Annotated in this window: 51 protein-coding genes, 1 tRNA gene and 1 pseudogene (1 of these 53 only partly in view); 25 read left to right on the forward strand and 28 right to left on the reverse strand. The window is 34.9% G+C overall.

Translation table 11 applies throughout. From position 1 onward, the window contains the following. Together E0Y80_RS08440 and E0Y80_RS08445 are read left to right on the forward strand one after the other, a co-directional pair. Positions 1-855 carry the 3' portion of an efflux RND transporter periplasmic adaptor subunit gene (locus E0Y80_RS08440; protein WP_156307226.1) on the forward strand. 471 nt of this gene lie to the left of the window's left edge, so only the last 855 of its 1,326 coding nucleotides appear in the window; the start codon falls outside the window, past its left edge; the stop codon is at positions 853-855. 81 nt (positions 856-936) lie between these two features. Further along, the gene (locus E0Y80_RS08445) at positions 937-1,536 is read left to right on the forward strand and encodes a hypothetical protein (RefSeq protein ID WP_156307227.1); all 600 of its coding nucleotides are present in this window, start codon (positions 937-939) and stop codon (positions 1,534-1,536) included. Between the two features lies 1 nt (position 1,537). Here E0Y80_RS08445 and E0Y80_RS08450 read toward each other — a convergent pair whose 3' ends face one another. Further along, the gene (locus tag E0Y80_RS08450; protein WP_156307228.1) at positions 1,538-3,013 is read right to left on the reverse strand and encodes a glycoside hydrolase family 130 protein; all 1,476 of its coding nucleotides are present in this window, start codon (positions 3,011-3,013) and stop codon (positions 1,538-1,540) included. Between the two features lie 172 nt (positions 3,014-3,185). On the opposite strand from E0Y80_RS08450, the gene E0Y80_RS08455 reads away from it, so the two are divergent. The 6 genes from E0Y80_RS08455 to E0Y80_RS08480 all read left to right on the forward strand — a co-directional run bounded on the left by E0Y80_RS08455 (position 3,186) and on the right by E0Y80_RS08480 (position 8,947). Continuing rightward, complete coding sequence (locus E0Y80_RS08455; RefSeq protein ID WP_156307229.1) at positions 3,186-4,388, forward strand: glycosyltransferase family 4 protein; 1,203 nt, start codon at positions 3,186-3,188, stop codon at positions 4,386-4,388. Between the two features lie 9 nt (positions 4,389-4,397). Continuing rightward, a complete protein-coding gene (locus E0Y80_RS08460; protein WP_156307230.1) occupies positions 4,398-5,468 on the forward strand; it encodes a hypothetical protein in 1,071 nt (356 codons plus the stop codon). A gap of 65 nt (positions 5,469-5,533) precedes the next feature. Beyond that, entirely contained in the window at positions 5,534-5,743 is a 210-nt protein-coding gene (locus tag E0Y80_RS08465) for a hypothetical protein (protein WP_156307231.1), read from the forward strand. Then, complete coding sequence (locus E0Y80_RS08470) at positions 5,743-6,759, forward strand: DNA topoisomerase IB (RefSeq protein WP_156307232.1); 1,017 nt, start codon at positions 5,743-5,745, stop codon at positions 6,757-6,759. Before E0Y80_RS08465 ends, E0Y80_RS08470 begins: the two co-directional genes overlap by 1 nt. Positions 6,760-6,865: 106 nt before the next feature. Then, complete coding sequence (locus E0Y80_RS08475; protein ID WP_156307233.1) at positions 6,866-7,321, forward strand: ferritin-like domain-containing protein; 456 nt, start codon at positions 6,866-6,868, stop codon at positions 7,319-7,321. A 534-nt stretch (positions 7,322-7,855) separates the two neighbouring features. Next, entirely contained in the window at positions 7,856-8,947 is a 1,092-nt protein-coding gene (locus E0Y80_RS08480; protein ID WP_156307234.1) for a sensor histidine kinase, read from the forward strand. Position 8,948: 1 nt separating this feature from the next. Here E0Y80_RS08480 and E0Y80_RS08485 read toward each other — a convergent pair whose 3' ends face one another. After that, a complete protein-coding gene (locus E0Y80_RS08485) occupies positions 8,949-9,635 on the reverse strand; it encodes a DUF421 domain-containing protein (protein ID WP_156307235.1) in 687 nt (228 codons plus the stop codon). A 78-nt stretch (positions 9,636-9,713) separates the two neighbouring features. On the opposite strand from E0Y80_RS08485, the gene E0Y80_RS08490 reads away from it, so the two are divergent. After that, a complete protein-coding gene (locus E0Y80_RS08490; RefSeq protein ID WP_156307236.1) occupies positions 9,714-10,595 on the forward strand; it encodes an SDR family oxidoreductase in 882 nt (293 codons plus the stop codon). On the opposite strand, the gene E0Y80_RS08495 is transcribed toward E0Y80_RS08490, so the two are convergent. Further along, entirely contained in the window at positions 10,592-11,086 is a 495-nt protein-coding gene (locus tag E0Y80_RS08495) for a CinA family protein (RefSeq protein ID WP_156307237.1), read from the reverse strand. The genes E0Y80_RS08490 and E0Y80_RS08495 overlap by 4 nt on opposite strands. A gap of 108 nt (positions 11,087-11,194) precedes the next feature. Between E0Y80_RS08495 and ku the strand changes: the two genes are divergently transcribed. Further along, the gene (gene ku / locus E0Y80_RS08500; RefSeq protein WP_156307238.1) at positions 11,195-11,950 is read left to right on the forward strand and encodes a non-homologous end joining protein Ku; all 756 of its coding nucleotides are present in this window, start codon (positions 11,195-11,197) and stop codon (positions 11,948-11,950) included. Here the strand turns inward: ku and ligD are convergent. From ligD to E0Y80_RS08515, 3 genes are read right to left on the reverse strand one after another with little or no spacing between them, the layout of a single operon-like run. Then, positions 11,947-14,415 carry a DNA ligase D gene (ligD, locus tag E0Y80_RS08505; RefSeq protein WP_156307239.1) on the reverse strand — a complete coding sequence of 823 codons (2,469 nt, stop codon included), beginning with the start codon at positions 14,413-14,415 and terminating at the stop codon, positions 11,947-11,949. The two genes, ku and ligD, sit on opposite strands and share 4 nt — an antisense overlap. 44 nt (positions 14,416-14,459) lie before the next feature. Continuing rightward, on the reverse strand, positions 14,460-15,119 hold the full coding sequence (locus tag E0Y80_RS08510) for a response regulator transcription factor (RefSeq protein ID WP_156307240.1): 660 nt from the start codon (positions 15,117-15,119) through the stop codon (positions 14,460-14,462). Then, entirely contained in the window at positions 15,119-16,198 is a 1,080-nt protein-coding gene (locus E0Y80_RS08515; RefSeq protein WP_156307241.1) for a histidine kinase, read from the reverse strand. Before E0Y80_RS08515 ends, E0Y80_RS08510 begins: the two co-directional genes overlap by 1 nt. A 457-nt stretch (positions 16,199-16,655) precedes the next feature. On the opposite strand from E0Y80_RS08515, the gene E0Y80_RS08520 reads away from it, so the two are divergent. Then, positions 16,656-17,150: an RNA polymerase sigma factor gene (locus tag E0Y80_RS08520; RefSeq protein WP_156307242.1), complete on the forward strand. Its 495-nt coding sequence runs from the start codon at positions 16,656-16,658 to the stop codon at positions 17,148-17,150. A gap of 105 nt (positions 17,151-17,255) precedes the next feature. Here E0Y80_RS08520 and E0Y80_RS08525 read toward each other — a convergent pair whose 3' ends face one another. From E0Y80_RS08525 to E0Y80_RS08540, 4 genes are all read right to left on the reverse strand, one after another. Beyond that, complete coding sequence (locus E0Y80_RS08525) at positions 17,256-17,474, reverse strand: hypothetical protein (protein WP_156307243.1); 219 nt, start codon at positions 17,472-17,474, stop codon at positions 17,256-17,258. A gap of 385 nt (positions 17,475-17,859) precedes the next feature. Further along, positions 17,860-18,285 (reverse strand): hypothetical protein, encoded by a 426-nt coding sequence (locus tag E0Y80_RS08530; protein WP_156307244.1) that lies wholly within the window; start codon positions 18,283-18,285, stop codon positions 17,860-17,862. A gap of 183 nt (positions 18,286-18,468) precedes the next feature. Continuing rightward, the gene (locus E0Y80_RS08535) at positions 18,469-18,987 is read right to left on the reverse strand and encodes a hypothetical protein (RefSeq protein ID WP_156307245.1); all 519 of its coding nucleotides are present in this window, start codon (positions 18,985-18,987) and stop codon (positions 18,469-18,471) included. A gap of 95 nt (positions 18,988-19,082) precedes the next feature. Next, positions 19,083-19,955 (reverse strand): DUF808 domain-containing protein, encoded by an 873-nt coding sequence (locus tag E0Y80_RS08540; protein ID WP_156307246.1) that lies wholly within the window; start codon positions 19,953-19,955, stop codon positions 19,083-19,085. A gap of 488 nt (positions 19,956-20,443) precedes the next feature. Between E0Y80_RS08540 and E0Y80_RS08545 the strand changes: the two genes are divergently transcribed. From E0Y80_RS08545 to E0Y80_RS08555, 3 genes are all read left to right on the forward strand, one after another. Beyond that, positions 20,444-21,829 carry an NAD(P)-binding domain-containing protein gene (locus E0Y80_RS08545; protein ID WP_156307247.1) on the forward strand — a complete coding sequence of 462 codons (1,386 nt, stop codon included), beginning with the start codon at positions 20,444-20,446 and terminating at the stop codon, positions 21,827-21,829. Between the two features lie 124 nt (positions 21,830-21,953). After that, positions 21,954-22,895, forward strand: coding sequence for a Dyp-type peroxidase (locus E0Y80_RS08550; protein ID WP_156307248.1), 942 nt, complete (start codon positions 21,954-21,956; stop codon positions 22,893-22,895). Between the two features lie 115 nt (positions 22,896-23,010). Continuing rightward, entirely contained in the window at positions 23,011-24,708 is a 1,698-nt protein-coding gene (locus tag E0Y80_RS08555; RefSeq protein ID WP_156307249.1) for an APC family permease, read from the forward strand. A gap of 79 nt (positions 24,709-24,787) precedes the next feature. Here E0Y80_RS08555 and E0Y80_RS08560 read toward each other — a convergent pair whose 3' ends face one another. Together E0Y80_RS08560 and E0Y80_RS08565 are read right to left on the reverse strand one after the other, a co-directional pair. Beyond that, the gene (locus E0Y80_RS08560; RefSeq protein WP_156307250.1) at positions 24,788-26,527 is read right to left on the reverse strand and encodes a RagB/SusD family nutrient uptake outer membrane protein; all 1,740 of its coding nucleotides are present in this window, start codon (positions 26,525-26,527) and stop codon (positions 24,788-24,790) included. A gap of 3 nt (positions 26,528-26,530) precedes the next feature. Beyond that, positions 26,531-29,779, reverse strand: coding sequence for a SusC/RagA family TonB-linked outer membrane protein (locus E0Y80_RS08565; protein ID WP_156307251.1), 3,249 nt, complete (start codon positions 29,777-29,779; stop codon positions 26,531-26,533). Positions 29,780-30,291: 512 nt separating this feature from the next. Here E0Y80_RS08565 and E0Y80_RS08570 point away from each other — a divergent pair. The 4 genes from E0Y80_RS08570 (at position 30,292) to E0Y80_RS08585 (ending at position 34,939) form a co-directional block, all read left to right on the forward strand. Beyond that, the gene (locus E0Y80_RS08570; protein WP_156307252.1) at positions 30,292-31,689 is read left to right on the forward strand and encodes a WG repeat-containing protein; all 1,398 of its coding nucleotides are present in this window, start codon (positions 30,292-30,294) and stop codon (positions 31,687-31,689) included. Positions 31,690-31,783: 94 nt separating this feature from the next. Further along, a complete protein-coding gene (locus tag E0Y80_RS08575; RefSeq protein WP_156307253.1) occupies positions 31,784-34,039 on the forward strand; it encodes an ATP-binding protein in 2,256 nt (751 codons plus the stop codon). 1 nt (position 34,040) lies between these two features. Further along, on the forward strand, positions 34,041-34,679 hold the full coding sequence (locus E0Y80_RS08580; protein WP_156307254.1) for a response regulator transcription factor: 639 nt from the start codon (positions 34,041-34,043) through the stop codon (positions 34,677-34,679). 62 nt (positions 34,680-34,741) lie between these two features. Further along, entirely contained in the window at positions 34,742-34,939 is a 198-nt protein-coding gene (locus tag E0Y80_RS08585) for a hypothetical protein (protein WP_156307255.1), read from the forward strand. 57 nt (positions 34,940-34,996) lie between these two features. On the opposite strand, the gene E0Y80_RS08590 is transcribed toward E0Y80_RS08585, so the two are convergent. The 4 genes from E0Y80_RS08590 to E0Y80_RS08605 are packed head-to-tail and all read right to left on the reverse strand — an operon-like array spanning position 34,997 to position 42,084. Next, a complete protein-coding gene (locus E0Y80_RS08590) occupies positions 34,997-36,268 on the reverse strand; it encodes a glucose-1-phosphate adenylyltransferase (RefSeq protein WP_156307256.1) in 1,272 nt (423 codons plus the stop codon). Between the two features lies 1 nt (position 36,269). Then, the gene (locus E0Y80_RS08595; protein WP_156307257.1) at positions 36,270-37,685 is read right to left on the reverse strand and encodes a glycogen synthase; all 1,416 of its coding nucleotides are present in this window, start codon (positions 37,683-37,685) and stop codon (positions 36,270-36,272) included. Continuing rightward, entirely contained in the window at positions 37,685-39,601 is a 1,917-nt protein-coding gene (gene glgB / locus E0Y80_RS08600) for a 1,4-alpha-glucan branching protein GlgB (RefSeq protein ID WP_156307258.1), read from the reverse strand. The genes E0Y80_RS08595 and glgB overlap by 1 nt, the downstream gene beginning before the upstream one ends. 23 nt (positions 39,602-39,624) lie before the next feature. Then, the gene (locus E0Y80_RS08605) at positions 39,625-42,084 is read right to left on the reverse strand and encodes a glycoside hydrolase family 31 protein (protein ID WP_156307259.1); all 2,460 of its coding nucleotides are present in this window, start codon (positions 42,082-42,084) and stop codon (positions 39,625-39,627) included. A 271-nt stretch (positions 42,085-42,355) separates the two neighbouring features. On the opposite strand from E0Y80_RS08605, the gene queA reads away from it, so the two are divergent. Then, positions 42,356-43,405, forward strand: coding sequence for a tRNA preQ1(34) S-adenosylmethionine ribosyltransferase-isomerase QueA (queA, locus tag E0Y80_RS08610; protein ID WP_156307260.1), 1,050 nt, complete (start codon positions 42,356-42,358; stop codon positions 43,403-43,405). Positions 43,406-43,542: 137 nt separating this feature from the next. Continuing rightward, on the forward strand, positions 43,543-44,247 hold the full coding sequence (gene ispD / locus E0Y80_RS08615; RefSeq protein ID WP_156307261.1) for a 2-C-methyl-D-erythritol 4-phosphate cytidylyltransferase: 705 nt from the start codon (positions 43,543-43,545) through the stop codon (positions 44,245-44,247). Here the strand turns inward: ispD and E0Y80_RS08620 are convergent. The 9 genes from E0Y80_RS08620 to E0Y80_RS08660 all read right to left on the reverse strand — a co-directional run bounded on the left by E0Y80_RS08620 (position 44,231) and on the right by E0Y80_RS08660 (position 50,953). Next, positions 44,231-44,383 carry a lmo0937 family membrane protein gene (locus tag E0Y80_RS08620; RefSeq protein WP_156307262.1) on the reverse strand — a complete coding sequence of 51 codons (153 nt, stop codon included), beginning with the start codon at positions 44,381-44,383 and terminating at the stop codon, positions 44,231-44,233. The genes ispD and E0Y80_RS08620 overlap by 17 nt on opposite strands. A gap of 107 nt (positions 44,384-44,490) precedes the next feature. Further along, positions 44,491-45,255, reverse strand: coding sequence for an MBL fold metallo-hydrolase (locus tag E0Y80_RS08625; RefSeq protein WP_156307263.1), 765 nt, complete (start codon positions 45,253-45,255; stop codon positions 44,491-44,493). Beyond that, positions 45,252-45,524, reverse strand: coding sequence for a hypothetical protein (locus E0Y80_RS08630; protein WP_156307264.1), 273 nt, complete (start codon positions 45,522-45,524; stop codon positions 45,252-45,254). The genes E0Y80_RS08625 and E0Y80_RS08630 overlap by 4 nt, the downstream gene beginning before the upstream one ends. 46 nt (positions 45,525-45,570) lie before the next feature. Beyond that, positions 45,571-46,575, reverse strand: a complete 1,005-nt coding sequence (locus E0Y80_RS08635) for a glycosyltransferase (RefSeq protein WP_156307265.1) — start codon at positions 46,573-46,575, stop codon at positions 45,571-45,573. Between the two features lies 1 nt (position 46,576). Then, positions 46,577-47,527, reverse strand: a complete 951-nt coding sequence (locus tag E0Y80_RS08640) for a glycosyltransferase family 2 protein (protein WP_156307266.1) — start codon at positions 47,525-47,527, stop codon at positions 46,577-46,579. Between the two features lie 66 nt (positions 47,528-47,593). Then, positions 47,594-48,238: a DUF4199 domain-containing protein gene (locus tag E0Y80_RS08645; protein WP_156307267.1), complete on the reverse strand. Its 645-nt coding sequence runs from the start codon at positions 48,236-48,238 to the stop codon at positions 47,594-47,596. 3 nt (positions 48,239-48,241) lie between these two features. Beyond that, positions 48,242-48,910: a hypothetical protein gene (locus tag E0Y80_RS08650; RefSeq protein WP_156307268.1), complete on the reverse strand. Its 669-nt coding sequence runs from the start codon at positions 48,908-48,910 to the stop codon at positions 48,242-48,244. A gap of 5 nt (positions 48,911-48,915) precedes the next feature. Next, positions 48,916-50,181: a dihydroorotase gene (locus tag E0Y80_RS08655; protein ID WP_156307269.1), complete on the reverse strand. Its 1,266-nt coding sequence runs from the start codon at positions 50,179-50,181 to the stop codon at positions 48,916-48,918. Between the two features lie 208 nt (positions 50,182-50,389). Continuing rightward, complete coding sequence (locus E0Y80_RS08660; protein WP_156307270.1) at positions 50,390-50,953, reverse strand: UbiX family flavin prenyltransferase; 564 nt, start codon at positions 50,951-50,953, stop codon at positions 50,390-50,392. 431 nt (positions 50,954-51,384) lie between these two features. On the opposite strand from E0Y80_RS08660, the gene E0Y80_RS08665 reads away from it, so the two are divergent. Further along, a complete protein-coding gene (locus E0Y80_RS08665) occupies positions 51,385-52,035 on the forward strand; it encodes an ankyrin repeat domain-containing protein (RefSeq protein ID WP_156307271.1) in 651 nt (216 codons plus the stop codon). On the opposite strand, the pseudogene E0Y80_RS20755 reads toward E0Y80_RS08665, so the two are convergent. Continuing rightward, positions 52,032-53,317: pseudogene (locus E0Y80_RS20755) on the reverse strand (DUF2851 family protein). The gene E0Y80_RS08665 and the pseudogene E0Y80_RS20755 overlap by 4 nt on opposite strands. A 208-nt stretch (positions 53,318-53,525) precedes the next feature. Then, a complete protein-coding gene (gene ribD, locus E0Y80_RS08680; RefSeq protein ID WP_231596000.1) occupies positions 53,526-54,569 on the reverse strand; it encodes a bifunctional diaminohydroxyphosphoribosylaminopyrimidine deaminase/5-amino-6-(5-phosphoribosylamino)uracil reductase RibD in 1,044 nt (347 codons plus the stop codon). Positions 54,570-54,629: 60 nt separating this feature from the next. On the opposite strand from ribD, the gene prmC reads away from it, so the two are divergent. The 4 genes from prmC to E0Y80_RS08700 all read left to right on the forward strand — a co-directional run bounded on the left by prmC (position 54,630) and on the right by E0Y80_RS08700 (position 56,681). Next, positions 54,630-55,487 (forward strand): peptide chain release factor N(5)-glutamine methyltransferase, encoded by an 858-nt coding sequence (prmC, locus tag E0Y80_RS08685; protein ID WP_156307274.1) that lies wholly within the window; start codon positions 54,630-54,632, stop codon positions 55,485-55,487. 562 nt (positions 55,488-56,049) lie between these two features. Continuing rightward, positions 56,050-56,122: transfer RNA gene (locus tag E0Y80_RS08690), tRNA-Lys, on the forward strand. Between the two features lie 98 nt (positions 56,123-56,220). After that, entirely contained in the window at positions 56,221-56,415 is a 195-nt protein-coding gene (locus tag E0Y80_RS08695) for a transcriptional regulator (protein WP_156307275.1), read from the forward strand. Then, a complete protein-coding gene (locus E0Y80_RS08700; protein WP_156307276.1) occupies positions 56,403-56,681 on the forward strand; it encodes a virulence protein in 279 nt (92 codons plus the stop codon). The genes E0Y80_RS08695 and E0Y80_RS08700 overlap by 13 nt, the downstream gene beginning before the upstream one ends. A 296-nt stretch (positions 56,682-56,977) precedes the next feature. Here the strand turns inward: E0Y80_RS08700 and E0Y80_RS08705 are convergent, their stop codons facing one another. After that, a complete protein-coding gene (locus tag E0Y80_RS08705) occupies positions 56,978-57,409 on the reverse strand; it encodes a DUF1801 domain-containing protein (RefSeq protein WP_156307277.1) in 432 nt (143 codons plus the stop codon). Positions 57,410-57,671: the final 262 nt, after the last annotated feature.

Here is a 57,671-nt window from a genome sequence, read left to right on the forward strand (position 1 = left end):
AATGCCGGAAATGCCGGTGTAAAAAGAAATCTTCAAAATGCTAGCAGTAATTTAAATATACTCAGAACAAAAAAAGCTGCTACAGCAAAACAACTTCAACTATTGGGAATTAACCCCAACTCCATTTCAACATCCTCTATAAAGTCTGCTTTATCCATTTCAAGTCCAATTAATGGAGTTGTCTCCAACGTCTACGCAAAATTAGGGAGCTATGTCGATGTCGCATCTCCTATTGTGGAAGTCGTAGACAATAGCATGATACATTTGGACTTACAGGTATTTGAAAGAGATTTACCTAAACTAAAATTAGGTCAGGAAATTAATTTTACTACCACAAATAATCCCGCTAAAACTTTTTCCGCAAAGATTTCTAGAATTGGCGCATCCTTTGAAAATAAAAGTAAGACTATTGCAATACATTGTTTAGTTATCGGCGATAAAACAGGTTTAATCGATGGAATGAATACATCTGGATCCATTAGTGTAGATAATATAACAAGTGAAGCCGTTCCAAATGAGGCAATTGTAGAATCTGAAGGAAAAACTTATATTTTCATTGAAACGAAAAAGGTAGCTGAAGAACACGAGGACCATGAACATGACCATGCAGCTGAAAATGAATCTAAAGAATTACCTGTTCATAATGAAGACGAAGTTCATGACCATAGTCAAATTGAAAAATCTTCTTCAAATAAGGTGAATTTTGAAAAAATTGAAGTCATAAGAGGAGTTTCAAATATGGGATTCACAGGCATCACTCCGATTAATGAAATTCCCTCTGACAGCAAAGTAGTTATTAAAAATGCTTTTTTTATAAACGCTAAAATGAGCGGAACTGTTGGACATAGCCACTAAAATCCAATTCCCTAATTGAAAAAGAATAATGAACAACTGAACCATACTATGTTTCAGTTGTTCATTAACAAAAAAATGAATATGAAACATAATATTCCTCCCCAATACGAAGGGAAAGATTTGAATATTTCTGATTCTGTTGAATTTGAAAATGAAATTGCTGCTAAGAACTTTTATTTAGATGCTAAAAATAGATTATTACAAATCAATAATTGGGATGATATTGCAAAAGTATCCGCCTCTACTTTCCAACATTTAGATTCATTCGGAAATTATTCTAATGAAAAGCCAGAAGAAGGTGACTATATAAAAATTGATATTCCTGGTCCTGGATTATACAGTACAGGTGGATACGACTTTGTGAAAATTGAACAAATATCGGAAACGAATGAGCCTAATAATGACTTAATAACTATGACCCTCAGACCATCTAGCAAACCTGATGACGAAGATGATCATGAAACAAAACATTTCTTTAAGAATTTAGCAAGTTCAACATTTCAAGTTAAAAGAAATGGGAGAATTGTTGAAGCCAATTATTTTGGAAGAAATGAACTAATAAACACAGAGTTAGATTCTTTAATTGATAGGATAAGAAACCTTTTTGTCGCATTTGGAGCCAAGTTAGGAGCATCTTATCCTCAATGGAAGTCCTTAATATCTGGGATTTTGAATAAGTAACCTATTGTTCACTTTCTCCCATTAATGTGGAAAGTAATTCTTCAACACAAATTGTAGCATATGTGGATTCATGATCAGAATAAGCATATGGTAAAATCAATTGGTTATTATGAATAATCTGACCACAGGAATATAAAACATTCGGAACATATCCGTTCCTTTCTTCTTCATTGGCAAACAACAAAGGTTCCTTCAGCTTTCCTATTACTTTGGTAGGGTCTTTAAGATCCAGTAACATCGCCCCAATTACATATTCACGCATAGGACCAACCGAATGGGTAATAACCAACCATCCCTTTTCAGTTTCTAATGGCGATCCACAATTGCCAACCTGAATAAATTCCCATGGAAACTCTGGCTCAGATACAACATGGATTTCTCCATGCCAATTTGTTAAAGAATCAGAAAATGAAACATAACTATTTTCTCCATCTACCCTACATAACATCGCATATTTTCCATTAACCTTACGAGGAAATAATGCAGCCCCTTTATTCGCTATTTTCCCATTAATAGGTTGAATTTTAAAATTTATAAAATCCTTGGTTGACAATAGTTTAGGGAGAATAGAATGGCCATCATAGGCGGTATATGTAGCGTAATATGTGATTTTCCCCTTTTCATTCTTAAATCCTACAAATCTTGCATCTTCAATACCGTTTTTTTCAGTATCACTAATTGGAAAAATAACACGTTCTGAAATGGATGTATCCAAGGAGTAAGCTATTTCATAATGTGAAGAAGCAAGCCATAATATCTGCTGCATCAATATCTGGCTATCATGACTTAACTCATTTTCTTCCTCTATTTCATTAACAAACCTGACTAACTCATCATAAATAAAGGTATCAGCAAATTTCTCATCAATGATCTTTATAATATCCTTTTCAGGATTATGCATTTGCAATAACTTTTCTAAAAACTCCTCCTTCTTATATCTATAGTTTTTGACATGTTTTGGTTTGTCTAATAAGATTCCGACTTCATCTAATGTAATATTTAAGTTTTTATCAATTATGCCCGACCTAAATACAATTGATGATAGATGACCCTCGCCCACTGCTCTAAAACTGAGTACAACCCTCTTTTCTCCTTCATGGGTTTGAGATTGATCTGGAGAGATAACAATAGAGGGATTAAAATATGCAGCTGCCTCAATAGAATATTCCATAGTGAAATATGAACCTATTAATAGTTTCTCTACATCAGAAAGCTTCTGCTTGTCAATTTTAAGCTCTTTCAGTTCTTGCTCCTTAAATTTAAAGTTTCGTTCTAATACATTCAGAACACTACGATGCCTACGAGCGTAATTCCTTAAAATTTGTGTAATCAAACTATATTTTTGCTCTTCACTCAGACCTAAAACCCTTTGAATTATTCTCTTTGAACGATCTGAAGATAAATTGAATCTTCGTGCTAATACGCGATCCAATTTTGGTTTGAAATATATATTCTTTCTATTTACTGTTATTCCCATTGCATCTATTATCTTTTTAAAACATTCTATCATTAAACGTATTAAATAAAGAGTTGTTTATTATTTGTCATTTTATTAAGATTTCATCGTCGTTCAGAACAATTTATATCTCTAAAATGTTCAGGATATACCAAATGAATAATTTGGAAATCAAATTTGCAAAAGGACATCTATGAAAATATTAATTATTGGTACTTACATGCCTAGAAAATGTGGAATAGCAACATTTACGCATGATTTATATAAATCAATCTCCATAAAGAATAATGAAATAAACATTTTGACAATTTCTGATGGTTCTGAGTCAGCCTTTCCTAGAGAAGTTAAAAGAATCATTTCTAGAGATGAGAAAGAAAGTTATATCGAAGCAGCAAAATGGGTAGAAAGCCAGAATTATGACTGTTGTATCCTCCAGCATGAATTTGGAATTTTTGGTGGAAATGCTGGAGATTTTATCCTTGATTTTGTTAAAAACCTTAATATTCCAATAATTACAAACCTTCACACAATATTAGAAAATCCTAGTATTGATGAGTTCAATGCTATTAAAGAATTAGCCTCGTTGAGTATTAAAATCACTGCAATGACAAGCAGGGGAATAGAAATGCTAAAAGATGTCTATTCATTAAACCCTTTCAAACTTGAGCTTATTCCTCATGGTGTTCCAGATTTTAATCTTACCCACGAGCAAGCAAAAGCAAGATTAGGATATGAAGATAAAAAAGTTATGTTATCATTTGGACTATTAGGTCGTAGCAAAGGATACGAAGTAGCCATTAAAGCTTCATCCCTTGTTGAAGATGACAATTTCATCTATATCATTCTCGGAGCTACTCATCCTAATGTTTTAAAAGAAGAAGGTGAATCTTATAAAAACAGCTTAATACAGCAAGCTCGAGATTTAAAATTATCTGGAAAAGTCTTTTTTATTGATCATTTTGTCAGTGATGAAATGTTGCAATTGTACTTAAAAGCTTGTGATATATATGTTACTCCTTATCCAAATAAAAATCAAATGAGTAGCGGAACGTTATCCTTTGCAATAGGTGCTGGTGCAGCAGTAATTTCTACCCCTTACTGGTATGCTATTGACTTATTAGCAAATGATAGAGGTCTACTATTTGATTTTAATGATTCAAATGAATTAGCAAATCACATCAATGATTTATTAAAAAATCCTAAAAAATTAAACAGGTATAAAGAAAATGCACTACAATTCGGGAAATCAATGTCTTGGAAAAATGTTGGAAATATGCATCTTCAACTTATATCTAAATTAATAAATCCAAGAAATAAAATTCAAGAAATAAAAAGAAAGCAAGAACCAGTTAAATTCCTAAATCCAGGTAAATCTAATTTTCTTATCTCATCATAACTATAGGTTTTGCTAAAAGAAGAATATAACAATACTTTAAGGGACTTTTTTAGAAAAGTCCCTAATATTGACTTAGCATACATCAAATCCTTAACCAACAGAACAGGAATCCTACAACACGCTAAATTCAATATCCCAGATTATCATCACGGCTATTGTTTAGACGATAACTCAAGAGCTTTACTTCTCATTTTAATGGCATCCCAAGAATTAGATGAACCCATTCAAGATGATTTAATCTCAACTTATTTATCATATATCTTTTATTCTCAAACTGAAAGTGGATATTTTATAAATTTTATGGGTTATGATTTGAAATTTTTAGAAACAATTGGATCCGAAGATTCAATAGGAAGAACAATTTGGTCGTTGGGATACTTAATTGGACATCATAAATTCAAAAAGTTCCATGCTATTGCGAAGGAAATGTTTGATAAAGCTATCAATCATGTTATCAATTTTAAATCAATTAGAGCAATATCTTATAGTGTCTTAGGTATTTTATACTTTCTTAATACATATCCAAACCAACAATCCCAGTTGAATCAGATAAATAAGTTATTATCATTCTTAGAAGATGAATTTAATGCTGCCGCAGAAGATAACTGGCACTGGTTTGAAGAAATAATCTCTTATGATAATGCTATAATACCTTTAAGTCTTCTCAGAGCAGGAAGGTTTTTTAATATAGAGAGATTTAAAAATATTGGAATTAAAAGCGCCAAATTTTTAGACAATATCCTCTTTAAAAATAATTATTTATCACTTATTGGTAATGAAAATTGGTTAGCAAAAAATTCCAATTTTAGTAATGTTGGTCAACAACCAATTGAAGTATCAAGCATAATCCTCTTAAACAAGGAATTATTTCTTATTACTTCTGAAAATGAATATTTAGAAAAAATAAAGCTTTCCTTTCTTTGGTTTTTAGGAATTAACGATCATAATTATTGCTTATTTAATTTTGAAAATATGGCTTGTTATGATGGCTTAGAACCTTATGGAATAAATGGAAATATGGGTGCAGAAAGTAACATAGCTTTTTGGATTTCTTACATCCACGTTAAAAACGTTTTATAAAATTCAATTGAACGATTTCACTGTCCATTTGTTTTAATAAAAGAAGCAACCAAAAAGGAGATGCTATGAAAAATGAAAATAAAACAAAACACCCAATGGATGGAAAAAATGATGTTCACACGACTTCTAAAAAAAGAAATGAATATCCAATTGATAAACTGGAAAATAAAACTAAAATCGAATTGTTAGCCGAAGCTAAAAATGCAGGCATTAAAGGTAGACATCAATTGAATAAAAATAATCTAATCCACGCAATAAGGAACAATTTAAAATAATGGCAAAATCCTTTACCAAAAAATCTTTTTCAAATAATGCCTTAAAATATGTTGACAGTAACTTACAAGGTTTTTCGAGGAAGAAAAATGGTAAAGGATTTTCTTTTTTTGACCATAAGAATAAAAAAATAACCAATCAAAAGATTATTGCTAGAATAAATAATTTAGTAATACCACCGAATTGGAAAAATGTATGGATCTGTCCGTTTAAAAATGGCCATATCCAAGCAACCGGATTAGATGATAGAAAAAGAAAACAGTATATCTATCATCATTTATGGATTCAACATCAAAATACAAACAAATACATACATCTATATCAATTTGGTAAAGGCTTGCCTACCTTAAAAAAGAGAATTAACAAAGATTTGAAGAAAAAGCAAATTGATGTCAATTTTATTGCCGCTTTAGCTATAAAGATTATATTAAAAACTTCAATAAGGCCGGGTAATGAAGTGTATAAAAAATCTAATGGGTCATATGGATTGACAACTCTTCAAAATAAACATGTCAGTTTGAAGAATGGAATAGTCACATTTAAATTTGTAGGTAAAAAGGCTGTTAAACAAGAAAAACAAATTAAGGACAAAGCTCTATTTAATTTAATAAAGAAAGTTAAATCAATACCTGGCAGCAGATTTCTGCAATTTTATGATGACAACAAAAAAATACGACCAATAAGTCCTGCTATTTTAAACTCATACCTCCAAAACATATATCAAAATAACACGACCAATAAAACTATTCGTACTTGGAATGCCTGTTATTTAAGTCTTGAATTTCTACTAAATAACTACCAAGCTAATCAGAAAAGAAATAAAACATCCAAACAGTTAATTGAATTTGTAGCCTCTAATCTTGGAAATACAGTGGCAGTTGCGAAAAAGAACTATATCGCACCTAGGATTATTCAAGAATTTGAAAATGAAAAACTAGATACTTGGTTAAGCAGAAATAAAAAAACAAAAGTCAGAAAATCAATAATTCAAAAGAAATTATTGAAAATTTTAAAGTAATCTATATCTATAAAACATACTACACTCTATAGTATAAATACTTGATTAATAAATAAATAAAACCTATTTGACTCTCAAGGTTTTTATTAATAAAGTATTTAAAATCATGGAAAACACAGATAAAAAAATTGACCTACTTAATGAAGCCATTGAAATTAATAATGACCGAATTAAAGGCTATGAAAAAGCTATTGAAATTGCTGCTGATGCAAACTTAAGAGAATTACAAACTTTATTTAAAAGTTATATCGAGCAGTCTCAACAATTTATTATGGAATTAAAGCCATTATTAAAACAGTATCATGTTGAACCAGAATCAGGAACAAACTTGACAGGTAAAATATTCAGAATCTGGATGGATATTAAATCGGCCATCTCCCCTTCCATATCACAAGCAATATTAGATACTTGTGAACGTGGAGAAGATGAATTTAAAGAAACTTATAAGGAAATTCTAAGTGAAAGCCTCGATGATTACAGAAATCTTGTCGATATCTTACAAATGCAACTTTCTAAACAAATTGAAGCCCACCAACACATTAAAGAACTAAGAGATTTATAATTTGAAATTATAAGAAATTTAAATAGGTATTTAATTATTTAATACGGTTTTTGTGATGTTAAATACGGTTTTTTTATTGATAATTGATAACATAGGAACAATCATTCTATATTTAAAAGGTTGATAATTATTATGGACTCAAGCCTATTAAACATATTTTTTTTCATCGTTGTAATTCTGGTAATTGGATTTACTATTTACAATATTCGCTCAAATAGACAAAAGAAAAATTAATAAAATTTTAATAGTGAGTGATATAATCATCTGGAATAAAAGGAAATAAAATTCAGACTACAATTTATATTAATTTGCACTTGTTTATTATAATAAACAATTCATTTTCCAAAGCTCCCCGAACTCCCCGTTTGGGGATTGCTTTTTAAAAATATCCTAAATTCTAAAAATCCATTTTATCCTTTTAAAATTGTCCTCTAAATGATATTCTTCATCCATTTATTCAAAATCCAGTGGCATGGTTTCTGTTTCCAATTTTAATATATTTATTCAATTCATATAAAGTTCCAGGATATATTTATGCTTGAAAATAAATACAAATTTTTACTTGATATTCTTTCATATTCACCATTAGCTACTGCTATATATGATAGCCCAAGTTTGAATATTGCATTTGTGAATTACGAAATGATAAATATGTGGGCCGCAGAAGAAAATATTGTAGGTAAATCTTTTAGTGCAGTCTTTCCTTCTTTTAAAGAAGAAGGTTTTTCCAAAATACTTGAAAATGTTTGGAAAACTGGAAAATCTTATCGTGCTACCAATACCCCTGCTGACATAATAAGAAATGGAATTAAAGAACGTAGATTCTTTGATTTTCAATATAAAGCTTTGTTGAATGACAAAAATCAGACTTATGCTATTATTCATACATCGATTGATGTAACAGAAAGAAACATTGTTCTTAAGAAGGTTCGTTCTCAGGAACAACAACTATCTTTTAATAATGAATTAGTGTTAATTACTCATACATTGGCTCATGATGCTAAAAACCCAATATCAATAGCTAAAATTGCAATTGAAGCATTAAAGAATAACATAAAAAATGACCCTTTAATAATTAATAAATGGTTAAGTATTATTGATGAAGCAATTTTAAGCTTAAATCTCATAATAGATAAAACAACATTATTAAGTGAAGCAAGAACTTATAAGATCTCAAAAAAACAAATTCCGATCGAACCCAAAATTAATTCTTGGTTTAAGGAAGCAAAACTGCTAAATAACAGTCCCCATTCTAAATTATTAACTGGAAATATTTTACCAATCTATGCTGACCTAAGTGGAGTAATTCAAATATTCACGAATCTAATTGGAAATGCTGTGAAATATTCATCAAATCAAGAAAATCCAGAAATCTTTGTTGACAGCTTTCAATCCCCAAATGGTATTGAATATATAATACGTGACAATGGAATCGGAATTGCCCATTCAGAAATTGAAGATATTTTCCTAAATATGAAAAGAGGATCTAATTCGAAAAATTATCAAGGACATGGCATGGGACTTTTTATTGTGAAATGTATTTTAGAACGCTTAAATGGCAGTATCAAAATTTCCAGCAAATTGGATAAAGGAACGGAAGTGCATTTATTCTTTCCTAACAATTAATTTAAGGATATTTGGTATTTATGGCCATTGTCCATTTATCCTTATAACATATTGGACAAACTAAATTTCGATCCATAACCTCAATAATATGACCACAATACATGCACGCAAATGGCCCTTCAATATTTTTAAAATCCTTAATCTCTTTAAAATCATCGGGAAATAAGGGAAGTCCATATTTGATTTCTTCCTTTTTATAACGCAATACGCTCATGGACCCATCTGTTTCTAAAACAGCAACCCTTAACTGGCCTAAATGTTCTATAGATCCATTCCGCAATTCCGCAAAAAATTCCATTTTCGAAAAACTACCTATATTATCTTCATTAACAGCAAATTTACCATCTCGGACAACTACAAATGGTTCACCTTCTAATATCCGATTTATCCATTTAGATTTTGCTGCTAACCATGTAATCAATTTATATAGTAAAATAACCGTCAGAAATACTAAAATAGCATGAAATATGGGTAAGTCATCCTGAAACATCGGATCTCCCGCCGCTGAACCTAAACCCAAAATAATTGCAACCTCAAATAACGTTAATTGCCTAACTCCTCTCCTTCCCGAAATTCGGAGAATAACTAATATCAAAAGAAACATAATAAATGTCCTGATGATTATTTCTATTAAAAGATTGGGACTAGCACCGTCAAATAAAATTTCATATAAACTTTTATCAAGCATTTTCAATTGATTTATTTTTAATTGAACGATTAATAAATCAAATTGTTCTATATACAGTTCAATCGATAAAAATTTGTTATGAAAAATCAAAATCCTGAAAATAAATATCCTAAACCTCCTTTTAAATCTCAACCCCAATCCCCTCCAGGCGAAACAAAACTTATGGATCCTAAACCAGATCATGGAGAAGAATCATATGTTGGACATGGCCTATTAAATAATAAAACTGCTATAATCACAGGAGCCGATTCAGGTATTGGTAAAGCCATTGCTATTGCAATGGCCAGAGAAGGTGCTAATATTGTAATCGCCTATAAGGAGGAAATTGAAAATGAAGATGCTTATGATACTGCAGAATGGGTTAAACAGGCCGGTAGCCATGCTGTATTGTTTAAAGCCGATTTGCGAGAAGAAGTGAATTGTAAAAAATTAATTGATACTGCTGTAACTGAATTTAAAACCATCGATATCCTTATAAATAATGCAGCTTATCAAATGACTTATAAAGACATTGAAGATATTACAGCTGAAGAATGGAATAAAACATTCGAAGTAAATCTAAGTGTCATGTTTTATCTTATAAAATTTGCAAAAAAATTTATTCCAAAGGGAGGAAGTATTATTAATACAACATCTGTTAATGCCTATGACCCTAATCCAACACTTTTGCCTTATGCGGCAAGTAAAGCCGCTATTCAAAATTTCACATCAAGCTTGGCAGAAAAATTTTTAGAGGAAGGCACAGGAATCAGAGTTAATGCTGTTGCTCCTGGCCCAATTTGGACTCCTCTTATTCCAAGTACAATACCTGATCATGAAAAGTTTGGAAATAATACTCCTATAGGAAGACCTGGACAACCAGCAGAAATAGCTCCCATATATGTATTCTTAGCTTCCGAAGCCGCATCTTATATTTCCGGTGCTACAATTCCTGCAACTGGAGGTAGAATAACAATTTAACCCTCTTTTCCAAAGAAATTACTCAACATATCTAAACTGGCATTAAATGATAATATAAAAACTTCGGCAGCATTCTTCCCCTGAAATTTAAATTTTCTAGATACTACTTTTCCTAAACCTGAAACAACAATATATACATCTCCAGGTTCCGAGGGTCCATCTTTTTTATCATCATCATAAGCTTTCCCCGTAATTGACATATAAATATCAGCTGGAATTAAGTTAGAAACACCCTTTAACATTGCCACAGTCACCTCCATTGATTCGGCAGAAAATTCAGTAATCAATTCCTTTGGAATTTTTAATAATCCAGCTTTTACACTTTCATCAAAACATATAATCGAACCTTTAAAATAATCTCCTGATTCTGTCTGAAGACTCCAAATAGTAGAAAAAAATCCTGCAGTCATACTTTCTACTATTGACATTTTTAAACCTGCTGCGGATATTTTCTCCCCAAGCTTATTTAACTTCTTCTCGTCGATTCTCATAAATTGATGTGTGTAAATTTTAAAACTTGAACAATTGAAAAATCGAATCGTTTTAATATTGTGATGAACTAATTATGAATATTAGTGTTTATTTATAAAAACATATTTATGAGAGCAATTTGGACAGGTGCTATTGGATTTGGACTTGTAAACATTCCAATTAAAATATATTCAGCAACCCAAACAAGTAGTTTAGATTTTGATATGCTTGACCGGAAAGATCATGCAAATATTAAATATAAAAGAGTCAATGAAAATTCTGGTAAAGAAGTTTCCTGGGATAATATTGTCAAGGGATACTTATTAAAGGATAAATATGTAGTGCTAGAAGATGCAGACTTTGAAGATGCAATGCCTGAAAAAAATAAAATGATTAATCTTCAATCCTTTGTTAAACTTCAAGATATCGACAGCGTGTATTTTGATATTCCGTATTATCTTGAACCACAAAAATCCGGTGAAAAAGCATATCAATTATTATTACAGGCTTTAGAAAAAAGTAAAATGGCAGGATTAGGTACGTTTGTCATGAGAAGTGTTGAAAATCTAGCCATAATAAAACCCTATAATAATATTTTATTGCTGAATAAACTACGTTTCGAAGAAGAAATTAGAGACACTGAAGAACTTAATACACCCAAATCTGTCAAAATATCAAAAGCCGAAATGGATATGGCACTTCAACTTATAAAAATGAATAGCCAGGATTTTGATATCTCTGCTTTTAAAAATGAATATTCTAAAGAATTATTAAAAATAATCAATCAAAAAAGTAAAGGTAAAAGAGCAACTATACGCAAAATTAATGTGGAAAATACAAAGGCGACAGATCTTCTTGAAAAATTAAAAGCAAGTTTGGCTTAAAATTTTGATAACGCTTTTTTGATATCTGCTTTACTCTTCCGAATATTTTTCCAAGGATCTTCAATATTTTCAACGCGATCTTTAATATTGAAAATAGTAAAATCTTGAATTGATAAATCATTGGTCACTTCTTCCCAGTATAATGGAGTACTAACAGTGGCTAAGGGCTTTGGACGAGCTGAATAAGGTGCAACTATCGTTTGACCCTCTTTATTTTGAAGGTAATCTAAATAAATTAACCCTTTTCTTTTTTTAGGGTCACGAACAAGACTCGTACTACTATCATGTTCTTGATGAATCATCTCAGCAATGAATTGAATAAAATTCCTGGCAATCTCATACTCATACTTCCCTCCAAGATGAACTAATATGTGTAACCCAGAAGAGCCCGAAGTTTTTATATATGTAGATATTTCTGCATGATCAAATATAGATTTTGCTGTCAATGCCACCGAAATAACATCCTCCCATTTAGCGCCATTTGGATCTAAATCCAATACTACAAACTCTGGTTTATTAGGATTTTTATAAGTAGAAAGCCATGGGTTAATTTCAATGGAACCTAAATTTACAATATAAAGTAAACTTGCCTTATCATTGCAGAGCAAATAGTCAATTGTTTTATTCGTACTTTCTGAAAAGACCTCAGTAGTTTTTAACCATTTTGGAATTTTGGTAGGATCCACATCCTTTTGAAAAAAATTTGGAGATTCGATTCCATTTGGATACCTGTTCATTGAAATCGGCTTATCCTTCAAAAATGGTAGAATATAATCAGATACCCATTCATAATAATTCAGTAAATCGCCTTTGCTAATCCCTTCTTTTGGCCAGTAAATTTTATCTAAATTACTAAGACGAACCTTTTTATTGCCAAATTTCAATTCTTTATCCTTTTCCATATCAAATCCTGCTTTATCTTCAACCGAAACATCTTCCATAGATTTATCCTCTCTTAAACCTTTAAAAACAGGATGTCTTAAATGCCCATCTCTTGTCCACTCCGAATAATAAATATCACATACTAAGCTTGGGGTTAGCCAGGTCACCTGCTTTTCTTTCGCAACTTCCTGATTTTTAAAAGGTTTCTGTTCTTGTATATATTCTTCAAATTGAACATAAAGGTCCTTTAAGCTTTTTTCATTAAATCCTGTTCCACAGTTACCAATATATTTTAGTTCATTATTTTTTATTAAACCTAATACTATGGCTCCAAAATAGGACCTAGATCCTTCAGGCTTTGTAAATCCACAAATTATGGCTTCTTGAGTTTGCCTTAACTTAATTTTTAACCAATTACCATTGCGCTTTCCTCCTTGATAAGTGCTTTCTTTCATTTTGGCAATTATTCCTTCCCATTTATGTTTTGAGGCAAACTCTAAAATCTCGGATTGGTCTACATATTCAGCTTCTACATATTCTAAATGCTTAAGCTCATACTTATCCATCAAAAGCTTTAATAATTGTTTTCTTTCTAAGAGTGAATACAGCCTTAAATCATGACCATCAAGTTCAAGGATATCAAAAACATAATATTTTAAAATATTGCCTTTTAAATTATCCTCCCCCGATTGTAATAATTGAAACTGGGATATTCCTTTTTTATCCTCAATAACAATTTCACCATCCAGAATACATTTATTTTGAATAGTTAATAAATCCTTAAGTATTGTTGGAAATTTAGAGTTTAAACTTTTACCATTTCTTGAAATAAGTTCTGGTTTTTTATCCAATTTTGAAAGAGCTCGGAAGCCGTCAAATTTCTTTTCATAAATCCATTCTTTTGAATCAGGAACCACTTTCTCAAGTTTTGCCAACATTGGCAAATATTCTGTATCCTTAGAATTTATAGTAGCTTTTTGATTTGATGTGGCTTTTTTACTATTTGATGCGGCTTTTTTTTTGAATGCTTTTCCTGCATCCTTTATCCCTTGACCAACCAGATCCTCAGAAGAAAAAGGTTTCTCCGTGGAATAAGCATCTTTATGTTTTATTAACAACCAATTCTCAGGACTATCGCTTTTCATTCGAACCAAAGCAAAATCACCTTTAAGAATTTTACCTTTTAATTGAAATTTAATGCTTCCATTTTTCCAAGCGTTTAAGAATTCCTTGTCTGATTTTACTTCTAATCGTAAATATTCCCCCTCATCAAATATGGAGACAGTACCTGCCCCATAATTTCCTTTCGGAATTTCTCCTTCAAATGTGCCGTATGATATGGGGTGGTCTTCAACTTGTACCGCAAGCCGTCTGTCTTTTGAATGCATGGATGGGCCTTTAGGTACCGCCCAACTTTTCAATGCCCCACCTATTTCTAATCTAAAATCATAATGCAACCTGCTCGCATCATGTCGTTGCACCACAAACCGATGTCCATCTTCTTCTGCCAAATGCTTATCAGCCTTCGGCTCAGATGTTTGTGAAAAATCTCGTTTATTATTATAAGTTTTTAAATCCGACATGCTCTTTTTCAATTGAACAAATCGAACCTCCAATTGGTTTTTTATTATTGAATCAATCCCTTCAAAACAGCAAACTTAATCAACGCTGGCGTATTCTTCGATTTCGTCTTATCAATTAGATTCTGTCTATGTCCTTCTACTGTCCGCTTTGATAAAAACAATTTCTTTGAAATCTCTAAATTGGTATATCCTTCCCCCAACAATTCTAATACTTCTAACTCTCGAGATGATAAATCAATATCTATAGGGTCAACCTCTATATTCTTCATTTTACTGTAGGCAATACTTTTATTGATTAATCCCATAGTGACTTCTTCACTGAGATACCTTCCACCTTTTGCAATATGGTTAATACAAAATATCAATTCCTCCGAACCAATATTTTTAACCAAATAACCCTTAGCCCCATATTCGAATGCTTTTAATACGTGCTGTTCACAATCTAACATGGTCAATACGATAACATGAATACTTGGAAAATTCAAGGATACTTCTTTGATTAATTGTAATCCATCCATATTATTCATGCTTAAATCAGTAATAACAACATCTACAGCTAATCCAGAGGTAATCTTATCAATTGCATCTTTGCCGTTATCGACATCAGCTACAACTTCAAAATTTGCTTGACCGTCTAAGAGCAATTTTATGCCATTTCTAACTACCAAATGGTCCTCTGCTAAAAGTATTCTTATTTTGCTCATTATATTTCTGTATTGAATGTTATTTCCACTAAACTTCCTGTTTTTATTTGATCCACACTTATTTCTCCCTGGTACAAATCAATTCTATTTTTTATACTTCGCAATCCTGTTCCATTTTTCATACTTTCTAGTAATGATTTTGAAAAACCAATCCCATTATCCTTAATCTGAATTTTTACTTTCAAAGAATTGTAAACTACCTTTAAATCAACTTGGCTCGCTTTGGAATGCTTAAGGCAATTATTTAATAACTCTTGAATAATTCGATAAATGGCTAACTTCATATCATCCCCTAACTCTTCTGCCTTTTTTGACATCTTACTTTGTATACTAAATTCAGGCATGCTTAATCGCTTTATCATAAAATCTATAGCTGCCTTTAATCCAAAATCATGTAATACTGCCGGTACTAAATCTGTTGAAATATTTCTGACCTGATTTATAGCAGAATTTAACATATCCTTGATGGAATCTAATTCTACTGAATTTTCTAAATGTTTTTCATTGATTAACCGTTGACAATTCAGCTTTATCGCGTATAAGGTCTGTGCAACGCTATCATGAAGTTGATGGCCTATCCTATTTCGCTCTTGTTCTTGGGTTTCAACAATAGCCTGAAAAACTTCCTTTTTTAATTCTATCCAATGATGATGTGGATAAAATTCTTTATCAAATAGCAATAAGCAATATTGAGGTTGATTAAATGAGTTGTTAAATTTCTTTACAAATGTTTCTATGCTTAGTTTAGCCTTACCTATTTGCCGAAATCCTAAACTTATTAATAATGGTTTCCTAAAAGAATCTCTATTTTCAAATATATTCCTCAATGTCGTGGCATCCTCCGAATCTAAAAACTCAAAAATATCCCGTCCTATTAAGGCCTTTCCAGTTAAACCAATAATATAATCAAAACGACCATTTACTCGAATAACATGAAACGATTTTCCCAAAACGATGATGGCAAAAGGGCCTTCTTGAAAAAAAACATCAAAACATAAGAAATCATTTTTGCAGGTTTCTTCTAAAAGAGTGTACTTTCTTCCACTCCATTTGTTGATATTATCTTTTGAAGTTAGCATGACTAATTAATGTTGATGTATAAATTTTTTAATTAGTGGACCTCTCTTAATAAGTCAATAGTTTGTATGATCGTACCTGTACTGGATTGATATGGTTTTCAGATCTTTTAAAGATTTTTAAAACAATTAAAATTACTTAAAAAAATCTTTTGCACTCTTAAACTGCCTGGACAGATGCAGGATTTAAGTATTATGTTGTCCATTTCAGGTATTTGTCGCAATGCAGCTACAATTTATTTTATAAAAATTTTAAATAAACTTGATATACAGCCATTGAACACGCTTCTTCTAAAAATTTTGTTCAGATGAATTAGATTTCTATTATTTATGCTTTTTATAGAGTATAAATAGCGAAAAAATTGTATTAATACCCCTTTTTACTCTAAACCTAAAATCATTAAAACATACTCATAAACAACACGTTATATATATACTGTTAACATAATAACGCCCTATAATGAAAAATCTTATAAATAATGTGATATTAGAAAACTCACCTATCCTAAATAGATTAGCAAATAACTTTACGCACGATCCCAATGAAAAGGAAGAATTAGTTCAAGAAACATTCATTCGGTCATTAAAGACTATTGAAAAGTTTATTAATCATCCAAAAATTGTTTCATGGTTATATGTAATCATGAAAAATGTCTATTTAAACAAATATCGTCGAGTTGCTTTACATAGAATTGCAGAAAAAGAGTTAAGCCAAACAGGTGAGAATAATAACTCTAGAAATAAAGCTGAATCAAAATTCATTTTAAATGATATTGAAAACTCAATTAAATCTTTATCTGATGAAAATTATCAAATCATCAGTATGTATTTAGAAGGTTATAAATATCATGAAATAGCCGATTATATGAATATTAAGGAAGGAACAATTAAAACAAGAATTCATATGATTAGAAGAATTCTTAGAAAAAAATTGAATGTTTATATGCCAAATTAAAGCAAATTTAATTGCTTATTAAATTTTATCAATCACTCAGAAAATCTAATTATGTTGCTTTGGCTTAAAAATATTCTTTTATTCTAAAAATTCAATTATATAATTCTACTCCTCATATAATTGTTCTACATATATTCCTAATGCAAGAATAGATTGTAAAATGGAATAACTTACGATATTGATGCCTTTCACAGATAATAAATATCCATTGATATAAGGAGCAATTTGCCAATCATTGATATTAGCAATCTCATTTAATGTGTCCTTTACTTTATTCAGCTGATGAAGGGAAACCTCCCCTATTTCAAATTTTAAACTTTCCATATTATAGCTCCTTTCAATTGATCTTTAGAAATTGTTAATAACTATGTTAGTAAAATAGATTGTAAAGGATAAATTATTATCCTTCAATCAACTAATTACCAACAATTTACATAATTTTAAGCACGAAACAAATAGTGAATACCAATTTTTTAATTTGAATTTTCGCATTCCTAAACCCAATTAATTTCGTACTTTTATTATGCTAACATAACAAAAAGAAACTCAGTTTAACAATAGTTCCGGCTGTATGCCGACTTTTAATCCCTGAACCTATATTCAGGGATTTTTTTCACCTATCAGCTCGGAAAATTTTCAGGTGAATTTTTAAACAAAAAAGTCCCAATTTCTTGGGACCGACTTACATACTATATTGAAAACAGATTATTTAATCTATTAGATATGCTGATTTGGTAAATTCTTCACCCTCAAATCCAATTCTAAGTAAATGCAATTTATTTCCTTGAACTCCAATTGAATATTCCTTTCCACATTTACTAATTGAAAAAATTGTAGGTTTAAGCTCATTTGGCTCCGCTTTATAAGTATAATATTGATAAGTGCTCGTGTCTTTTTTGCCTAATATAAATTGGTCCGAACAAAAATCCCCATTGATAATGATAACCTTGTCTTCAGTAAAAATCAATGATTTACTTTCCGAATCTATAGAACCCTCTTTCGATTCATCTATTCGTTCCCATAAACCAATTAATTCTTTGCGATCTAATTCAACAATTCCTTCATCGTCTTTATCACAAGAAAAAATCATTGTGGATATAATTATTAAAGTCAATAAACTAATTAAATATTTCATAAGATAGAGTTTTGTTTATAACCTAAAAATAGACTAGTGGTAAATATTTAAAATAATGAACGATAAAAAAAACTCAATTGCTACACCTTCAGAGTTTTAATAGGATTATATTAACTGGAATCATAAAAATAAACAGCAATAAAAAAGCCCGATTGATAAATCGGGCATGTAATATTAATATTTTTATTCCCCAGTTCCTGGGTCAATGGGTTCTTCTGGAACTTCTGGAACTTCTGGTTCCTCTGGTGTTGTAGCTGGTTTAACCCGTCTATACTCTTCATTTGCCCCGGTTTGATTGCCATAACCTAATATTAGAACATCTCCCTGAACACTCACGGGCATTCCTTTTCCACATTTATCCAATTTAATACGATTGGAAGTCCCTGCATTATCTTTGTTATTTACCGAATAGTATTCATATGAACCATCTTGATTTTTACCCTTATCTGTAGTTAATGAACAAAATAAGCCACGGCTAACTTTCAAAGTATTTTCCGCAGTGATCTCCAAAACCTTGACTGTATCTAAATGTGGTCCATCAACAATGATACTATCCGTATTTCGAATACTTTCAACTTTTGCCCATTTCCCTACTAATTCTGTGTTTTCTAATGGCGTACGGACCTCTTCATCACTCTTGCTACATGAAATAATACCTACAGCCAAAGTAAGGATACTAACGATATTTAATATTTTCTTCATATTTCTTTAAATCATGACCCGTGTTTATTAAGGCTTAGGAACACTTGGTCGCTTAGAGGCACAAATTGCTAAAAATTTATGCCTATAACAAATTATTAATGCTTTCCTTTCCCTCTTCCTATCAATTTCTGAACCAAAAGTACAATACCCAATACAATAAATCCTGCTAAAAGTCCAATTCCAAATTCTTTAATTATCGAAGGAACCCCAGGAAGAAAATGATGGAAATAATCAATATTATGTACAAAAATACCACCTGCGACAAGAAGTAAGGCAATAGTCCCTATAAATCCCAACGCTTTAATAACAATAGGAAGCATTTTAACCAGAAGATTACCTAATTGTGAAGCAATTCCTTTCCCATTAGATTTTTTAATCAAACTATGTCCTGCATCATCCATTCTCACAATTAATGCAACTATACCATAAACTCCTACTGTAGCTAAGATAGCAACGACAGAAACGGTTAATATCTGAATAGCAAGGGGCTCTTCCAAAACCGTCCCTAAGGCGATAATCACAATCTCAACGGAAAGTATGAAATCTGTGGTGACCGCAGATTTAATCTTCGCACTTTCAGCAGCCTCTCCTTCCAATGCTTGCTCCGCAATCACTTCCTGCCCCTCCTTCTTCCGATGAAATAAATAATGAATTACCTTTTCCGCACCCTCATAGGCAAGATACGCCCCGCCAACCAATAGTATATATTTAATTAATACCGGTAAAAATGCATTCAATAGTAAGGCAATGGGAACAATAATTAGCTTATTCACAAAGGATCCCTTTGTAATTGCCCATAATACCGGCAATTCCCTTGATGCTAAGAATCCTGTTGCCTTTTCTGCATTAACAGCTAAATCATCACCCAAAATACCTGCAGTCTTCCGAGTAGCAATTTTACTTGCTACTGCTACGTCGTCCATTAAAGCAGCGATATCATCCAAAACCGCAAATATTCCTGATGCCATATAGATTTCTTTTAATTCCTCTAAAATTAATTAGTTTTTGTAAAATTTCAACCCCAACAGTTAAAGTTTTCTCATTCACGCAAATCAAATACCAAGATTCAAACCAAAAAACCTTTTTTAATTCCTCATTTTCAATTAAATATTCAAATATAAAAGCCAGGACTTTTTTTATTAACCATTAGTTTTTATTTTTAATAGCTATAATTAACAAAGAATACACTTTATTAAAATTTTTAATTATTGAATATATTTTGTATATTCGCAACAGTGAAGGAAAAAAACACTTATAGTGTATAATGATCATTCAGCATCACCTAATTAAAATCTTCCTTTGTTTTTTCGTTTTTTAAAACATGCACCTGAATGCATTTTTTTATGACGATTTCTTATTCCTCTATTCGAGGAACCTTAAAGCAATATTGCTAAATCCAGGATTTCTGTTTCTATTAAATAGACCTGGATACACATAAATTAATTAAATATAAAGTATGACAAATTTTAAAGTTGGAATTATTGGAGCTGGCCCAAGTGGTTTGGCTATGTTAAGAGCATTTGAATCAGAACAAAAAAAAGGTAATCCCATCCCAGAAATTAAATGTTATGAAAAACAAGATAATTGGGGCGGCATGTGGAATTATACCTGGAGAACGGGTGTAGGTAAATATGGCGAACCATTGCATGGTAGCATGTACAAATACCTTTGGTCTAACGGACCTAAAGAATGCCTTGAATTTGCAGATTATACTTTTACTGAGCATTTTGGACAAGCTATTTCTTCTTATCCACCTAGAGAAGTTCTTTTCGACTACATTCAGGGGCGTATAAAGAAAAGTAATGCTAGAGATTTTATACAATTCAATACGGTAGCTCGCTGGGTTGATTATTTAGAAGATAAAAAACAATTTAGAGTCGTCTTTGATGACCTTCAGAAAAATCAAACCTTTGAAGAATATTTTGATTACTTAGTAGTGGGTACTGGACATTTTTCCACTCCAAACATGCCTTACTTTAAAGGAATTGACAACTTCCCGGGGGCAGTTATGCACGCCCATGATTTTCGTGGTGCCGACCAATTTATCAATCAAAAGTTACTGCTGATTGGTAGCAGCTATTCCGCTGAAGATATTGCCGTGCAGTGCTTCAAACACGGAAGTGATTCTGTCACCATATCTTATAGAACAAACCCTATTGGAACAAAATGGCCATTAGGAATTCAAGAAAAACCTTTAGTAACACACTTTGAAGATAATAAAGCCTTCTTTAAAGACGGTTCTGTTGAAGAATATGACGCCGTTATTCTATGTACTGGTTACCAACATAAATTCCCTTTCCTCCCAGACCAGCTACGGTTAAAAACAAAGAATTGCCTATATCCTGATAACCTATATAAAGGCGTAGTCTTTAATGAAAACGAAAGACTCCTTTTCCTTGGAATGCAGGATCAATACTACACCTTTAACATGTTTGACACCCAAGCTTGGTATGCCAGAGATTATATGTTGGGAAGAATAAACCATCCGACTAAAGCCGAACGTGACAAGGATATTCAAAAATGGATGGAATATGAAGCTAAAACTTTCACTGGTCCTGATCATGTCGATTTTCAAACGGATTACATTAAAGACCTCATCAGTTTTACCGATTATCCAAATTTTAACCTTGATCATGTTTCTGAGATGTTCAAAAGTTGGTTAAACGACAAAGAAATCAATATCTTGAATTATCGTGATCAGGTCTATCAATCCGTTATGGACGGTACAAAAGCTGAACCTCACCATACCCCATGGATGAAAGAAATGGACGATAGTTTAGAAAGATATCTCAATGAGGAAACCATTGATGAAAATGAATTAGATAAGGTTATGAATTATTAAATAAATTAGAAAAGCCAATAAAATATTGGCTTTCCTTTTTCTACACAATAGAATAATTCTGAATAATATTTTTGATGAATTTTTATGGAGAATTACATAAATTAGATTTCACAACTATTAGAATATGGCAGCTCAATCTCAAAATGTAACGGATTACCCAAATAATAACACCATCTTCTCAGTTTGGAAATTTAAAGAAGGAACTAATTTCAAATCGGTCTTTCAAAGGCTTTGCGCATTGGTTTCCAATTTAAACCATTCATTTGTAGTAAGAATTCCAGATGGCAGAACCAGCTGTATTATGGGCGTTGGACACGATGCTTGGAAAAAACTGGGAATGCCAACTCCTTTGCCAAAAGAACTTAAAACCTTTGAACCCATTATTGGGTCAAAATATACAGCCATTTCAACCGAAGGTGATCTCCACTTTCACTTACGCGCAATAAATGCAGGTATATGTTATGAAATGGCTAAAGATATCTATGACATTATCAGCCCAGTTGCTGATAATTTGGTTGAGGTCCATGGATTTCGTTATTGGGATGGCAGATCCATTTTAGGATTTGTCGATGGTACTGAAAACCCTATTGGCGACGAAAGAAAAACATTCGCTATGGTTGGAGATGAAGATCCTCAATATAAAGGCGGAAGTTATTTATTCGTACAAAAATATATACATAACCTTAAAGCATGGGAAAATCTTCCGACATCGGATCAAGAAAAAGCTTTTGGAAGATATAAAGCAACAGATGTCGAAATGACCGATGAAGTAAAACCAAAAAACTCCCATAGCGCTTTAACCAGCATTACTGACGAAAATGGAAATGATCTTAAAATAGTTAGAGATAATCTCCCCTTTTCGAACCCTTCTAAAGGAGAATTTGGAACGTATTTTATCTCTTATGCCAATAAGTTTTCAACAACTCATAAGATGTTAGAAAATATGTATATCGGGAATCCAATTGGAAACTACGATAGAATTCTAGATTTTAGTACGCCAGAAACCGGAACCCTATTTTTTGTTCCCACCCAAGATATGTTAGATAATTATACTGCTACCGAATAAAATTAAATGCCTAGCATTTATTAAATAAACCCTAGATTGAATTTCCTCCGAAATATCAACCTAGGGTTTCATTTTTATATCTACTTTTGTTGGCCCTTTATTCAATCCATAGCAAATGAGAAATAAACTTTTCAAGAGGAAGAGTCTAGAATTAATCATCAAAGAAAAAGGTGAATCTGAAAGTCTAAATAAAGTCCTTACTGTCCGAGACTTAGTTTCCTTAGGTATTGCAGCAATTGTAGGTGCCGGCATATTTAGTACAATCGGATTAGCTAGTTATGAAGGCGGCCCTGCAATATCCTTACTCTTTGTTTTCGTTGCATTTGCATGCGTATTTACAGCTTTATCCTATGCCCAGTTCGCAAGTACTATACCTGTTTCTGGAAGTGCATATACCTATGCGTATGTTGCTTTTGGTGAGTTATTCGCATGGATTATCGGATGGGCACTCGTATTGGAATATGCCGTTTCAAATATAGTCGTATCAATTTCATGGTCACAATATTTTGTCACGATGCTGGAAGGATTTGGAATCCACATACCACACTGGTTATCAATGGCTCCACAGTATGCAATTGAAGCTCATGAGAAACTCTTAAGTCAAGGGTTGGAATCTTTGAATGTAGCTGATAAAATTGGCTTGAAAGCCTATGAATCTGCACCAAGAATTGGAGACATACCCTTAATTTTTGATTTACCTTCAGGGATCATTATTGCTTTAATAACATGGCTGGTTTATCGTGGAATCAAAGAGTCAAGAAAGGCTAGCAATATAATGGTCTTGGTTAAAATCGGAGTCATTCTTGCCATTATTGTTGGTGGAGCATTTTTCGTAAATCCAGAGAATTGGACTCCATTTGCTCCAAATGGCCTATCTGGTGTAATGGGATCCGTAGCTGCTGTATTCTTTGCATTCATAGGCTTTGATTCAATTTCAACAACTGCCGAAGAATGTAAAAATCCACAAAGAGACCTGCCCCGAGCAATGATCATAACATTATTAATCTGTACAATTCTATACGTAGCAATAACCCTCGTCCTTACGGGGATGGTCAACTTTAAGGAATTAAATGTTAAAGACCCTCTAGCATTTGTCTTTAAATATATTGGAGCAGATTACTTGGCCGGCATTATTTCCGTCACATCGGTAGTCGCTATAACCAGCGCTCTTTTAGTGTATCAACTGGCACAACCAAGAATATGGATGACTATGAGTAGAGATGGCCTGCTTTGGAAGAAATTCTCAACCATACACCCAAAACACAAAACCCCTTCATTTGCAACTATCATAACAGGATTTGTAGTCGCAATCCCTTCCATGTTCTTTAAAATGGATTTCTTTGTCGATCTAACTTCCGTAGGAACTTTCTTCGCGTTTATTTTAGTCTGTGCCGGAGTTCTTTATATGGATTATTCAGGTCTTTCTCAGCAATCCAAATTTAGAGTTCCATACATCAATGGTAAATACCTGATTGCAATCGCATTCATATTGGCTTGGGTATTCATATGGAAATATAATCAAGATGCTATTTATCAATGGAAAGACTATGAATTTATGTATATACTGGAACATAAATCATTGATTATTATCTTTTGGTTGGTTTGGATTGTTTTAGCAGGAATGGCATTTAAATATAATTTCTCCTTACTGCCTGTGATAGGAATTTTGATTAACCTATATCTGATGACCGAACTCGGAACAAGCAATTGGGTGATATTCCTTATTTGGTTAGCAATTGGACTAATCGTTTACTTCTTTTATGGATATAAACATTCTAAACTGAATAATCCTTCAAAAGAGACTATAACATAGCCACAGGGTAAAATAAAATAGTTTCCAAGTCTTTCATCTTGGAAACTATTTCTAATAATTTATCTCAATAAATTTAATCCTATTTCCAACCAGGATTTTGAGTTAAGTTTTTATTTAACTCCAATTCTTGTATTGGAAGTGGATAGAAATAATCTTTCCCTTCATCAAAAACCTTCTTAATATGGGCATTAATAATGACATTACCACTATTGCCATTTTCCAATAATATTTCAGAACCCAATTTCAACAATTGTACGCCTGGGGCAGTAGGTTTCGTGCCTTCATAGATCCAGACATCATCTTTTCCATCTCCATCCAAATCATATTTTCCAATTCCAGGAAAGTACATTCCTTTAAACTGACGTGTCAATAGTTTTCCGCTTTTCCATCTAAGAATATCATCCCAACGATAAGATTCCATAACAAGTTCTATCCTGCGCTCGCGACGGATTTCTAAAATCACACCCTTCATCGACCCAGTTACATTAGGATAGTCCTTCGCAATATATGCATCTGGATTACTGTTGGCCGCAGCTAGTTGCAATGCTGGCATCTCTGCCCTACTTCTAACTAAATTAATGGATAAGTCTAAATCTGCTTGTGTTAATATTCCCAGTTCAGCTTTTGCTTCAGCATAATTCAATAAGGCCTCTGCATACCTAAAAATTGGCATATCATTCTCAGAACGATTAAAATTATCATATTTTACATCTCCAACAAACTTGATCAATTGATATCCCGTAACAGAATGTCCAAAATTTGGAGCTATTGGTGCAGCACCGCCAATTCTCGTATATCCGGGCGTACGAATCGTCTGTCCTAATCGTGGATCTCTATCCTTGATTTCTTCTAAAAAGGTCATTTTATCATAGTTCGCCTTGTCCGTAAATCTAGATCCGTCCTTCATTAAATATGAATTAACTAAATCCTTCTCTAATCCCGGCTTTCCATAAGAGGCTGTAATCGTATAATAATTTACATTATGCCAAATCTGCAAGGCATCTGAAAACTTCCTTGATAGAATAACTTCTTGAGAAATGCTGTTCACCGAATTAAATAATTTCCCATAGGATTCTGCTCCTGCACCAGCATAAAGGCTGTATTGGCCGCCATCCATCAATTGTTTAGAAGCCTCTGCAGCTAACTCTAGATATTTGTTGGCATTCGGAAGATTAAATTCAGGATGATATTTCCTAAATGTTCCTTCAAATAATGCAACTCTAGATTTTAAAGCTATTGCCGTCCATTTAGTCGCCTTCTCATCTGATTTCGAATCTGACATATATTTTATGGCAAAATCTAAATCGGCCATAATTGAATCAACAATAAGCGTTCTTGGATCGCGACCCTTCATCAATTCCGCTTCATCATTGACATCCAGAACCTTACCATACCATGGAACATCTCCGAATCGTTTGACCTTTTCAAAATAAAAATATGCTCGAAAAAATTTAGCTACACCAGCATATGGCGCCGCGTCCTGAAAGGACAACGTATTATAACAATTCTCAAGGAAAAAATTGATATTCCTCAATTCGCTCCATGACCAGCCACCGCCACTCGTCGGAACAATCCGTTTCCCCGTTAATTCATCCTGAAGCGTATTCTTGACAATATTATCAATCGCTTCATTATAAATACCTTCCGCAGAAGGAATCGCTCCGTTATAAAAGGAATTACTGAATAACTCCAAATCTTTTACGCTTTTAAATGATACATCTGGAGATATACTCGCCCCAGGCTGCCTATCCAAATAATCTTTACTACAGCTTGCACATAGTACAGCAAATAGAATATATAGTATTAATGAGTTTTTCATGATTTAAAATGTGAAGTCAAGTCCAAATGAAAATGTTCTAGAATATGGGTAAGCTCTACCATTTGATTCTTGTGAAGCTTGCTCTGGATCTATGTACTTAGATCTTAATTTGGTCGCTGTCCATAAGTTCTCTCCAGATAAATAAATCCTTGCATTGCTCAACTTTAGTTTGCTCATAACCGAAGTCGGTAAGGAATATCCAATCGTTAGATTTTTCAACCTGATATACGCTAAATCTTGTAAATAACGATCAGACTTAACATTTAATGAGCTATTTCCATCTAATGCTATATAGCCGCGCAACAATGGGAAATAGGCATCTGGATTCTCAGGTGTCCAAACATCTTCTTCAAATTCTCTTGGAACAAATGAATAATATGGTCTTGAATATGGCCCCCAGAATTTATCAGCATTAGATCCCGGCCACCAATGTTGCCTGCCAATTCCTTGGAAAAATGCTGAAACATCAAAGCCTTGCCAATTCGCCCCTAAGTTTACTCCAAAATTATAACGGGCTCTACTATTGCCAATAATAATCTGATCTCCTGGATCTGTTAAAGTATTCTTGCCCTGGTTCACCTCCTTATCACCATTGATGTCGACAAATCTTGGATCACCCGCCTGCAACTTGGACCAATCACCTGGTGCAGATAACCTCCGCGCATCAACACGATCTTGATTCACATCCCAATTCGCTGCTTCCTCATTCGTCTTGAACAATCCATCAATCTTATAACCCCAAATCTCCCCTAATTCTTGACCAACATAATAGTTGTTCAACAGCATTTCCGTATTATCAAATCTTGTAATCTTAGCTTTAGAATCTGATAAGCCTAAACCAAAACTATATCCAAAGGGCTTGTCCGCCACGTCAAATCGATCTCGCCATGCAAGTGATAATTCCCAACCTACATTCCTCAAATCTCCAGCATTGGTTTTTGGTGAGCTGGCTCCAAATACAGCAGGTAGGGTCTTTCCAGGGATTAACATATCCAATGTTTCCCGAATAAAATAATCAAATGATGCTGTTAAACGATTCTGAGCAAACTCAAAATCGGCACCAAAATTCAAAGTACTCGTTCTTTCCCAAGTTAAATCCCCTGAAATAGGTGATGCTGAACTAAGATATTGTGCTCGACCTCCATTCATGATATATGCAGCATTCCCTGCTCCCAATAATGGAATATATCCATACGGTGAAGCTTCTTGAGCATTACCTAATGAACCATAGGAAACACGTAATTTCGCCTCGTTAACATATTGCTTTGCCGATTCTAAGAATGGCTCTTCCATGATTCGCCAGCCCGCTGAAAAGGAAGGAAAGAATCCATAGCGCTGTCCAGTCGGGAATTTGGATGTACCGTCATATCGACCATTTACTTCCAACAGATATCTTCCTTTATAATCATAATTGATTCTCCCAAAGAATCCCTGTAAGGCCCATGATTCCTCTCCTCCTCTTAATAGTGGAACCCCTGTTCCTAGATTAAAATCATTTAAATTCTCTGACAACAAATTTGTCTGTGTACCGCCAATATTATTCCATGTACTTAGCTCTTGATTATATCCTGCTGTTGCTCCTAAGTTATGGTCTCCAAATTTCTTGTTGAAATTGGCAAAAATGTTCAATGAATGTTTTTTATAATTTTCGGCATTTTCTACCAACTGGTCATTTCCTAAATAATTGATAACCCCTGGATAGATCGACCATGGAGCTTGAACCCTTCTTTGAAACTTATCAATAGGATTATAAGTAAAGGTATAATTTCCCGTAACCGTTAGGCCTGGAACAATCTGTGCTACTGCTTCAAATAGGTTGACAAATTCGTATTCCTTTTCTCCACCTTTAGATTTACCATACAGTAAATCCGCCATGATACCATCACCAATATTATAATTGTTTAATTCAGTCCGATAGGTTGCTGTTCCATCCGGATTTTGTGGCACATAAGATGGAAGGGCGTGGACTGTAGTCGAAATAAAGTTATTATTTGCATCAACACTACTATTCCATCCCGGATAGGTATAATTCTGATAATTGATCTGTGAATTATTGCTAACCTTTAGCCAATTAGCTACCTGCCCATTCAATCTTGCCCTTAGATTATAACCTTCAAATTTATCCTGCTGTACTTTCATCAGGCCACCTTTCTGATACATTCTTCCAGAAATGTAATAATCCATTTTTTCTGAACCTCCTGAAAAGGTCAGGGCATGCTCCATTGAGTTCATTTTTTCCCGATAAAAGGTGTTCCACCAATCTGTGTTTGCATAATAAACATATTGGTCTTTACCATTTCTGTTTTGAATCACAACCGACGGCAAGGAAGGGTCGTTCTTGCGTTTTAATAATTCAGCATAATCATCTTCGTTATAGTTGGTGTAGCTATTACCGGTTGCCCGCAAAAAGGCTTCGTCATTTAATTTTGCAGCATCGTACCCGATAGTCATGAAATCCGTACTTACCGTTAAATCTGAAGAACCAAAATTATTGCTATAGCCAATACTCATCTTTCCTGCCTGACCTTTTTTTGTCGTCACCAACATCACCCCAAATGCTCCCCTAGCTCCATAAATGGCTGCTGCCGAAGCATCTTTAAGGACGGAAATAGATTCTATATCCTTAGGGTTTATAGTATTGATATTACCAGGAACACCATCAATTAGGACCAACGGAGCAGCATTCGCTGAGTTAATAGATGCAAATCCACGAATATTTACCTTACCTTCTCCCCCAGGTCGTCCATTCGTAAAGTTAATATTCAAATTTGGTACCGCCCCTTGTAAGGCTTGTGTAGCATTGGCAACTGGCCTATCCTGTAAAACTTTGGAATCAATCTGAGCTACAGCTCCGGTAAGATTCACTTTCTTTTGTTTACCATACCCAACTACAACGACCTCATCTAAATTTTGGTCAGCAGAGACTATGCTTACATTAACCTGTGTCCCTGTAACATTTACAGTCTTAGTAGTATAACCTACCATCGTAATTCTTAATTCATTACCAACGCTTCCCGATAATTCAAAATTCCCATCCCCATCAGTTTGGGCACTTGAATTTAATGTCATGTTCGTTACTGATGCCCCTACAACAGCTTCGCCATTCTCGTTGGTAACTTTTCCGCGAATAATGTTTTGGGTGATTTCATATACTCGGTCTCGATTCACATCCCTATAAGTTGCATGTGCAGCAGACCAAGAAAGTACCGATAAACCCACCAAAATGGGTACAAATGCAGAGTTCTTTTTCATGGTTTCAGTTAAATAATTCTTTGCGTGCAAAGAAAGGTTTACAATATTGGATTTGAGTTAATTATTTGTTACCAAATAATTAAGCTGTTAATAAATTGTTATTGATTAGTTTAAATTAATATAAAAATAATAAAATAAATAATGAAATAAAGAATAAAAAACATTTTTAAACTTAATAATTAACTACTATCCAATTATTATATTATTTTTTAATTATTTTACTATATATAAAATAAAATTCTTTAATAACTCTTATTACCTTCTATTATAGCCTTTTATAAAACAATGAAATGCAGCTAATCTGATAAGAAGAAATAATAATTTTAAATATTTATCACAATAATTCAATAAACTGCTGATACAAATCGCTAAAACTCTAACAATAACGCTTAAAAAACCTTTAATTTATTAAGCAAGTTTTAATTAATACATGCGTATATAAAAATTAGCGGTTATCAGGGATATTTATTAATATCAAAACTTCCCATTTTTGTTGCATAATATTTATTTGAATGAAAAGGATTTTTATAGCAATTACATGCATTGCATTTTACGCGTTAAACTTGCAAGCCCAAACCCAAAAAGTATTTAAAATTGATTATCATGGTTTTGTACAAGATCAAAATATTGATCAGATTGATAATTCTGCTGAATACGCCATGAGAGCATGGGTGAATGCTGATTATATTAAGGTATCTCCGCAGGATGTGGACAATGGTATTGAAATCATCAATAAAAAATCCTCCAAATCATTTATGATCTTCCCTGCTCTAGAACAATACCATATAACGAATGATGGTACAGAGATGTATGCCTCTGAGGACACCGACTTAAACGTAGAATTAATAACCGAAAAATCAAAGAATATTGCTGGTTACGATTGTAAAATGGCCCTCATAAAAACTGATTTTAATGTAGAGGATATGGAGGACTATGTCATTGAAATTTGGTATACCGAAAAAATTCCTACCATCTATTGGAGTCAATTTTCATTTCTTAAACAAATCCCCGGCGCTGTGTTACAGGTTTCCTTAGATGGAAATGGTTTTATTGCTACTAATATTACTCAAGAAACCCTAAAAGAAAATGAATTTTCAATTCCTGAAAGCTATACTGAATATGAAGTAGAAACAGGGGAAATTTATAACGAAGATGATTCTTTAGAGCTGGAAGAACCTAACCAAGAAGAAATGCCTGTAGATGAAGATAGATTTCTTTATTACGACGGGACGGAAACCTACCTTGGACTGAAAGATGAAAATGATAATATAATAACAAAACCTATTTATTCATATTTTGACTATTTCCGAGGTGGGATTTCAACCGTCATCAATGATGACAGCAAATTCGGTTCTATGGATAAAAATGGTAACATTAAGATTCCTTTTAAATACGATTTCTTGGCATATGATGATGAATACCAACAGTACATTTACGCAGAAGGCGAAAAATTTGGAATTCTTTCCGCAAACGACAAACCAATTATCAAAGCTGAATATGATATGGTCAGCCACATGAACGATGGATATATTGCTGCGCAGCTGAATGATAAAACTGGAATTATAGACAGCAAAGGAAATATCATAGTTCCTATTTCCTATCCTATTATAATCGAATTCAATGACCAAGTTTTTGTTTCGGCATTAGATGATAGTTATGTATTGTTCAGTATTAAAGGCAACAGAAAAATTAGCGAAGGATTCGATCTCATTTCTTTATCAAAGGATTCTATCCATTTGGTTCAAAAAGGGGAAAAATATGGGTACATCAACAATGAAGGTAAGATTGTAATTCCAATCAAATATAGTATTGCCACTTCATTTGAAGATGGTGTTGCTTCAGTAGCCGATAATGAAGACTCCGATGTTTACAGCATCAACACAAATGGTGAAATAGTTGAAACAAACTAATCAAAATTCATATAGTTTACCGCAAAATGGAGCCTATAATAATAGGCTCTGTTTGTGTAATTTTACAGCTCAATAATCTTTAGAAAACATAAGCATGAACTTCAAATTTAGAAAATCGGTTACCTGGAAGAAATATATAATTATGCTTCTTCTGTTGAGTTTCGGAATTTCTAAAAGTGATGGTCAGGATTTCTTAAATAACCTTCAAAACGAATATAATCAGTATAAAACCACAGACCCCAACAAGTTTTTCTTAACTGGTAAATTAGCTCAGGCACTATTTTTCAACCAACAAGAAATCAAGGCATTTGCCTTATTAAGGAAAGACCTTGACATCGCAGAAAAATTAAATGATCCAAAATATGCCGCCTATTTGAATACCGTCTTAGCAATAAACCAACTTATTGATGAGAAGGAAACCTATTCAAAACAAACGATTCTAAAAGCTAAAGGTCTAGCCGACCGCAGCAAGGATATGGAAATCAAAGGTTATGTCTATTATGGATATGGTTGGATTTTATCCCGTCAACAACAAGAAGTAGATGCCGTAAAACAATTTCTGATTGCTCTAAGTTATTTAGATCAAGCAAAGAATTCCAAAACCCTCAATAATAGAAAAGCAAGTGTCTACAAAGAATTAACATCAATTTATGCCAATTGGAATGAATTTGATCTCCAAGAAAAATACAGCAAACTAGCTTTGGACCTGGCCATTGAACAGAATGATCCGGCCACTATTTTTGACTCCTATATGTCCCTCGGATATATGTATGAGCAGAAATACCTTGACTACCCTGCTGAAAATCGATACAGGGATCTTGCTGAAAAATATTATCTCTATGCATTAGGAATCTATAATAAAAATAAAGATAATATTTCAATTCCCTCAAACTTAGCATTTGTTGCAAATAATCTTGCTCATCTATATTTCAAGCATTTCCCGAAAGAATATCGGGATAAAGCCGAGCAATATGCAGAATTAGCTAAAATCCAAGCTCTCGAATCCAAGCAATATAACCTTGTTGCTTCGTCCTATGGAATCATGTCTGAAATGTCACTACAGGATGGCAACACAAAACAGGCAAAAGAAAATCTTCTGGCATCCCTAGTAGAAATAAACAAGTCTCAAGTTCAGGACCAACAAATCCTATTAAGCATTTATCAAACACTTTCCCATATCAGCGAACAGGAAGGAAATTTTCAAGAAGCAATCAAATACTATAAGGAATACATACAAATCTTTACATCCATCTATGACCAAGATAAATTGAATCTCAGCAAGAGATTGGATGCCCAATTCGAAAAAGGTAAACAGGAACAACAATTGGCAACACTGAAGGTCGAGACAGAAAAAAAGGAACAACAGATCCAATTGATGGAAGCATTAGGTATCCAACAAAAACAAGAACTGGAAAACATGAGACTTTTTCAGGATAACCAAACAAAAGAACTTGAGCTTTCTAAATTGATCTCAGAAAAACAAGTTCAACAACTCCGTATGTCTAAACTTGAATCGGACAATAGGGCCCAGGAAATTAATAATTATCAAAAACAAATCTCCCTTAAAGATAAATTAAACAAATATTATATTGCTTTGACAGGAGCTGTCTTGCTTCTATCTGCTTTACTTTTCTATGCTTATAGTCAGCGTTCAAAGCATATGAAACAACGTGAAAATCTCCTAAACCTCGCATTTGAACAGGAAAGACAGCATGCAAAAATTGCTACCCTGACCGCATTATTAGATGGACAAGAGCAGGAAAGAGCTCGGATCGCTCGTGACCTTCACGACGGACTGGGCGGGTTATTGTCGGGAACAAAAATGCAGCTTTCTCAACTCAATGATCAGGAAAATATGATAGTCAAAGAAAAAATGCAAAAAGGTATTGCCCATATTGATTTAGCAGTTGATGAATTAAGAAGAGTCGCTCATAACCTTACCCCCGATTTGTTGGAAAAATTCGGTATTCAAGAAGCCCTTAGTGATTACGCTTCTAGGATGTCCAATGAAAAAATCGATATTGATGTGCAATTCTTACACTATGTAAATCCCTTAAACAAAGAACAGCAATTAATCATTTACAGAATCATCCAGGAATTGGTAAATAATGCAATTAAGCACGCGCAACCTTCCCAAATCATTATTCAAATCGCGGAAGAAGATCATGAATTCCATCTTACCGTAGAGGACGATGGCACAGGTTTTAACTATAATAATTTAAGTAATATAAAATCTGCAGGCCTGCAGAATATTGAATCACGAATAGAATTCCTCAAGGGAAGATTACAGGTGAATTCAGATATTGGACAAGGAAGCAGTTTTGACATCTTTATTCCAAAATCAATTTAATATGATAAATATCGCAATTACTGATGACCATCCTTTATTGTCTGAAGGATTGAAAAATATTTTAGCTCAGGAACCAGATCTCAATATTATTGGTTGTTATCCTACTGCAGCTAAATTGATTGAAGAATTAAAAAGTACGCAGATTGATGTGCTTTTGTTAGATATCAATCTTTCTGATGCAAATGGATTGGAGCTGATTAATTCCTTACTTAAAAAAAATGCGGGATTGAAGATTATTATGCTCAGTGTACATAATGAGTATGCGGTGATTAATAGCGCATTTGAGGAAGGAGCACATGGGTACATTCAAAAAAATGCTTCCATTGATGAGATAATCACAGGTATCCAAGAAATCTTGTTGGGGAAAAAATTCCTCTGTTCACAAACAAAACGCATAATCGACAGAAAAAATAGCGCTGAACTAAAAAGCGTTCCTAAACTGACAAGACGTGAAAAGGAAATACTCGCCACAGCAGCATTAGGACTGACCACAACCCAAATCGCTGACAAACTTTTTATTAGTCCACACACGGTTGAAAGCCATCGGAAAAATCTAATTGAAAAATTTAGAACTTCAAACTTAAGTTCTGCAATAAAATTGGCATATGAATATGGATTAATCCGTGAGGTGTCTACCTAAGGAATAATCCCAAACCTTTCGCCATGTTAATTGTTCTATCCATATAACCAACTTTAGATGTTATGCAAGAAAAAGAAGATGAACATGGAAATAAAATAAATAATGCTGAAGATGTCGATCCAACGAAAGTGCCAGAAACGGTAATTAAGGAAAAGGACGATCAGCCTGCAGCCAATAATTTAAAAAGAACAATAATCATTGCAATTATATTATTGGCAGTTATTTATTTCATATATGAAATGGTCTTAAAAGGCCAATAAGTTAACAAGAAAGGCTGTTCTCACGAACAGCCTTTCTTGTTAACTTATAATATCTGTTTAAAAACCAATTGTTCTGCCATGTTCTATCACGGCATTTTTCTTGATTACAATAATACCATCACAGATCGTATATTCTGGAAAATCACCATCTTTCAACTGCTTTCCCCCCTTTATCCGTACATCATTACCAATCCTACAGTTTTTATCCAATATAGCATTCTCAATGTAGCAACGCTCCCCAACTCCTATTGGAGGAGGTTCCTGTGAGGTCGTTAATTCCATCACCTCATTTAATTCCTCGTAATAATCCGAACCCATCATGTACGTCATCTTAATTACGGTCCCTTCTCCTACCCTGGAACGAATCCCGATTACCGATCGCTGAATCTTCTCTGCCAAAATAATACATCCATCTGCAATAATAGCATTGTTTAAGGTAGTTCCCGAAACTTTTGATGGCGGCAACATACGTGCTCTGGTGTAAACAGTTTCTCCAAATAAATTGAATTCAGGAATATCATCCGTCAAGCCTATATTCGCTTCGAAAAAAGAGGAAATGGTACCAATATCTGTCCAATAACTATCAAATGGATAACTTAGTACCTTTGAATTTTCAATGGCATCAGGGATAATCTCTTTACCGAAGTCCATTCCATTATTCTCAGCCAGCATCCTTGTCATCACCCCTTTCGAGAAAACATAGATACCCATTGAAGCCAAATAATTCCTCCCCTGTTTCTCTAAATCTTCTGAAACTTCCGATGTCCAATCAGCTAATAAATCCTTCGTCGGTTTCTCAATGAAGGAAACAACATTATTATGCTCATCAGACTTTAGGATACCAAAGCCTGGCGCTTCCTTCGCTGTCACCGGAATGGTTCCAATCGTAATTTCACCGCCATTCTTCACATGAAAATCAACCATAGCAGAATAATCCATCTGATACAATTGATCCCCAGATAGAATCAATACATAATCGTAATCAACATTGACCAAATTCTTTTGCGTTCTGCGAACCGCATCAGCAGTACCCTCAAACCAGCGATCTCCCTCATTGGTCTGCTCAGCAGCTAGAATATCTACAAATCCCTTACTAAAAATACTGAAGTTGTAAGAATTCTTGATATGCTTATTTAATGATGCCGAGTTATATTGCGTCAATACAAATATCTTATTATAGCCAGAATTAAGACAATTTGAAATTGGAATATCAACCAATCGGTATTTCCCAGCAATTGGAACTGCCGGTTTAGAACGTTGATCTGTCAACGGAAATAAGCGGGTTCCTCGACCCCCACCTAATACTATAGAAACAACTTTATGCGACATATTATTTAAGTAATTGGTTATATAACTCTATATATTTCTGTGCTGATTTATTCCAAGAATAATCTAATCCCATCGCCGCATCCCTCGTTTTTGTTAAGTTATCCGCATAGCTCAAGTATTTAATCGCTCTCTTCACTGTGTCAGCAGCTTCTTCTGCATTTACATCGTTGAATAGGAATCCATATCCACCCTCCTCAACATCTATCACTGTATCTTTCAAACCACCTATCTTCCGCACGACTGGAATGGTACCATATTTTAAAGCATATAGTTGGTTCAATCCACATGGCTCAACCCGAGATGGCATTATCAACATATCCGAAGCAGCATAAACTCGATGCGCTAATTGTTCGTTATAGCCGAAGAAAACAGCTAAATCACGCTGATAAATACCAGTAACTTCTTGAATCTTTTCCTGTATCCCGGAATCTCCCGAGCCTAATATAAATATACTTATTTTACCTGAACTTTGCCTCAACAGATTATCTATTACTTCTGGCAAAATATCAGCCCCCTTTTCCGTCGCAAACCTGCCAATATAACTTAACAATGGCTTCGTCGGATCTAATCCAAATTCATTACAGAACTTCAGCTTATTCCCTGCTTTCCCCTCATCAACATCCTGAATTGCATAATTCTGATCTATTAATGAATCTAATGCAGGATCCCAAAATTCAGTATCTATCCCATTAACTATACCAATAGATTTTGCCCTTTCATCATAAAACAAATGCTGCAAACCATTTGCCTCAACATATAATTCCTTGAGGTATCCTTCCGATACGGTCGTATAGGCATCACAGCATTTTATCGCCGTAGCTAGTGGATTAATAAGTCCATCCCAGTCCAACAATCCCCATTTCCACGTATCAAATGACGGAATAAATAAACTTTTACTCCAAGACATCCACCCTTGATATTGACCGTTATGAACCGTAAATACCGTCTTCACATCCTTTAGCTCATCGAATTCATTGCTCCATTTAGTCAAGAATGGCACTAATCCTACATGATGATCGTGACAATGAAGCACATCTGGTTGAATTTTGTTATAGTTCAGGTAATGTAAAACCGCATGTTGGAATGCAATCCATTGATCCGCCTCATCTTGGTAGCAATATACTTCTTCACGATCCAATAAATTTGGTATTCGAATTAAATATAATGGAAATCCTAAAGTATCATCCATTTCCTTCAGAACCTCATATTCCAAAAGAGCAGAACCCTGATAAATCTCACCTTTTGCAACAACATCAAAAGAATGCTCATGAACAAATTTCCGATTGAAGTAAGGCATTATTACCGAGGAATCAACACCTAACTCCCGCTGGTATTTAGGCAATGCACCAACCACATCTGCCAAACCTCCTACTTTTGCTACAGGAAAACATTCAACGCTTAAATGTATGACTTTCATTACCCTAATTTTCTTTTAAATACTAAACCGCTCAATGGTGGTAAATCAATCTCAATTGATTGATCTTGCCCCATCCATGACATTCTATCTGCAGTTACTACATCCCTAACCCGTACACCACTACCATTGAAGTTCACATCATCCGAGTTCAATACCAATTCCCATTGACCAGCATGGGGAACTCCAACTTTAAAACTCCTCCTAACAATCGGTGTAAGATTCAATACAATTATTAAATCATTTTCTAAATCATGTCCTCGACGACAGTAAGCAAAAACACTGTTATTCCTATCATCCAACTCAATCCAGAAAAATCCCTCCGGACTAAATGCTTTTTCATACAAAGCTGGATAACTCTTATAAACTTCATTTAATTTTGATATAAATTTTTTGATGCCTTGATGTGGCTTATAATCCAATAAATGCCAGTCTAAGGATTGGTTGACATTCCACTCTGATGTCTGACCAAATTCCCCACCCATAAATAAAAGTTTCGTACCTATGAATGTAAACATGTATAGGTAGAGCGACCTTAAATTGGCAAATTTTTGCCATTCATCTCCAGGCATTTTATAGATCAATGATTGCTTTCCATAAACAACCTCGTCATGTGACAAAGGCAACATAAAGTTTTCTGTAAATCCATAAACAGTCGCAAAGGTCATTTTATCATGATGATGAGACCTGTTGATTGGATCTTCTTTAAAATATGCTAATGTATCATGCATCCAGCCCATCATCCATTTCATGCCAAAGCCAAGACCACCATTAAACGTTGCCCTACTTACTCCTGACCAAGACGTCGACTCTTCTGCAATTGTCTGAACATTTGGAAAGTATTTTGATACCGCTTCATTAAAGGCTTTTAAAAAGGAAACAGCTTCTAAGTTCTCATTTCCTCCAAGTTCATTGGCTTCCCATTCGCCTGCCTTTCTAGAATAATCCAAATAAAGCATCGAAGCTACTGCATCTACCCGTAGACCATCGATATGGTAGCGGTCCAACCAAAAGAATGCATTACTGATTAAAAAGGATTTGACCTCATTACGCCCATAATTAAAGATATACGATTGCCAATCCGGGTGAAAACCCTTTCTTGGATCCGCATGCTCATACAAATGGGTACCGTCAAAATTATATAACCCATGTGCATCGCCAGGAAAATGTGATGGAACCCAATCCAAAATAACTCCAATATTATGCTCATGTAATAATTCGATAAGCTTCATCAGGTCTTGTGGCGATCCGAATCTTGAACTCGAAGCATAATAACCCGTTATCTGATATCCCCAAGAAGGATAATAGGGATGTTCCATTATAGGCATAAACTCCACATGCGTAAAGCCCGTTTCTTGGATATATGGAATTAAGCGTTCCGCAATTTCCGTATAGCTCAAGAACCGATCTGGATCTTGCGGATCTCGCATCCATGAACCTAGATGCATTTCATATACTGACATCGGACGATCCAATGCATTATGCTCCCGCCTATTAAACATCCATTCTGAGTCGTTCCAATCAAAATAGGTCGTCGCTACAATAGATGCTGTTTTTGGAGGAATTTCAGTCAGCAATGCAAAAGGATCAGATTTCTCTAAATGTTCCCCTGTGTTGGAGTGAATATGATATTTATAAACCTCACCATTTTTCAATCCCGGAATAAATCCCTCCCATATACCGCTACTGTCCCAACGAACATTCAGGACATGTGCATGTGGATTCCACCCGTTAAAATTTCCAACTACCGATACTGTCTGGGCATTCGGCGCCCATACCGCAAAATATACTCCCTTTACCCCGTTAATCAACAGCTCATGAGAACCAAACTTCTCATAAAGCTTAAAATGCCGTCCCGCCTTGAATAAAAAAACATCAAATTCCGACAATAAGGAGTGTACTTCAACTGGTTGAGGCATAAAATTAGGTCTTTTAATAGCTATTATTGAATATTAATCTTTTTAAAATCTCGCTCTAGGACTATATAATTATGGCCCTGGTCATCTTGCTGAAACGCAACCTTAACGCCGTCCACTGTCACTTGTTTCACTTCAAATGGTAAACCAATCAAATACAAATGAAAATCAGAATAATTCGGCGTGTAAATCCCGTCTTCACCTTGTACGATATTGACTTGACCTGAGTCCGAGGTGGCAATAAAATGTTTTTCCACATATACGCCTTGCTCATAAGCAAATGTTTCTCCATGGTCTGAATATAGATTGGATTCATGTTCACCCTCAGAATAATAGAAATTCAGTCTCAAAGACTCTATCCTTTGCTCTCCAGTAAACTGCATGACTGGATATTCCGGAATAATCGATCCACCACTAACAAAAAATGGCATCTCATCCATTGGTGTATCAATCGTATATTCTTGCCCTCCAACATAGTAGCTATTATCAAAATAATAATACCACGTTCCTTCAGGAAGATAAACAATTTTATTTTGCTGACCGGGATGAAGAACCGGAGATACCAATAACTGATTTCCAAATCCAAATTCTTCTTCCCTTACCATATTCTTAGCTTTCTCTTGCTCCATCAGGGCAATTGGCCTTAAAATTGGTTCCCCATATTTATGTTGCAACCAAAAGGTTGAATAGATATAAGGTAAAAGTTTATATCGTAATTCGATAAATTTCTTACATATAGCTTCCCATTCCGGACCGAAACTCCAAGGCTCGCGGTCACGTGTATCCCCCGCAGAGTGAACACGCATAAATGGTGAAAATACCCCAAATTGCATCCATCTCGTGTACAATTCCCCATCTGGTTCCCCCGTAAAACCTCCAATATCGGTTCCACAGAAGGATAAACCTGAAACCGACAAACGCTGTAACTGTAAAGTTCCTATGCGTAGATGTTCCCAAGTTGCAATGTTGTCACCTGTCCAAACAGAAGAATATCGCTGTGTACCTGCATATGCTGCCCGAGTAATCGTAAATGGACGCTTGTTCTTGTATAATTTCTTTAACCCGTCGTACGTCGCCCTAACCATCTGCATACCATAAACATTATGTGCTTTACGGTGCGACCCACGATGACCTTCAAATTGATGCCTTACATCATTCGGAAATGTTCCTCGACCAAAAACTGCCGGTTCATTCATATCATTCCAGAATCCTGCTACACCATCTTCAACTAATCCTTTGTATAAGGTTCCCCACCATTCCCTAACCTCCGGATTGGTATAATCCGGAAACTGACAGCGACCTGGCCATACAAATCCTTCCATGAAATAATCATCCCCACGACGGCAAAAATAGTTGTTGTCCTTCCCTTGTTTGAAAACCCAATAATTCTCATCAACCTTGATTCCCGGATCGATCATCACCACCGTCTTAAAACCATTGGCATTCAAATCGGAAATCATTTTCTTAGGATCTGGAAAATAACGCTTGTTCCAAGTGAAACAACGATACCCATCCATATAATCGATATCTAAATAAATAGCATCACATGGAATTTCTCGCTTCCTAAATTCGTAGGCTGTTTCTCTAACTTTATTTTCAGGATAATAGCTCCATCTACATTGATGGTAACCTAAACCCCACATAGGTGGCATATAGTGAGTACCTGTTAATTTATGATAACGTTTTACAACATCCATCATTTTTGGACCATGTATATAGTAATATTGCAACTCACCACCTTCCGACCAAAAACTAGTTTGATCTTGATGTTCTGCTGCAAAATCAAAATAGGTCTTAAAGGTATTGTCAAAGAATATCCCATAGGCCGAACCTTCAGTTACTCCAATGTAAAAAGGAATCGTCTTATATAATGGATCTTGATTAAATGCATAAGAATAGGTATCCGAGTTCCAATTTTTTACGCGTTTTCCCCTTAAATTTAAGTTTGTCGCCTTATCTCCTAATCCAAAAAAGGCTTCATCAGATTCAGCATGTTTGGTGCAATAAACATAGTAACCTCCAAAATCAACATTCTCCTCCCAATGCATCGGAGAATGGTCGCGGTTCATAATTTTCTCATCCGTATCCGCAAATGCAATATTGAAATCAGATTTACGAATCAAACATACAACTGAATTTGTCTTGACTTTATAATAAGTATCGTCTTCAACCAGTTCATAACTTACGTAATTGTCGCCCTTAAAGCTTATTGCATAAGAAAAATCAACTAAAAATGAACCTTCCGGTGCTAATCTTACTCTAATAATATCTTCAGAAAAAACCTTTACCTCAACCTTGGAACGTCCATCTGAAAAATAAAAAGAATTCAATTCTTGGGTATAACCCTTAACCTCAGTTAAATAAAGCTTTTCAATATTTGGTAAATCGAGAACAGGATTGTTTACATGATGTATTCCTTCATCTAAAATATCAGGGTTAGGGAGCAAGTCATTTGCGAAATCTTCCTTCTTTGTAGTATCTGCCATAAAATTTTTAATCTAAATAGGTAATAGACAGTGTTAATGTCAGTTTTAATTTACAATATATTTTAAATAAAACAATGTTATTAAAAAAATTCACTACCACATATCACAAATTGTACCTGCTTAGCTACATGATTTTACCTGATAATATCATCCTATTGTTGTAATACAAGAAAAAAACAAGAATTACCTTAAAAATTCGTAATTTTGTGAGCCTTTTTAAATTCTAGCCCCAGTAAGGCTAGAGGGCATAATAATACATCAGTAGAATAACATGAAATTATCTCAATTCAACTTTAATCTTCCTGAATCATTACTAGCATCTGAACCCTCAGAACAAAGGGATGAATCTCGTTTAATGGTTTTACACCGTGATAGCGGAAAAATCGAACACAAGATTTTTAAAGATGTTCTTGATTATTTCGATGATAAAGATGTAATGATCTTAAACAACACCAAAGTATTTCCTGCAAGAATGTACGGTAATAAAGAAAAAACTGGTGCTACTATCGAAGTATTCTTGTTAAGAGAACTTAATAAAGAACTACGTCTTTGGGATGTTTTAGTTGATCCGGCTCGTAAGATCCGTGTTGGAAATAAATTATATTTTGGTGATGATGATTTATTGGTTGCTGAAGTTGTTGACAACACAACTTCTCGTGGACGTACAATCCGTTTCCTTTTTGATGGTACAGATGAAGAATTCCGTAAGAATATTGAAATCTTAGGCGAAACTCCACTTCCTAAATACATCAAAAGAAAAGCTACTCCAGAAGATAAATTCCGTTATCAAACCATTTACGCGAAAAATGAAGGTGCTGTTGCAGCTCCAACTGCTGGTCTTCACTTCTCACGTGAATTGATGAAACGCCTTGAACTAAAAGGTGTGGATTTTGCAGAAGTAACTTTACATGTAGGCCTTGGTACTTTCCGTACAGTTGAGGTAGAAGACCTGACTAAACATAAGATGGATTCTGAACAGTTCATCATTTCCGATGAAGCGGCTCGAATCGTAAACAAAGGAATCGACAACAAACGTAAAATCTGTGCGGTCGGTACAACCTCTATGCGCGCAATCGAATCTTCTGTTTCAGCTGATAAACATTTGAAAGCAGCAAACGACTGGACTTCAAAATTTATCTATCCCCCTTACGATTTCAGTATCGCCAATTCGATGATTACTAATTTCCATACACCGCAATCAACACTTCTAGTAATGATTGCTGCCTTCGCAGGATATGAAAATGTAATGAATGCTTACGAAGTCGCTGTTAAAGAAAAATACCGCTTCTACAGCTATGGCGATGCCATGTTAATTATCTAATTAAAGTATTACTCCTTATATACTCAACGCAGGTCCTTGTACCTGCGTTTTTTTTGTCCTTTACCGATTCAGAAAACAATCAGCAAGGATTTGATTTTTATTTTCCTTAATTTACCCATCTATTTAACTCATTACGAATGCCACAGAATTTCGTCATTATAGTTGCTGCAGGGACCGGTTCTAGAATCGGTGGGAACCTTCCTAAACAATTCTTGAATTTGGATAATAAACCTATCCTGATGCATACAATTGAAAAATTTGAGAATTCAGCAAGCAAACCGGAAATTATTCTGGTCCTTTCTAATCTAATGCAAGATTTTTGGGATTCACAATGCAAGGAATTTAATTTTACGATTCCCCATAGCAAAACAGTCGGTGGATTAACTAGATTTCAAAGTGTTAATAGTGGCCTGGAATTTATCAAGTCGAATTATAAAATAGATGAGAATTGCAAGATAGCTGTTCATGATGCAGCAAGGCCATTGGTGAGCAGCCATTTAATAGACGAACTGTTTCAAAATTGCAACCTCGCTAAACCAGCAATTATTCCAGCTGTAAAAAGTAGCAATTCTGTTAGGATAGGAAATCAAAATGATAGTCATGCCGTCGACAGGGAAACTGTCTGGCTAGTTCAGACACCGCAAGTTTTTATGGCGGATTTGTTGGTCCAAGCATATCAACAAGAAGAGGAAAGTACCTTTACTGATGATGCATCGGTCGTAGAAAAGTTGAGCAATAACGTCTATCTAATCCCAGGAGATCCTCAAAATATGAAAATTACCTTTCAGGAAGATTTGGTCATTGCTCAACATTTATTTGATAAATCTAAGCGTTACCTCTGATTATTCTTAATAATACCACAATGATGGCAATTACCAACAAAATGTGAATAATACCGCCAGATGCATAACCTCCAAAGAAGCTAATTGCCCAAATAATGACGAGAATAACAGCGATTAAATACAAAATATTTCCCATAATAGTAAAAATTTGAATTTTGTTTAAATAGTTTATTCAATGATTGTAATTTCAAAAGGATAAACAACCCTAGAGAACAAATTGTTTTAAACAACTATTTATTTTTACTAAAATTCTAGTACTAATTGATCATAAGCTACAAAAAATCCGTCTGGAAGCATATTTTCAATATCAATATGTTTTCCAAAACGATGCGAAATATGGGTTAGGTAGGTTTGATTGGGTTGGATACGATTGGAAACTTCAATAGCTTCATCCAATGTTAGATGCGAAATATGGGGTTCTTGCTGCAAGGCATTCAAAACTAATATTTCCACACCCTCCAGCAATTCATAGGTTTCCTCTGAAATAGTCTTCGCATCGGTAATATAGGCGAAATTGTCAATTCTAAACCCCAAAACAGGCATTTTATAATGCATGACCTCTAAGGGCATGATTGCCTTACCATAAAGTTCAAAAGGTTCTGCAGGAAAAATTTCCTCCAATTCCAATTGTGGTACACCCGGATATTTATAATCGCTAAATGCATAATAAAATTCCTTCCTTAATGCATCATGTGTAGCTTTGTTTGAATAGATCGGAATAGATTGTTGTTGCTGATAATTAAACGCCCTTACATCGTCTAAACCCGCAATATGGTCTTTGTGAGAATGAGTCATTAACACAGCATCTAATCGCTGAACATCCGCACGCAACATCTGATACCTGAAGTCTGGCCCTGTATCAACAATAACCGTATGATCATTATAATCCATCAAAATAGAAGAACGAAGACGCTTATCACGCCTATCCTCAGAATGACAGACCGAACATGGACATGCTATAACCGGAACTCCTTGCGAAGTTCCTGTACCTAAAAATGTTATTCTCAAACCGTAATCCTTGATTTTTTGATATTTTGATAAAAAGATCTCAACTTCTCCTGAATCAAATCCTCATCTACATCCATCGTCTCTAGAATCTGAAGCAATGAAACTACTTTCATATCGACCGTTGAAAACTTATTGACCACAACAACTCTTGAATTTTGCAATACGCAAGCCCCGGTCCTAAACGATCCTTTCTCGTATCTTAATTTATAACCGAGGTCGCCAAACAACGCCTCCAACTTATCTAAACTTCCCTGTGTTAATGAAATCATATCAGTTCCTCATCACAATTTAACAATACTGCAAGAATTATTCAATTCATGACTCTTTCTTGTTCGTAATAAATTTATGGGCATATTGGCTTAAAAAACCTGACCCGTAGGCTATTAACTGCGTGTATGCAGCAATAACCGATAATATGGCAACCTTTAGGTTTTTAGTCGTGAACAATGCATGCAAAAACAACATCAATGTATACAGAATTAAAAAAAGATTCCCTATCAATCCCATCATATGCAAGAAATACATCTCATCCATCGTCAAAAGATTGATCACATTGATCATAAATAAAAATATTAATCCCAAAACAAAGACCGCCGGCAATGCATGAACTGGTTTTAATTCCTTTGGGTACAAACAATAGATGTCAATCCTCCCCTTTCCAAAATTATGGGTTTGTTTGTAGAACTGTTTAAAACTTGTCCTGCGTTTGTGATAAACAAATGCATCGGGGATCAACCTTACCTTAAATCCGGAATTAATCATTCGAATACTGAATTCTATATCCTCCGATCGCCTAGAAAGTTTGAATCCTCCTGTTTTTTCCCATACTTCTCTGGAAATTCCTAGATTAAAACTCCTTGGATGGAATTGTCCTACATGATTTTTATTACCTCGAATTCCACCTGTGGTAAATGGACTCGTCATCGAGTAGCTTATGGCCTTCTGTATCGGCGTAAATGATTCATGCGCCGCATCCGGTCCTCCAAATGCATCTAAGTTATTTTCCCTGATGTCTTCCATGACCTTAATAAAGTAATCTTTTGGTACGATGATATCTGAATCAAAAACGATAAAAAAATCACCTTTCGCTCGTTCAAATCCGTAATTTCGAGCAAAACCCTGACCTTCATTCTTTTTGAAGTAATACTGTATATTAAGCTTGTCTTTAAACTTATTTACAATATCTTCTGCTTTATTCTTAGAACCATCCTCAACAATAATAACCTCAAAATTCTGATACGTTTGATCTAAAAGAGAGGTCAACATCTCTTTGATCTCTGCTGGTCTATTGTATAAAGGTACGATTACCGAAAAAAACATATTAAATGACTTGATCTACGTGATATTTATTGCGGTCAGAACCATTCCTGGAAACAAGTTCTGCTACAAATCCCGTTAAAAACATCTGTGATCCTATTATAATTGCTACCAATGCCAAGAAAAACAGCGGCTGATCTGTGATATTCCTGTAAACCGTCCCATTGGCAATGCTCATCAGCTTTTCACAGATTAACCAAATGGTAATGAAGAATCCTAACAGAAAACTTATTACCCCCAATGGTCCAAAAAAGTGCATCGGTCTCTTCGCGAATTTTCCCACAAAGAAAATGGACATTAAATCCAAAAAACCTTTCACAAACCTGCCCGGACCAAATTTCGTAGTACCATATTTTCGAGGATAGTGTTGTACAACTTGTTCCTGAATATTATTAAATCCCGCCCATTTGGCCAAAACCGGAATATAACGGTGCATCTCTCCGTAAACCTCTATACTTTTAACAACATCTTTCCTATAGGCTTTAAGGCCGCAATTGAAATCGTGGAGATTATCGATTCCGGACATGCTTCGGGTAACCGAATTAAATAGCTTCGTCGGAATAGTTTTGGTCAATGGATCATAACGCTTCTTCTTCCAACCAGAAACTAAGTCGGCACCTTGATTTTTGATGCGATCATAAAGCTCTGGAATCTCATCAGGGCTATCTTGAAGGTCAGCATCCATCGTGATAACAACATCCCCTTCTGCCGCCGCAAAACCAACATTCAAAGCCGCTGATTTCCCATAATTCCTCCGAAATCGAATGCCTATAATATGCTCATTCTCCTTCTTCAAATCCTTAATTACTTTCCATGATCCATCTTTACTCCCATCATCGACCAATACGATCTCATATGTAAAATGATTTGCGTCCATAACGCGCTTGATCCAAGCCGTTAATTCAGGAAGTGATTCTTCCTCGTTGTATAATGGTATTACTACTGAAATGTCCATAATTAATAAAGAACAAAGGTATCATTTTTGGATGATACCTTTATCATTTAAACTTATCCGTTTATATTATACGTTGCTGTCGTTATTGTTGTTATTGTCGTTATTCTGCCATGGATGTGCATCCCCTGAATCTGAAGATACGGGTTTGAACAATGGCCTTTCTTTCTTGAATATTGCCGCAAAAATTAATGCTAACACAAAATATAGCAATAATGAAATCGCCAAACCTTTCAACACCTGACCAATAGATAGTGAACCTAATGCTTCTTTCTGGTCATCCAACATCTTTAAGGTTGTATCAATTTGCTCATCCGGAATATTATTAGCTTCCATCATTTCAATGGTCAGGTTTTGTGTATTCTCAATCGCTTCAAATTGAAGTGATGGATAAATCATATTGAAAATATTAATTCCGATTAAACCAATTGTCGCAGTAACAGCAAACATAATGAAGATATTTTTTAAAGCTGTTGAAAAGTCCCAATAACCTCCAATTGCTTTCCTTAATTGAAGTACAAAATATACTGCTATTGCTAAAAAAACCACATAATTCACAATTACATTAATGACAGATGATAACATTAATGCGGTTGCTGATTTGGATAGATATAAGGAAAGTATTGATAGAACAAGCGATATCACGCCAAGAATTAAACCATAAATAATAGCTTTTTTCTTAACATCGTTGTTGATTACTTGAGTAGAATCCATAATTTATGCGTTATATTTTATAATTAGTTGTAATAAAGCAAGATCAAGTGCTTTGTTTGGAGCAGCTTCTGAATACGCATCCAATTGCCCCTGACTTGGTGATTGCTCATTGAAAAACGATATTAATGGATAAAATAGATCCACTAATTCATCATCCTCTCTTAAGCCCTTCGCAATTTTTGCAATCTCTGCATAATTGCTCTCAACTAAGATTTGGTTAGCGATTACCTTCTCGTAAATTCTATATTCATCTTGAAACTCATCTTCCTCAACAAGCAAAAATTCCTTTAAAAAGTCATCTAATGATGGTTCAACCTCATCATCGTCACACTCCTTAAGGTATAATAGGATATTCAATAATTCTGAGCCTCGGTCCAATGTATCTTCTTCGATCGTTTCCCATTCCTCTGAATCTAAATAATCCTCTTCTAATTTCTGAACATCCTCTGCAAAGAAATTAATCATCAACAAATCGAAACAATACTCACGTAATTCATCGAAACGTAAATGATCATCAAATACAGCATCCATCGCACCAACCTTTTCCATAAAGGGCTTTTCCAGTTCGAAAGCTGCCGCCAAACCTGGAAGGATCTCTTGTCCGTCTAGCTGGTCTATTGCTGCATAGCTGTTTACAGCCGCCTCAAGGGCATTTTTAACTTTATTATCCATATGTATTAATTGATGTGCAATTTATTGTTGTTTATTACCGCCAAAACCTGGCCGGTCAGTTCCTGGCCAAATAATGGGCTGTTTGCTGACTTTGATTTATTTGTCTTCTTATCAAATATCCATTTTTTCGTTGGACTAAACAAGACTAAATTAGCTTCTGCTCCTTCTGAAAGTGCAGGAATGTCAAGTCCTAAGATTTTTCTCGAATTAATGGAAAGTTTCTCCACAATCTGCTCTGGGCTTAAACCTGCTCTAATTAACAAAGGCAATACAGTCTGTGATGCAATAATCCCATTTTTGGCAATCTGGAATTCCACCTGTTTAAATTCAATTTCCTGTGGTGTATGCTGTGAAACCACCGTATCAATGACTCCATCCTTTAAGCCCTTAAGCAATGCTTTAACATCTCTCTTGGTACGTAATGGTGGACTTACTTTATAATTGCTGTCAAATCCTTTGACATCCTCATCTGTAAAAACCAGATTATGTGCTGCTACATCGCAAGTAACCTTAATTCCTTTAGCCTTAGCCTTTTTAATCAGGTCAACTCCTTCTTCTGTTGAGATAGTAGCAAAATGAATTGGAGCCTCATTGTATTCGGCCAAGAACAAATCCCGGGAAATCATTACAGATTCAGCTAGATTTGGAATGCCTTTCATCCCGAGGTATGTACTAACCTCCCCTTCATTCATTTTACTGTCTGCAGCGATAGAATCATCTTCAGGAAAGGCCATAATCAATCCTGAAAATCCTTTTGCATAGAGCAATGCTCTTGACATTAATCCTGCTTGTTGTATGCTATGCGTACCGTCACTAAATGCAACAGCTCCGGTTACTTTCATATCGTAAAGCTCCGCCAATTCATTTCCTTCACGTTTCTTACTGACGGTTCCAATGGGATACACATCAACAAGGTTTCCCTTCGATGAATTAACGATCAAGGCAACCTCAGAACGGCTATGTATAGGTGGATTTGTATTGGGCTGAACAGCAACGGCCGTAAATCCGCCCGCCGCTGATGCTGCTGTTCCCGTTTGGATATCTTCTTTCGTTTCATATCCCGGTTCCCCGAAATTAACGTTCAAATCCAAAAATCCAACCGATAGAAATGAACCCTTGCCATCGATTAACTGAAGCTTCTTGTCATCCGTCTTGATGTTCTTGCCAATCTGTTCGATCTTGCCATTCCTTACAAGTACGTCTACCGTAGTCAAATGAAGTGGATGTCCCGCCGACACCAAAGTCGCAGAATTAATTAATATTGTAGCCATGAATTGAATTGAAAATCAAAAAATTGTGCTGAAAGACTGTGTTTAAGTTGAAGAAACAACCAACCATTCCAAAGGTATTTTTCCAATGAGCATTTTCAAAAACCTTCTTCAAGTATAAAAACTCCTTATTCGAAGATATTAACAGCTGTTTCATTAAAAAACAAAAATACAAATTTCACTTGAATACTCTCAGAAAAAACATAAAAACCTATTTTCCCCAACGGAATGTCTCTAAGTCAAATCCTGCCATATCCAACGCCCTGTCAATTACTGTGGCTGCCAGCTCCTCAAAGGTTTGTGGCCTGCTGTAAAAGGATGGCGATGCAGGACAAATAATCCCACCTGCCTGAGTTATGGTCGCCATATTCTGTATGTGAATGCTGCTTAATGGCGTCTCTCTTGTTAAAAGGATCAACTTACGTCGCTCCTTCAGAATAACATCAGCCGCCCTCGTCGTAAGGTCTGAAGAAATACCATTCGCTATGCGTGCCATCGTCCCCATCGAACAGGGTACAACAAACATCGTCTCATACTTTGCCGAGCCGGAGGCAAATGGCGCCATGAAATCATGCTTCTCATAAGTCGGAAAATCATAGTTCTCGTACGAATTGTTATCCAACTCAAATCGCCAAACATCTTTTGCATTGTCGGACATCACTAATCCAACCGCCTCAATCTGCTCTGATAGCTGTTCAAGCTTATCTAACAATACCTTCGCATAGATGGAACCTGATGCTCCTGTAACAGCTACAACAACTTTTTTCTTCCTCATGTTACAAAACTATAAAACCTTAAGCAATTAAAGACCATAGAATTCCCTTTAAATCTCAACATCCAGAATTTAGGATCCTAACCCAGAAAATATCAAAAAAACGTATTTTGAGCAATTCAATGGATATATTGAATAAAAAAGGGTCGAATAAGATTTATTCGACCCTACATCTACCTATGAAAAACATGCCCTTGGGGAGGGCATTACAAAAGTAAAAAAATCATCAGAAAAGTTATAAAACAACCTTTTACAATTCGGATTTTGTAGATGGATAGCTACAAATATTAAATAGTGTTCGTTACCGACCAAAAAAAATTGTATAGATTACATTTATTAACAGAAAAAATTTTATAGGAATCAGTAGAAAATTAAGGCTTTGGTAATATTATTTTAACTTTTTTTTATTTATTTCGTAACGCAAAATTAGGACTATGAGTTTAACAGTACTTGAAGAATATATAGAAACCGGAAATTACCAAGATTTAGATTTATTGCTTAGCCAAAACCCAGACCTTGTTAAGGAAAATACCAGCCATGACATATCTCCCCTTTTGCTGGCTTGCTATTACCAAAAAAATCAAATCGTACAGGTGATCCTCAAGTATATCAAAAGCATTACAATCCATGAAGCTAGCGCCGCCGGACTAACCGAACAGGTCCAATTCATGATCGATCAAAAGCCTGATGTTATCAACGAACTATCCGGACATGGATTTTATCCCTTGGGAATCGCATCTCACTTCGGAAAAGAAGATATCGTCAGAATTTTATTGAGAAATCGAGCTAACCCGAATTCTTCATCCCAAAACGGATATCAAGTATTTCCCCTTCACTCCGCACTGAGCAACGGTTTCGACAATATCGCTAAAATGCTGATCGAAGCAGGTGCTGAAGTTAATGTTTTGCAATCCTCCAGAATCAGCCCATTACATCTCGCTGCACAACAGGGAAATATTGACCTGATTATCATCCTCCTTGAACATGGTGCCAATATATCCATCAGAAATGATTTCGGTCAAACCGCATCGGATATGGCTTCAGAAAAAGGATTCCTGGAAATTGCTGAAATCCTTAAAGCTTAATCTCGCTTTATAATCGCCAATCCTATTCCACATTCCAAACATCGCTTTGGATTGCAATAATTCGCCCGCAAGTGCAAAACCGCCTGGCTCTCCATCGAATTACTGATGCTCAGCCCATAACCTATATACCTTTTGCTGACTGAATTTACTTCCGGCTTCAACTCTTCCAGCCATGAAATGGCTCTATCCATATACTCCTGACTTCCAATATACTTACCATAAGCGAACAGAACCAATACAAAACCATTGATAGCCAAAATATCAAAGAACTGATCGGTTATCTTTGGACTGTGAATCTTCGTTTCCTTTTCTAAATGAAAGTGGTTTTCCCAAAATCCGGGAATCATCAATGACTGGCAATATCCTTTCAACTCTTCCAAATTGATCGCGGAACCCAGCAAGGAAAACCAAGATGAAAACTGGCTGTACATGGCTGCCAATTGTGCCAATTTAATTGTCGGAAAGTTTTGTGGCCGCATACGCATTAACTTCCATTGAAAGGAATTCATCTCATTGAGCTTATGCATATTTTTAGATACTGGTACTGCTCCTTCAACTCCAATATATATGCCTCATGTCCCTTGTATGATTTCAAAAATCCGGCCTGACCAAAAAATAAACTATGTATCGCCTCCGAATTCCCTTTCAGCTTCTGAAGCAGCTTCAAATTAATGATCTGACTTAAATCCTGAAAAGCCTGCTTATTGACCCGCATCCCAAAAGAACCTGCCAACAGACTTAAACATAACCTCTCCCAATCTCCTCGATAGCTTTTTAACAACATCAACACCTGCTCATACCTATGCTCCAATCGCTCAACCCCCATTCTATTCAGTACCTGAATCTTCTGATATTCCGAAACTTCCCTCAATCCATAACTACATGGTAGCCAATGTGTATTCTGCAGCAACCTCTCAATTTTATCCAACAGATCCACATCCACCAAGCACTTCAGTTCTAAACACGGAATCAGCTGTCCGTCTGCCGAAAAGCACTTCTTCCCCTGCTCCCAAACAACATGTAGGATTACCGCATTATAGGCCTCATTGATGTCATGCCCATGCTGCACCCAATCCTCCGCATCAACATGTATTTCTACATGACCATGCCAATTATCTCCATTGATTTTCAACTGCGCAAAAAGAAGGTCCGGTCCAGCATCTGTATTATAATTCCCAGGATAAATCACCTCAATTTCTTCAGACCCCTGACAAACTAAATGAAATGGCTTAAACAACCTAAATCGCCAGATAAAATGAAGGATCTGCTCGGGAATTTTCATAATTAAAAGTAGGTAAAATTTTCCTTATAGGAAAATATTTTGACATAAGATAAGAGACTTAAGACTTTTCCGAGATAGTTGAAAAACATTTGTTGTAAAGAAAATTAAATCCCATAGAGATATATTTTTTAAATCTAGTAGATAGATCTTTGTATTTTTTATAGAATTAAATAGTTTAATTTGGTTGTTTTATAGGTATATATATAAATTAAATCTTCTTAAGAATCCTTAAATTATCATTTCCTACCATAACTTCTTCAACGGTTTTTCCAATAACTTTCGGAGCTTCTATTCCCTCCGTCCAGGACTCTGAACCGGTAAAAATCCTTGCTTCATCCCAAAGACCGGCTTCGATAAATTGATCCAGGGTTTTCCTGCCGCCCTCAACGAGAATAGACTGCACATCCATCAGATAGAGTTGATATAAGATCTGCTGCGGCAGATACAGATCAAAATTTTCTAATTCGATATACTTCCTATTCCCCTGCCAATCGGTTTTTACAGCATTGAAAACTATCGTTTCGGCAGCATCATCGAAAATCGCAGAATCTGTTGAAATCTCCAGGTGCTTATCGATCAAAATTCTTTTGGGATTGCGACCAACCCAATCTCTTACTGTCAGACTTGGATTGTCGATCTCTGCCGTTCTTTTTCCTACCAAAATTGCGTCCTCTTCCGAACGCCACTTATGCACCAACTGCTTGCTGGCATTATTGCTAATCCATCTCTGCCCTTCCAAGGGTGCAAAATATCCATCTGCCGTTTCTGCCCATTTCAAAATCACATACGGCCGGAATTCCTTCAGCTTCGTAAAGAACCTCCTATTAACCCACTTGGCCTCCTCCTCCAAAACTCCAACCAAGGTCTCTATCCCCGCATATTGAAGTTTTTTCAAACCCAAGCCGTTAACTTTAGCAAAGGGATCCAAACAGGCAATCACTGCCCTTTGAAAGCCCATTTCCACGATCATATCTGCACATGGTGGGGTCTTTCCAAAATGGGCACAGGGCTCCAAACTCACATAAATCGTACTTTCTTGAAACAATTCCCTCGCCTTTTCCTCTCCCAACCGCTCAACCACAGACCGAACCGCATTTACCTCGGCATGCGGACCACCATACGGCGATGTATAACCCTCTCCAATAATATCTTCTCCATGGACAATCACTGCCCCAACCATCGGATTCGGACTGGTTTTGCCTGCCCCTAAGACAGCCAAATCCAAACATCGCTTCATAAATTGTTCGTGCATGTACCAAAGGTAAAAAATCAAATCATCTTCCCCTTTCGTTTTTTTCCTATTTTTACCTGCATGAACAACATTGGCAGTATTCGACAAAAATTTATCGCTGAATTATCATCCATCTATGATCAGGACGAAGTCTTAAGCCTATTTCAAATTACTGCCGAAAAGATTCTGGGATTAAACCGTGTCCAAATTTCAATGAAATTGCAAGAAGCCCTATCGTCTGAGCTTGAAAACCAATTCAACACTATCCTACAACAATTACAAACTGGCCGTCCTATACAACATATTTTAGGGCACGCCCCCTTTTACGGAATGGATTTTATAGTTTCCGAAGACACCTTGATTCCGCGACCTGAAACTGAAGAATTAGTAGATCTAATTATTGCAGAAAACAAGGGCAAGGAAAATCTCAAAATTATAGATATCGGCACCGGAACTGGCTGTATTGCGATCAGCCTTAAGAAGCACCTGAAAGAGGCCAGAGTATCTGCTGTGGATATTTCTGCGGAGGCAATTGCCATAGCAAAGGAAAATGCCAAAAATAACGAAACGGCCATTGATTTTCGCTGTCTCGATATTTTAGAATGGAATGTTGTATTTGATGAAAATGAGTATTTCGATATTATTGTAAGCAATCCACCCTATATTACCCGAGAGGAGAAAAAGGATATGCATCGCAATGTCATACATTTCGAGCCACACAGCGCGTTATTTGTGGAAGATGCTGCCCCACTCCTATTTTACGACCATATTTCCTCATTCGCCCTTAAACAGCTTAAAAAAGATGGAACTCTCTACTTTGAAATCAATCAATATCTTTCTCAAGAAACAAGCGACCTTCTAAGCAAGAAAGGTTTTTCCAAGGTGGATATTATCAACGACATCAATGCGGTTCCCAGGATGATTCGCGCCAAATTTTAAATTTCCCTTCCTTTCACAATCTAAAGGCAAAAGCCTGGATTTCTTTATGGCTTTCCATTTTGGTATATCTCTGGTTTTTGACCTAATGTGACCATGTTTTGGTTGGGTTTCAGTCGTGTTTCAGTCGTGTTTTGGTCGAGACTGGTCCGCACCTTGCGAGGACATCGTCCACAGCTCGTCCGCTCACAAGCGGACGAGCTGTGGATTAGTTCAAGCTGAGCTGCGGACGAGACACGAGCAAAACACGAGCAAGACACGAGCTTAACTCAATCAAATAGCTGAAATGATCCTGCAAAAATTTAATGATTTCGGAAAAAATGCTTTAGGATATATAGGGTTTAGAGAGAAATTAAGGTCCAGCATGAAAAGGAAAAGCTCAAAAATGAGAATAAATGAGTATTATTATCGTGTACGATGAATATTTTATTCATTTTTTCAAACTGAAAAACAGCGACTTATTTGATTAAACACAAATTTAAGTTCAAAAGATTTGGCACGTATTGAGGTTTTTTCTACCTTTGCATCACTTCAAACAACGAAGGGTTCTTGTTAAAAGAACAACGATTCCGTAGCTCAGCTGGTAGAGCAATACACTTTTAATGTATGGGTCCTGGGTTCGAATCCCAGCGGGATCACGAAAAAAAGCTTCACAGAAATGTGAGGCTTTTTTTGTGCCCGCGGAATTCGAATCCATTTTTCAAAATTTTGTATTTTTGATAAAAATGAAACTGTTATGAAAACAGGCGATAGAGTTTTAATAGCTCCCCAAGTTACGGGAAGAGCAGATTGGACAGAAGCTACCGTTACTGAAGTTGAACAAAATCCCTATGTGGGAATTGTGATTACCGCAAAAGCTGATGATGGGGAGATTTTCTTTGAAAAAAAAGATATGTTTAGACTTTTGGACAACGAAATATGTACGCAATAGCTTTCGATGTGGGGATTTCGAATTTGAAAACGCATTATGGCGAACAGTGCCATAGTGCCTATTCTGAAGTCAAAAATATAATGGGCGATAATGATTTTTATTGGATACAAGGCAGTACATATATAACCGAGAAAAGTCTGATTGCCGTAACGATGGCGATGAATGCCCTTAACAAAATCGATTGGTTCAAAAAATCTGTTCGTGATATTCGAACATTCAAAATTGAGGATTGGTCTGACTTTACACCAATGTTTAAAGAAATTTAATCGCCTCAAATCTTCCAATAAATAGTTTGTGTTTTGTCCGAGCGGGATCACGAAAAAGCAACTTATTAGGAGTTTCTTTTTTAGTAAGTAATTAGTAGATTATTGTGAGATCGAATTAAATGCATAGAATCCTAAAACAATTTTTCGAGTTTAGCAAAAAAATGTTTTCATCTTAACTAAATAGGATACTGCAGCTTTTAAATTTCTTAGAAATGTCTTTTAGTTTTCTTGATTAATCTAATAATAACGAATGTTTGGGTTTTTCTCGACATAAAAGAATTCTCAGATAAAGAAACCTAGGTTTGAGAGGTTTTCTTATATCCATAGACAATGGCCTGGTCTAAAACCTCTATAATTATATCACTTAGTTTTTTAAACTTAATGCAATATCCGGTTAAGATGGCCTTTCCAATTGATTTTCCAAAGGTATTAATCAAATACAATTTATCCTCAAGCCCTAAAATATAGACAGATATTCCAGAAGAATTTGAACTAATTCCTATTTGGAAAAGTTCTTTGGTCTTAGCACTAGTTAGATTACTTCTCTGCACACCATAGCCTATTTGAGGATTCGAAACAATTTTCCCATTAACATCCTTACCATCCAGATACCATAATTTACATTCGGGGAGAATTCCTAATATACGTTGATGAAGGGATTGCATTTCAGTTCTCTTGAAACCTTCTAAGCTCCCAATATATTGTTCAATTTGCTCTTTTATATGCATAACTATATTTGTTAACATTAGAAAATGTGAACTATTTCTTTCCCTAAATAAATTTCAAGTTACCAAGAATAAGTTGTTTTTGAATTTCCTTATGACAAGAAATGTAGGGGGTATTAAGCTTGGACTTATATACGAATTTCCAATAACACATGTATGGAGAACTTAAAAAGTACGAATGCCTTAGATGACTCATCAATTACAAATAATTTACCCTCATCAGGCTTCAAATATAAATCTGTAATGAATTTCTCCTCAGCATTTA

The sequence above is a fragment of the Sphingobacterium endophyticum genome, assembly GCF_009733535.1.
Taxonomy (GTDB): domain Bacteria; phylum Bacteroidota; class Bacteroidia; order Sphingobacteriales; family Sphingobacteriaceae; genus Sphingobacterium; species Sphingobacterium endophyticum.

Excerpts from the sequence above, each read along its gene's own strand:
- E0Y80_RS08565 (WP_156307251.1), bottom strand. The coding sequence starts at position 29,779 with ATGAAAAAGAACTCTGCATTTGTACCCATTTTGGTGGGTTTATCGGTA.
- E0Y80_RS08540 (WP_156307246.1), bottom strand. The coding sequence starts at position 19,955 with ATGGCATCAGGAATATTTGCGGTTTTGGATGATATCGCTGCTTTAATG.
- E0Y80_RS08480 (WP_156307234.1), top strand. The coding sequence starts at position 7,856 with ATGCTTGAAAATAAATACAAATTTTTACTTGATATTCTTTCATATTCA.
- E0Y80_RS08455 (WP_156307229.1), top strand. The coding sequence starts at position 3,186 with ATGAAAATATTAATTATTGGTACTTACATGCCTAGAAAATGTGGAATA.
- glgB (WP_156307258.1), bottom strand. The coding sequence starts at position 39,601 with ATGCCTCAACCAGTTGAAGTACACTCCTTATTGTCGGAATTTGATGTT.
- E0Y80_RS08535 (WP_156307245.1), bottom strand. The coding sequence starts at position 18,987 with ATGAAGAAAATATTAAATATCGTTAGTATCCTTACTTTGGCTGTAGGT.
- E0Y80_RS08470 (WP_156307232.1), top strand. The coding sequence starts at position 5,743 with ATGGCAAAATCCTTTACCAAAAAATCTTTTTCAAATAATGCCTTAAAA.
- E0Y80_RS08475 (WP_156307233.1), top strand. The coding sequence starts at position 6,866 with ATGGAAAACACAGATAAAAAAATTGACCTACTTAATGAAGCCATTGAA.
- E0Y80_RS08445 (WP_156307227.1), top strand. The coding sequence starts at position 937 with ATGAAACATAATATTCCTCCCCAATACGAAGGGAAAGATTTGAATATT.
- E0Y80_RS08655 (WP_156307269.1), bottom strand. The coding sequence starts at position 50,181 with ATGGCTACAATATTAATTAATTCTGCGACTTTGGTGTCGGCGGGACAT.
- E0Y80_RS08605 (WP_156307259.1), bottom strand. The coding sequence starts at position 42,084 with ATGGCAGATACTACAAAGAAGGAAGATTTCGCAAATGACTTGCTCCCT.
- E0Y80_RS08660 (WP_156307270.1), bottom strand. The coding sequence starts at position 50,953 with ATGAGGAAGAAAAAAGTTGTTGTAGCTGTTACAGGAGCATCAGGTTCC.
- E0Y80_RS08640 (WP_156307266.1), bottom strand. The coding sequence starts at position 47,527 with ATGGACATTTCAGTAGTAATACCATTATACAACGAGGAAGAATCACTT.
- E0Y80_RS08510 (WP_156307240.1), bottom strand. The coding sequence starts at position 15,119 with ATGAGCAAAATAAGAATACTTTTAGCAGAGGACCATTTGGTAGTTAGA.
- E0Y80_RS08515 (WP_156307241.1), bottom strand. The coding sequence starts at position 16,198 with ATGCTAACTTCAAAAGATAATATCAACAAATGGAGTGGAAGAAAGTAC.
- E0Y80_RS08495 (WP_156307237.1), bottom strand. The coding sequence starts at position 11,086 with ATGAGAATCGACGAGAAGAAGTTAAATAAGCTTGGGGAGAAAATATCC.
- E0Y80_RS08570 (WP_156307252.1), top strand. The coding sequence starts at position 30,292 with ATGAAAAGGATTTTTATAGCAATTACATGCATTGCATTTTACGCGTTA.
- E0Y80_RS08585 (WP_156307255.1), top strand. The coding sequence starts at position 34,742 with ATGCAAGAAAAAGAAGATGAACATGGAAATAAAATAAATAATGCTGAA.
- E0Y80_RS08550 (WP_156307248.1), top strand. The coding sequence starts at position 21,954 with ATGGCAGCTCAATCTCAAAATGTAACGGATTACCCAAATAATAACACC.
- E0Y80_RS08555 (WP_156307249.1), top strand. The coding sequence starts at position 23,011 with ATGAGAAATAAACTTTTCAAGAGGAAGAGTCTAGAATTAATCATCAAA.
- E0Y80_RS08635 (WP_156307265.1), bottom strand. The coding sequence starts at position 46,575 with ATGTTTTTTTCGGTAATCGTACCTTTATACAATAGACCAGCAGAGATC.
- E0Y80_RS08620 (WP_156307262.1), bottom strand. The coding sequence starts at position 44,383 with ATGGGAAATATTTTGTATTTAATCGCTGTTATTCTCGTCATTATTTGG.
- E0Y80_RS08645 (WP_156307267.1), bottom strand. The coding sequence starts at position 48,238 with ATGGATTCTACTCAAGTAATCAACAACGATGTTAAGAAAAAAGCTATT.
- E0Y80_RS08665 (WP_156307271.1), top strand. The coding sequence starts at position 51,385 with ATGAGTTTAACAGTACTTGAAGAATATATAGAAACCGGAAATTACCAA.
- E0Y80_RS08520 (WP_156307242.1), top strand. The coding sequence starts at position 16,656 with ATGAAAAATCTTATAAATAATGTGATATTAGAAAACTCACCTATCCTA.
- ku (WP_156307238.1), top strand. The coding sequence starts at position 11,195 with ATGAGAGCAATTTGGACAGGTGCTATTGGATTTGGACTTGTAAACATT.
- E0Y80_RS08465 (WP_156307231.1), top strand. The coding sequence starts at position 5,534 with ATGAAAAATGAAAATAAAACAAAACACCCAATGGATGGAAAAAATGAT.
- E0Y80_RS08590 (WP_156307256.1), bottom strand. The coding sequence starts at position 36,268 with ATGTCGCATAAAGTTGTTTCTATAGTATTAGGTGGGGGTCGAGGAACC.
- E0Y80_RS08560 (WP_156307250.1), bottom strand. The coding sequence starts at position 26,527 with ATGAAAAACTCATTAATACTATATATTCTATTTGCTGTACTATGTGCA.
- E0Y80_RS08700 (WP_156307276.1), top strand. The coding sequence starts at position 56,403 with ATGTACGCAATAGCTTTCGATGTGGGGATTTCGAATTTGAAAACGCAT.
- queA (WP_156307260.1), top strand. The coding sequence starts at position 42,356 with ATGAAATTATCTCAATTCAACTTTAATCTTCCTGAATCATTACTAGCA.
- E0Y80_RS08705 (WP_156307277.1), bottom strand. The coding sequence starts at position 57,409 with ATGCATATAAAAGAGCAAATTGAACAATATATTGGGAGCTTAGAAGGT.
- E0Y80_RS08525 (WP_156307243.1), bottom strand. The coding sequence starts at position 17,474 with ATGGAAAGTTTAAAATTTGAAATAGGGGAGGTTTCCCTTCATCAGCTG.
- E0Y80_RS08545 (WP_156307247.1), top strand. The coding sequence starts at position 20,444 with ATGACAAATTTTAAAGTTGGAATTATTGGAGCTGGCCCAAGTGGTTTG.
- E0Y80_RS08650 (WP_156307268.1), bottom strand. The coding sequence starts at position 48,910 with ATGGATAATAAAGTTAAAAATGCCCTTGAGGCGGCTGTAAACAGCTAT.
- E0Y80_RS08630 (WP_156307264.1), bottom strand. The coding sequence starts at position 45,524 with ATGATTTCATTAACACAGGGAAGTTTAGATAAGTTGGAGGCGTTGTTT.
- E0Y80_RS08530 (WP_156307244.1), bottom strand. The coding sequence starts at position 18,285 with ATGAAATATTTAATTAGTTTATTGACTTTAATAATTATATCCACAATG.
- ribD (WP_231596000.1), bottom strand. The coding sequence starts at position 54,569 with ATGCACGAACAATTTATGAAGCGATGTTTGGATTTGGCTGTCTTAGGG.
- ligD (WP_156307239.1), bottom strand. The coding sequence starts at position 14,415 with ATGTCGGATTTAAAAACTTATAATAATAAACGAGATTTTTCACAAACA.
- E0Y80_RS08575 (WP_156307253.1), top strand. The coding sequence starts at position 31,784 with ATGAACTTCAAATTTAGAAAATCGGTTACCTGGAAGAAATATATAATT.
- ispD (WP_156307261.1), top strand. The coding sequence starts at position 43,543 with ATGCCACAGAATTTCGTCATTATAGTTGCTGCAGGGACCGGTTCTAGA.
- E0Y80_RS08490 (WP_156307236.1), top strand. The coding sequence starts at position 9,714 with ATGAAAAATCAAAATCCTGAAAATAAATATCCTAAACCTCCTTTTAAA.
- prmC (WP_156307274.1), top strand. The coding sequence starts at position 54,630 with ATGAACAACATTGGCAGTATTCGACAAAAATTTATCGCTGAATTATCA.
- E0Y80_RS08695 (WP_156307275.1), top strand. The coding sequence starts at position 56,221 with ATGAAAACAGGCGATAGAGTTTTAATAGCTCCCCAAGTTACGGGAAGA.
- E0Y80_RS08485 (WP_156307235.1), bottom strand. The coding sequence starts at position 9,635 with ATGCTTGATAAAAGTTTATATGAAATTTTATTTGACGGTGCTAGTCCC.
- E0Y80_RS08595 (WP_156307257.1), bottom strand. The coding sequence starts at position 37,685 with ATGAAAGTCATACATTTAAGCGTTGAATGTTTTCCTGTAGCAAAAGTA.
- E0Y80_RS08580 (WP_156307254.1), top strand. The coding sequence starts at position 34,041 with ATGATAAATATCGCAATTACTGATGACCATCCTTTATTGTCTGAAGGA.
- E0Y80_RS08450 (WP_156307228.1), bottom strand. The coding sequence starts at position 3,013 with ATGGGAATAACAGTAAATAGAAAGAATATATATTTCAAACCAAAATTG.